Genomic DNA, 57,671 nt, shown 5'->3' on the forward strand with positions numbered 1-57,671 from the left:
CTGGGCCTGCCTTGCAAATTCAGAGCATTCGGTCTATCTTCCGGTTTCCAATCTGGTTACAGACACAGCAGAAGCATTCAAGGCAGATACGGAAAAGGATTCCGGACTGACGTATGATGATTCCATGGCAAGTATTATCTTCAAACGCCTTTGCGCACTGAGTGAGCAGGATCGTAAATATTACGGCGCAGGTGTGCGTGATTACTGGCATAGCGTAGAGCTTGGTCTGCTTGAGGAATATCCGGATGTGCTGGCAGAAGCAGCAAAACTGTACGAGACTTCTCCGGAGGAAGCAGCGGCTTACCTCACAGAATATACGATTGAGAAGCAGAACAAAGCGCTTGAGGATGCCAATACCATGTATGATGAACTTACCTGGTACATGATGAACAATACAGACACGCTGAGATACAGCTTCAGTTACGGAACTCTGACGATGAGCGATACACGGAATCAGAAGCCATTTGTACCTTCTCTTGCAGAGACAGAAGAGGCAGAATAATCTCAGATATGGGATTTGAACGTAATAATTTGATGCATGGTATAAGGACAGATATCAGGAAGCAGAATAATTTATAATAGTAAAAAGAGACGGAGCTGTTGCAGGTAATTTATGCGGCAGTTCCTTTTTGGTTATTGGAAGAATAGTTATGCCGGGAGATATTTTTTGATATAAAGAAAGTTAAATTTTAAAGTACATGATAAAGTACATTGTCGCAGGCTTGCTATCCGGGGAAAAGCCATGTATAATTGCAGTGGATAAAGCAGCATGAAAGGATGGAATGATATTATGCTGGAATTAAAGAACATTTCGTTTGAAGTCTCGGATGAAAAAGAGGCTACAGAAATTATCAGAGATATGAATCTGACCCTGGACGAGGGGAAGTTTATTGTAATTACTGGTCCGAACGGCGGAGGTAAATCCACACTGGCGAAGCTGATTGCGGGAATCGAGACTCCTACGTCAGGAGAAATATGGTTTGACGGTGTGAATATCACGGACAAGAGTATCGCAGAACGTGCCCAGATGGGAATCGGATATGCATTTCAGCAGCCGGTGCGCTTTAAGGGGATTACCGTAAAAGACTTGATTCGACTGGCATCGGGGAAAACGATTTCTGTTTCGGAGGCCTGCCAGTATCTTTCAGAGGTCGGGCTATGTGCCAGAGATTATATAGACCGTGAGGTAAATGCGAGCCTTTCGGGCGGGGAGCTGAAGCGAATTGAGATCGCGACCGTGTTGGCACGGAAGAGCAGACTGTCTGTTTTTGATGAGCCGGAGGCCGGTATTGATCTGTGGAGTTTCCAGAATCTGATTCAGGTGTTTGAACGCATGCGAAAAGAAAACAGCAGAAATTCAATCCTGATTATTTCACATCAGGAGCGTATTTTGGATATTGCGGATGAAATTTTGGTGTTGTCTGATGGAAAAATTGTGGAGCATGGGACAAAAGAAGAGATATTGCCGGGACTTCTCGGTACAGATTCTGCAGTGAATGTGTGCGATAAATATCAGATGGGAGGGAAAAGAGAATGATGGATGAAATCCAGAAAAGGCTGCTAGAAGAGGTGGCTGACCTCCATGAGGTTCCGGAAGGCGCTTACAACATCCGTGCAAATGGAAAATCGGCAGCCAGGAATACTACGGCAAATATTGACATTGAGTCGAAAGAGGACGGAAGCGGAATTACCATTCGCATCAAAGAAGGTACAAAAAACGAGAGTGTGCACATTCCGGTTGTGCTCAGCCAGAGCGGTTTGAAGGAAGTGGTGTACAATGATTTTTATATTGGAGAGGACTGTGATGTGACGATTGTAGCAGGCTGCGGCATTGATAACTGCGGTGTGCAGGATTCGGAGCATGATGGTATCCATCGGTTTTATGTAGGGAAAAATGCCAAAGTAAAGTATGTAGAGAAGCATTACGGGTCAGGAGAGGGTAGCGGAAAGCGTATTTTAAATCCAGGCACAGAGGTCTACCAGCAGGAAGGAAGCGTGGTAGAGATGGAGATGGTGCAGATCAAAGGCGTTGATTCCACAAAACGTGATACGTATGCGGAGCTTGCGGCAGGCGCGAAGCTGCTTGTCCGGGAGCGTCTGATGACGCATGGAGATCAGACAGCGATCAGCAATTATGAGGTGAAGCTTGATGGAGAACAATCGCACGCAGATGTGGTTTCCAGGTCTGTTGCGAAGGATTCTTCTTATCAGAAATTTGACGCAAAGATTATTGGAAACGCTGCGTGCAGCGGCCATACCGAGTGCGATGCCATTATTATGGGAAATGCCCGGATTCTTGCTGTGCCACAGCTGGAGGCCAATGATCTTGATGCTGCACTGATTCATGAGGCTGCGATCGGGAAAATAGCGGGAGAGCAGATTGTTAAATTGATGACGCTCGGACTTACGGAGCAGGAAGCTGAAGAGCAGATTATCAATGGATTTTTAAAATAAGATTTCACGTGATTGCGAAAACTGCATTTTGGATATAAGAAAAGCTGTCGCACAGACACAAATTTCAGGATCGGACAAAAGGTTCCATTTCCATGAAACTGTGGATTGTGTGACAGCTCTTTTTTAGTCTGTGTTTTGCCGGAACTTATTTTGCAGCAGTTACCGTTGTGATATGCGGATTAACGCCTTCATACCAATACAGGAAGCCTTCCATATCAATGATATCGCCGATTTTCAGTTCCGTAACTGCTTTATAAACATCGGTCGTATTATCGCACAGGTAAGATTCTACAGTAAAGGTATAGGTTTCGCCGTTTAAAGAAACGTTGAAATAAAGATCGTCACCGTCTGTACCGGAGCCGTCCCAGTTGTACAGGAATGCCACGTCGTTGCCATTTTCATCCTGTCCGGCAGCTTCCACTGTCATTCCTTTGAAAGCGACGAATTCGTTCTGATGTTCGATCAGCTCATCTTTGCCAAGCAGCTCTGTCACGTCTGTGACCGGAGCGATGTACTCCTCGCCTTCGAGGATTTCAAATGTAGCGTCAATAATTTCTACCTCGCCGGACCATTCCGCTTTGTATCCGGTTACTTTAATTTTGGTTCCCGGAACGAGCTTTTCATAGTCTTCCTCAGAGCAGGCCATGTTGTAGAGGAAATAAGCGCCGTCTTCATTCTGGGAATAAACTGTGGCCTTGTCCTCCCACCAGGACTGTTTTGCCTGTACGTAGGTTTCAACAGTAACCTCGGTTTCGAGTTCTGCGGCAACGTATTCGTCATGGGTCATAACGCCTTCCGATGTTTCTCCGGCCAGAGCGGTTACGGAAAAAGTGAGTGTAAGAGAAAGTGCCGTTAAGAATGCAATACCTTTTTTCATAATAATTCTCCTTTTCGTATTTGATATCACCTACATTATACTCGAAAAAAAAGAAAAAGCAATGTTATTGATATTTTCTTAACAATCTTTCTTCGTTTTTTTCAGCGTCTGGAAAGCAAGATACAGAAAGATGACGCACCATACAGCAAAGAGAACACCGAGCAGAGCAGCCGATGCGCCGGGCAGTGGTCCGAGCTCTTTTTTGCCGTTGCCTGCGGCCGAGCTTTCACCCAAGTGGCACAGGGAGGCTACATCGTTGTAAAGTTTTTCGATGTAGTCGTCGTTTATTTCCTGTTTTCTGCGCACGGATTTTGTTACATTTTCAATGAGCTGTCCAGCGGCGTCGCGCAAAGATGCGGAGCCGTTAAATACAGGAGTTACAAAGGTGTCATTGACATGATCGAGCAGTAACTTTGAAGCTTTGATTTTCACGTCATAGTAAGCAGAGTTATCTTCCCCGCAGCGGGAGAGATAGTCCTGATATTCCTCTGACTCCTGCGCTTTCTTTGTGACAGGGACGTAACCTTCCGTCCTGGAGTATGCAATCTGTACTTCATTTGTCAGGAGATATTGTGTAAAAAGCCAGGATGCCAGAACCTCCTGGGGATCTTCTTTGCCGAAAATACAAAGAGAGGGACCCTGAGAAATCATCTGCGGATTTTGCGGATCAAACTGAGGAATCGTCATGACCTCTGTGTCGAACTTTACAAGCGCTTCTTTGCTGATATCTACGAGCGGCGCGTCACACCCCATCCAGGTTGCGCCGGCAGTGGAGTCGATTGCAAAGATACACTGGCCGGCATTCAGAAAATTGGCCGGATAGCTTGAAATCTTGAATGTGGAGAACGCACCGTTTTTCACGTGTGAGGCTATCGTGTAAAGCAACTCCTTTGTCGTATCGTTAAACAGCTGGATTTCTCCGCTGTCTGTGGAATAACCGGCCTCTTTTTGACGAAGCATCTGAATCATCATATTGTCCGTTGACTTATAAATAAACGGTATCATGACTTCCTGCTGATTGACAAGGAATTTGCCATTCGCATCTTTGGCTGTTGCGGCTTCGGAAACTTCCCAGATAAAATCCCAGGTGAGCGTTTCGGGCAGTGTATAGCCAAGCTCTTCCACGTACGTTTTATTGACGTAGCATGCTTCAGTAGAACGCATGAATGGAACTGCATAATAGTGTCCTGCAAAAGAACATTCATCCAGAAAGTAGGGGATGAGTTCGGACTGCTTTGGTGCATCAAAAGCAACTTCGCTGCCGCCGAGCCCGTATTTTTCATCCGTGAAAAAGGCATCGAGTGGAACTACAGTCCCTTCTCCGGTCAGATAGGTCGCGATATGATCCGGATAGGTGATGCAGACATTTGGCGTCGTATTTGTTGCGATGTTTGTGATGACATCATTATAGATTTTTCCATAGTCCGTATACAGACGAAGTGTGACTGTGATATTGGGATACTGTTTTTGAAAATCGCTGATCGCTTTTTTATAGATATCTGTCTGCGTCTTGTTTGTGTCATTTTTAGCCCAGAATGTGATTTCATAGTCCTTTGAGGTGTCAAAAGACTCAGGGATTGCGATCGTATTTTGTTTGCGGGAGCCGTGGCAGCCCGTCAGTGACAGGACGCAGGCTGCAAGGCAGGAAAAACAGAGCAATTTTTTGAGCATATGCATCATCCTTTTGTACCCCCTCTCGAAACACCAGCCATAATTTTTTTTCGGAACAACAGGAATAGTAGAATCAGCGGGAGCGAGATGACGGTAACTGCGGCCATCATGGCCGGAATATTCTCACGACCGAAGCCGTTTTCCCGGATTTCCTGAATCCCGTTTGAGACAAGATAATACGCTGCGTCGTCGGTGATCAGCCGTGGCCATACATAGGAGTTCCAGCACTCGATGATTTTCAGAATCGTGATTGTGATGAGCGTAGGGCGGCAGATGGGAAGCAGAACACGGCACAGATATTTAAAATCTGAAGTTCCGTCAACCTTTGCGGCACGGTAAAGCTCGTCCGGTACCTGCTCAAAGTTTTCTTTCAGCAGATAAATATAAAATACAGAGGTAACGGACGGGAGAATCAATCCTGCAAAGGTGTTGCGCATGTCCCAGTTTGTTATTGTTACGAAATTTGTGATGACAACCAGCTCGTTCGGGATCATCATCAGTGAGAGAAACAGGGTGAAGGTAAGCTGTTTTCCGCGAAATTGCAGACGCGCGAAAGCGAATGCGGACAGTATGATCACGATCAGCATGGCAGCTGTGGTCACAATGGTAAAAAAGACTGTGTTCAGCAGGTATTTTCCAAGCGGTACGGCAGTGAAAGCGTCTGCATAGTTCTGCAGAGTCGGTGTCAGGGTAAAAAATGCCGGGATATGTTCGGCATTGTAGGAACCGTAGCTTTTTATGGAAGTCAAGAGCATCCAGTAAAAAGGAAATAATACGACGACTGCCCAGAAGGTCAGCAGTAGATAGACCAATGTACGTTGTATGCGTTTACGGGTCCGGGCAGATTGTTCTATTTTCTGATAATTTATTTGATTTTCCATGTTGTTTATCCTTTTCCAATCGGATTTTGAGGTTTCGTCAATATTCTGCGGACGATATAAATCAGTGATAGCAAAAATACGATATGCGTTTTTACTGATCGAAAGACTGACTCAAGAATAATGCACGTGCTTTTTGCTTACAAGCAGGTTGATGCAGGTGATGGTGAGCACAATGACGAACAAGAGAATGGCGGCAGCAGATGCGTAGGACGGATAACCGCCGCTGTTTCCGTAGAGCATGTCATAGACATAGCCGACGATTGTGTTCATGCCCGCTGCGTTCAAATCTGTACCGAAAAGTGCGACCGCATCGCTGTAGGCTTTGAAAGCGCCGATGAATCCGGTAATGACCAGATAAAAAACGGTGGGAGAGATCATCGGAAGCGTGATGCGCAGAAAAATTCGTCGTTTCGAGGTACCGTCAACCCGGGCAGCATTGTAATAGTTCTGATTCACGGATGCAAGGGCGCTTGTCAAAAGCAGCACCTTGAATGGCATGACAATCCAGATCGTATAAAAGCACAATACAAACATTTTGGCCCAGTATGGTCCGTCAATGAAATCAACCGAGCTGCCGCCGAACCAGTTGATGAGCAGATTGATCATGCCGTCTGAGTACGCCGTCTTTTTAAACAAAATCATAAATACGAGGCCTACAGCCAGCGTATTGGTCACATAGGGCAGAAAATATACGGTCTGAAATAGGTTCCGCAGCGGTTTGATCGAAGAAAGAGCCGCCGAAAGCAGGAGTGCGAATGCTGTGGAAAGGGGAACCGTGATAATGACCAGAATCAGTGTATTTTTGACTGCCTGCAAAAAATAAGGGTCGCGCAGCACATAAGCGTAGTTGTAGCTTCCGACACCAAAATAAGTCTGGGATGCAAAGTTATACCCTTCTTCGAAAGAATAAATAAAAACATCAATCAACGGATACACCATAAAGAATCCCAGGAAGAAAAGCGCCGGAAGAAGATAGAGCCAGGCTTTTGTATTTCTTTTTTCCATAAAAGTTCCTCCGTTTGGGGTTATGATAAGTTGCTTCACATTTTTAACAGGAAGGATAAATCCGTTCTTCTGATTTTTGGCTGAACAGGAATACCTTGGAAGGCTTCAGGCTGAAACGTATTTCGGAAGCTGTGGTATCTATTCTGTTTTCCGCCGCGATGATGGAACGGATTGCAGGGCCTGCAGCACATGCGTGTGAAGAAATAATGCTGATATCGCGTCCCATGACCTCAATGCCGTTTAAAGTGCAGCAAAGAGGACCATTTTCGTCGGGAATAAAACCTTCCGGACGGACGGCAGCAAAGACTTTCTGATCCGGGATGCCTTCAGCCGGGAGAACGGAATGACTACCTATATATAATTGTTCAGATCGGATGGAACCCTCGAACACATTGATCGGAGGTGTGCCGAGAAATTTTGCAACAAAGAGATTTACAGGATTGTCGTAAACCTGCTGCGGCTGTCCGATCTGCTGAATGAGGCCATCCTTCATCACAACAATCAGATCTGAAATGCTCATGGCCTCTTCCTGGTCGTGCGTGACAAATACGGTGGTAATACCTGTTTTTTTCTGGATTTTTCGGATTTCTTCGCGGGTCTGGAGGCGAAGTCTTGCATCAAGGTTGGAGAGCGGTTCATCAAGCAGCAGTACGTGCGGCATTTTTACGAGCGCACGTGCGATTGCAACACGCTGCTGCTGACCACCGGAAAGTTCTCCGGGTTTTCGATCGAGCAGAGAGTCAATCTGTACAAGCTTTGCAGCATTGTGTACGCGGCTCTCCATCTCTTCCTTGGAAGGTCTGTTTTTTCCTTTCAGGTTCTGAAGTGGAAACAGAATATTCTGGCGTACCGTTAAATGCGGGTAAAGCGCGTAGTTTTGGAATACCATGCCCACGCCGCGGTTTTCCGGGGGCAGGTCTGTTACGTCGTTGTCGCCGAAAAAGATTTTTCCGCTGCTTGGCGCAAGCAGTCCGCAGATCAGGTTCAGTGTGGTACTCTTTCCGCATCCGGAGGGACCGAGCAAACCGACCAGCTTTCCGTCCGGGATTTCAAAGGAAAAATTGTCCACTGCGATAATTTCTTTTTGTGATTTCCTGCCTGGAGCAGGGAATTTTTTTGTGAGGTTTTGTAATACGATCTTCATTTTGGCATCTCCTTTTCTAGGTCTGATTATAGTGGATTTTCCAATATATCACAAGAACAATAAAATTTGACTTTGTAGAAAGGATAAGATAAAATGATGGCTGAAAGAAAGACTAAGTTAAAATAATTACATCCGATGAAGGAGGTTCAGGAACGTGAACGAAAAAGTATCAGCGCTTATTAATGAACAGATTAATAAAGAATTTTATTCTGCATATCTGTATCTGGAATTTGCAAATTATTACGCAGGGGCAGGACTCGATGGATTTGAGAACTGGTACAAGGTGCAGGCGCAGGAAGAGCGGGATCATGCAATGCTGTTTTATCAGTATTTGCAGAATAATGGACAGAAAGTGACATTTGAGGCGATTGCAAAGCCGGACTGCGAACTTACCGATCATATGGCGCCGCTTAAAGCGGGACTGGCTCATGAAAAATATGTGACGGAATTGATACATACGATCTATGCTGCAGCGCATGAAGCGCATGATTTCCGGACCATGCAGCTTCTCGACTGGTTTGTAAAAGAGCAGGGAGAGGAAGAAAAGAACGCTTCTGATATGATAACAAAGATGGAACTGTTCGGAACAGATGCAAAGGGGCTTTATATGCTGAACAGTGAACTGAAAGCACGCATATACTCAGCACCATCCCTTGTGTTATAAAACGAATGAAATAAACATTACCTGTTTTTCAGGTTTTTACTGAGGCTGTTTGCAGGAAACCGTCGCACTGGCGGATTTCTTGTATAACAGTCTCGTTTTTTTGTTGAATCTGTCGAGGATTGTCTCCCAGATTTTACAAAAAAATTTCAAAAATCTGCACAAAAACACTACCCATTTTTAAAAACATAGTGTATAATTTCAACATAAGCATTTTAAAACAGGAGGAAGTATTATGGCTAAAGAAATGATTGCAATGCTTCTGGCTGGGGGTCAGGGTTCTCGTCTGTATGCACTGACTCAGAGGCTTGCAAAACCAGCGGTTCCATTTGGTGGAAAGTACCGTATTATTGATTTTCCGCTTTCGAACTGCGTGAATTCCGGTATCGATACCGTAGGTATTCTTACGCAATATCAGCCGCTCGTCTTAAACGAGTATATCGGAAATGGCCAGCCGTGGGATCTTGACCGGCTTTATGGAGGTGTTCATGTTTTGCCGCCGTATCAGCGGGCGACCGGCTCTGACTGGTACAAAGGAACGGCAAATGCAATATATCAGAATCTGGATTTTATTGAACGTTACGATCCGAAGTATGTGATCATTCTTTCCGGTGATCAGATCTGCAAGCAGGATTACAGCGATTTTCTGAAATTTCATAAAGAAAAAAATGCGGAGTTCAGCGTTGCAGTTATGGAAGTTCCGTGGGAGGAGGCTCCGCGTTTCGGTTTGATGGTGGCAGATGAGGATGACCGCATTACCGAATTTCAGGAGAAGCCGAAGAATCCAAAGTCGAACCTGGCTTCCATGGGAATCTATATTTTTAACTGGGACATCCTGAAAAAGTATCTGACAGAGGACGAGCTTGATCCACAGTCTGAAAATGATTTTGGAAACAATATCATCCCGAATCTGCTTCGCGATAACAGAAAAATGTATGCATACCATTTCAGCGGCTACTGGAAGGATGTGGGAACCATTGCCTCTTTGTGGGAAGCAAATATGGAAGTCCTTGACCCGGAGCACAGCGGTATCAATCTGTTCGATGAAAACTGGAAGATTTACAGCCGGAACAGCGGTATGACCGGCCACAAAATAAACGCCGGAGCAGTTGTTGAAGATTCCATGATCACAGACGGTTGCCGCGTGGCAGGAACGGTAAAGCATTCTGTCTTGTTTGCAGGCGTAAAGGTAGAGGCTGGCGCTATCATTGAGGATGCCGTGATTATGGGCGGATCTGAGATTAAGGCAGGGGCGATTGTAAAACACTGTATTCTTGCGGAGAATGTTGTAATCGGTGAGAATGCCGTGGTCGGCGCGATGCCAGAAGGGGATGCATGTGGTGTTGCCACAGTCGGTCCTGGCGTTGTGATCGGTGAGAATGCAAAAATCGGTCCAAATGCAATGGTAGATAAAAATGTAGAAGGCGGTGGAGAACAATGGTAAAATCAAATTCTAGTGCGCTTGGCATTATTTTTCCAAACAATTATGACCCGCTTGTTCCGGAGCTGGTCAATGTGCGGATGATGGCATCCATACCTTTTGCAAGCCGTTACCGTATGATCGATTTTATTTTATCGAGTATGTCGAACTGTGGAATTGACAATATTTCTGTTATGGTAAACAATAACTACCATTCTCTGATGGACCATCTTGGCTCCGGTCGTGAGTGGGATCTGGTGCGGAAAAACGGTGGTCTGAACATATTTCCTCCGTATTCTGAGCGTGCGTCGAAGCGCTATAACGGTCGTATTAGTGCGCTGGCAAGCCTTCTTGGTTTTTTGCGGGAGCAGAAAGAACCGTATGTGGTGATGGCAGATTCGAGCATTGCGGTGAATTTTGATTTCAATGACATGATCCGCCATCATATTGAGACGGGCGCGGATGTCAGCATTGCATATAAAGAGGAGGAGATTCCGGAGAGCCTGAGACGAACGCTTGATCACAGCAAGGGCTTTTATTATACGTTTAATATTCAGGACGGCCGGATTACAAAGATTTATGTAAATCCGACAGAAAAAGGCGTTCAGAATTTCTCTATGAATATCTATGTGATTGACCGTGAACTGCTGATAGATATGGTAAATACAGCCTTTGTTCGCGGACAGGAGCATTTTAACCGCGATGTGCTGCTGACACAGCTCAGCAAGCTTAATGTACAGGCTTATAAATATGAAGGTTACATGGCAAGAATCTCCGGCATTAAGAGTTACTTTGATGAGAATATGAAGCTTCTTGATGATTACAATCTGGATGCGCTGTTTTCAGGCGCTCCGATTTATACAAAGATCCGTGACGACAATCCGACCAGATATGTTGACGGGGCAAAAGTCAGCAATGTGATGGTAGCAGATGGTTGTGTGATTGAGGGAGAAGTGGAAAACAGCATTTTGTTCCGTGGTGTGCAGATCGCCAAAGGTGCGAAAGTAAAGAACTGTATCCTGATGCAGGATACAGTCGTGGAATCGGGTGCTTCGATTGAATATCTGATTGCAGACAAAAATGTAAAAGTAAGTGCAGGCAAAGAGATGAAGGGAGCAGATACATTCCCACTGTTTATTGCAAAGAACCATACCGTATAGGAATGCTGTACAGGAGAATGAAGCATATTACAAGGCAGGCTGTTATTTGTGGTTCAGATAAAATACGGCAAGTTGGGTGCGGTCACGCAGATTCAGTTTTGTAAGAATGGTACTTAAATAATTGCGAACGGTTCCTTCACCGAGGTACAGGGCTTCAGCGATCTCACGGTTGCTGAGGCCCTGTGCAACGCCACGGATAATATCCAGTTCTTTGTCAGAAATATCGTATTTTTCATAGTCAAAGGCATCTCTGCGCAGGAGAAGTTCCGGGATGCGCTGCGTGATTTCACTGCCGAATACGGTCTGCCCGTTTTGGACCGCCTTGAGGGCTGGTATGATATGTTCGTAATCCTGTTTGAGAAGATAGCCGCAGGTACCGATGCGCAAAGCTTTTATGATGTATTCGTCATCGGAAAAAGTAGTGAGCATCAGAATACGTGCGTTTGCATGGTGCTCAAGAATGATTCTCGCAGCATCGAGGCCGGTCATATCTTTCATACGGATATCCATAAGAAGAACATCCGGCAGGTGCTTTTCAAAAAGTGCAATGGCTTCCTTACCGGAAGATGCGGTATCAACGATATGCAGCTCCGGATCGGATTCCAGAATAATTTTCAGTGCAGTAGTGACGAGAAGATCGTCGTCAACAAGGAGAATATTCATAACAGCAAACCAACCTTTCCTTTTGAATAAATGGAATGAAATCTGTTCGAAAAGATTACACAGGCCGTCTTATCGAGCCTGATTTTTCGGTATTGTGATATAAATGCGGAAACCTTCTTTCCAGTCAATATTCAAATGTCCGTCGAATGCTTTTACACGGGCACGGATATTGGAAAGTCCGATGCCGGAAGAAGTAAACTCAGATGATGCTTTGGAAATCTCTGGTGCAAGGCAGGGAAGCCCGGAGATTTTGGTTCCATTATCGTGCAAAGTGAACTGGTAGAAGCCCGGATGTTCTATGATGTTTAAGGAGGCCTGTGTGGCATTGCTGTGCCGGGCGATGTTTACAAGCGCTTCTTTTACAATGGAGATCAGGCTGTATTTGACGTCGCTGGGCAGGGCAGACTGTACGTCATACTGCAACGTGACAGGACAGAATGTGAAATCACGGATGAGCGATTCCAGCGAATCATTTAGGTTTATGGAGCTGTCGTGCAGATCGTGGACACTTTTTCGGATGCTGTCCATGGCCTGATTCAACGTGGTATGGAGAGCGGAAAGGGGTTCCAGCAAGGAGGGTTCTTTTTGTACTGTTTTTAAAGCACCCACCATCAGAATAGAGCGAGTAATCATATGGCCGACGTTATCGTGAATTTCGCGGGCAATGCGGTTGCGTTCCCGCAAGGTAGCTGTGTAAACCTCATTATTTTGTTTTTCGAGCAGTGATTGATTGCGTTCTTCGAGCAGCAGGGCAAGTTCCGCATCGTCGTCCCGCATTTTATAAAATTTTTGGTGCAGCCTTTCGTAGGAGGCTGTTTTTTTGTGCATTAACACAGCAAGAACGCAGCCGATGACGACACAGTAAAAAAGAATAAAGCCCGGAAATTCAGGAGAAAACAGAGTTTCAAAGCTACCGGAAAAGTAATGAAATAGAAGAGAAGCGGCCGACAAAGCTGCAGCGATCCATTTTTCGTAGTTCTCAGCGGCACAATCATAGGCAGTCAGAGGAAGAAAAATCATAAATTCAGGAACTGCAAACACTGTTATGATATAGAGCAGTCTGAGCATCCGGCAGAAGATATTGCCGGACAGAGCGTAGGATAGAGCGCTGATTGCCAAAGCAGTCCAGAAGGCGCAGACGGCAACTGGTGCGGTATTGGTGAAATACAGTCCGGGAATGCAGCAAAGAAGCAGAATGATTTTGTCGAGTAGCGCGTTCATCATAAGATTCCCTCTCGTGTTTATGATCAAAAAACGGATAGATCATAAAAACAGATTGCCATGGTGTGTTCGGTTTCAAAAATTGTTTTAATCGTAGCATATGCATTTTAGAAAGTCAAATGAAGTGACATTTGTCATATCCGGATTACACATCTGACACTTCATTTTGATGTAGTTTCTGACTATAATGGTGATATCGAAATAGAGAAAATAACCTGTTTTGCTTGCGGCAGGTATGTTTGTTTAGAAAGAAAGGGAGGAATCAATATGATTCATATAGAAAATCTGGTAAAGCGATATGGGGAAGTGCTTGCTCTGGATCATCTGAATCTGGATATTACAGAGGGAGAAATATTTGGTCTGCTTGGCCCGAATGGGTCGGGTAAGACAACGGCGATTAACTGTCTGCTTGCTCTGCTGAAATATGACAAAGGAGAGATTACTGTTTTCGGGGAGCCGATGCATCCGGACAGTTATGAGCAGAAGCGTCAGATTGGGATTGTTCCGCAGAATGTGGCTGTTTTTGAACAGATGTCCGTGTATGAAAATATTGATTATTTCTGTGGCCTTTATGTAAAAGAAAAACAGAAGAGGCGAGAGCTGGTGGAAGAGGCGATTGCATTTGTCGGTCTGGAGGATTATCGGAAGATGCTTCCGAGAAAGCTTTCCGGTGGACTTTTAAGGAGATTGAATATTGCCTGCGGAATCGCACATCAGCCGCGTTTGATTATCCTGGATGAACCGACGGTAGCGGTAGACCCGCAGAGCCGCAATAAAATTTTGGAGGGGATTGTCGCACTGAATAAAAAGGGTTCGACCATTATCTATACCTCGCACTATATGGAAGAGGTGGAGCAGATCTGTACAAGGATAGTTATTATGGACCATGGCAGGTGCATTGCTTCCGGAACGAAAGAAGAATTGAAGCAGATGATTAAGACTGGAGAGACGATCTGCATTGAGGGGGTTATGCTTACAGACGGGCAGATCGAGGCGATTCGCGCTCTTCCGCATGTATTTCAGACTGACTATAAGCAGGAAGAAAGCCGGCTTGTGATCAAATGTACGAGTGCAAAGCATAACTTGATCCGCGTTCTGAATTATTTGCAGCAGGAAGAAGTGCCATTTGGCCGTGTGTTCTCAGAATTACCGACACTGAACGACGTATTTCTGGAAATTACAGGAAAGGAACTTAGGGATTGATTTTCAGGAATGATATTCTGGAATTATCAGAAATGAATTTAGAAATTAGCAGGAGGAAAATCGTGAAACATTTATATAAGTATAATCTGTTGCAAATTCTGCGCAGGTGGGACGATCTGTTCTGGGCATTGATTTTTCCGATTATTATGGCAACGTTGTTTTATGCGACCTTTGGGTCCAGCACGATCGACAATATGAAAGCGATTCCGGTTGCGTGTGTCCATGGGGAAAATATAGCTTTTGAAACTTTTTTGAACGAGATGGACGGCGAGATGCTGGAAGCAGAATGGATGGATGAGGAAGAAGCACGGAAAGCGCTGGAGACGGGAAAGGTAAGCGGCATTTTTTTCGCAAAGACAGAGCCTTCTCTGACTGTAAGCAGCGCACAGATGAATGAGAGTATTCTTGGAACGCTTTTACAGACGTATCTCCAGAATCAGAAACTTATGGAGGATATCAGGGATTCAAATCCTATCGGATTGCTGGGAGCAATCGGTTCTCTGACGGATTACAAAGAGCTGGTGGAGCCGGTGAGTACCGGAGGGCGAACAATGGATGGTTCCATCACATACTTTTTTGCCCTGGTCGGTATGGCCTGTCTGTTTGGTGCGTTTCCAGGTGTAACGGCGGCAATGCAGCTGCGCGCTGATCAGTCGGCTCTGGCAGCAAGACGCAGTATTATACCGCTGCACCGGTTACACATGGTTATCAGTGAAATGCTTTCGGTGTTTGCAGTACAGTTTATCAATATCTGTCTGTTGCTTTTGTATATGCGTTTTGTTCTGCATATTTCGTTTGGACCAAAATGGCCGATGCTTCTTCCGATTTGTATTCTGGGAAGTATGACTGGCGTGGCATACGGCATTTTTATAGGAAGTCTGCGTATGGGAGAGGGAGCAAAAACAGGCCTTCTGGTAGGAAGCTCGCTGCTTATGAGTTTTCTGGCTGGTATGATGATGGGAAATATGAAGGATATTATTGAACATGTCTGTCCGATTGTGAACAGACTGAATCCGGCGGCGCTGATCTCGGATGCATTTTACAGCATTTCCATTTATGAAAATCCGGCAAGATACGGAAGAAGCCTGATTCTTTTGGCTGTATTTACGGCAGTACTTGTGCTGGCCAGCTTTGGAAAATTGAGGAGGGAACGGTATGACAGTCTTTAAAGTATATTTTCTGATCATCCGGCGGAATTTTGCTGCGATTCTGATGTATATCGGCATTTTTGCCGGAATTGCAGTAGCGATACAGGCGTCATTCCGACATACGGGAATGACAGAAGGATTTTCTGCGATGAAGCTGGATGTGGCAGTGGTTGACCGGGGCGGCGGTATATTGTCTGAGACGCTTCAGGAGGTACTTGGGCTGCAGCATGATCTGGTCACGATTGCAGACGATGAGCAGGTGATTCAGGAAGAGCTGTACTATGGCAATGTAAAATATGTTCTGATTGTACAGGATAAAGCATTGGAAAAACTGCAGGCAGGCGAACAGGCAGTACAGAGTATTACAGTACCGGGAACCATTGCAGCTTATTATGTGGAAGCTCAGGTGAATGCATTCCTGAATGAGATCCGGACAGCTTTAGCCGGGGGATTTTCACCAGAAGAAGCATGTCAGGAAGCTGTGGCGCTTGCAACTATTCCTGTGAATGTAGAGCTTGTGGATAAAAACGGAAACGCTGGAATCAGGGAAGACTATAATTATTACTTTGCTTACATGCCCTATGCATTTCTGGGAGCAGCAATTATGTCGCTCAGTATTGTAATTATGGAGCTGAAAAAGAAAGATATCCGGCGCCGTATGCAGAGTTCCTCTGTTCCTTTTTTGAAGCAGAACCTTGCCGCGCTCATTTCGTTTGCCGTGCTGGGGGCCGTTATTTGGGGGATTTGCATGGTCATTCAGACCTTCCTGTATCGAGGCGGTGTTTTTGGCGGAAACCATACAGGATATTACCTGCTGAACAGCATTGTGTTTATGCTGGTGTCCCTGTCCCTTGCGTACCTGACCGGAACTGTATCCAATACGCCGACGGTGTTGAATGGAATGGCAAATGTGATTTCACTTGGGCTTTGTTTCCTGGGAGGAATTTTTGTTCCAATCGAAATGCTGGGAGAAAAGATGGGGAAGGTGTCCCGTTTTCTGCCCACATACTGGTATTCCAAAACAAATGGACTGCTGGGGGACTACGGCGTGCTTGATGCAGAACAGATAAAAAGCGTCTGGCTTGGGATTGCGATACAGGTGGTGTTCGCAGCCGCGTGCATCGCAGTGACGATGGCGATCAGGCAGAGACAGCTTCAGGAGAAAGAATGATGTGCGTTTGAAGAAAATTCTTGAAGGATTTTGTGTTATTTTGAGGATTTTTTGCTTGACAAAAATGACGAAATTTGTATAATAATAAGTGTACGAATGAGAATTTTGTCGCTTGGTGGTGACAGGGCCTTGTGTACAGAGGATGAGTTGGTTATATACGAATGATGAGTGAGGCGTGTCCGTAGGGATGCGCCTTAAATTTTATAAGTGAGTTGCGGGTATATATGCAAAAGCTACTAAATTTAAATCTTTCCGGAATACTTATGTATGAGTATATCGGTACACTTGTTAGAAGATTAACAGGAAGGTTGAAATATGCATAGAAAAATGTTAAAATGAAGCATATTTTATTTTGGGTAATACAATTGGGAAACTTTGTACTAAATAATATACAGTGGGAGATGTCAGAATGAATAGAACAGTTATTGTAACAGGAGGAGCCGGGTTTATTGGAAGTAATTTTATATTTCATATGCTGAAAAAATATCTGGATTATCGTATTGTATGTCTGGACTGTTTGACATATGCCGGGAATATGTCAACATTAACTTCGATTATTGAGAATTCTAGATTTAGATTTGTAAGAGAAAGTATTACTGATAGAAAGTCGGTTTATAGGTTGTTTGAGGAAGAACAACCTGATATTGTTGTAAATTTTGCAGCTGAAAGCCATGTAGATCGGTCGATTGAAAATCCGGAAGTTTTTCTTGACACTAATATAAAGGGAACAGCGGTGTTAATGGATGCTTGCCGAAAATATGGTATTGAGCGTTACCATCAGGTGTCAACGGATGAAGTGTACGGGGATTTGCCATTAGACAGACCGGATTTGTTTTTCACAGAAGAAACCCCGATCCATACTTCAAGTCCGTATTCTTCTAGCAAGGCAGCAGCAGATTTGTTAGTGTTGGCATATTACCGGACATATGGTTTGCCTGTATCTATCACGCGTTGTTCTAATAATTATGGGCCATATCATTTTCCAGAAAAACTGATTCCATTGATGATAGCAAATGCTTTAGATGATAAGCCTCTTCCAGTTTACGGAAACGGAGAGAATATACGTGACTGGCTTTATGTAGAGGATCACTGTAAAGCAATTGACCTCGTAATTCATAAAGGACGTGTAGGTGAAGTGTATAATGTTGGCGGTCATAATGAGATGAGAAATATTGATATAGTGAGAATTATTTGCAGGGCTTTAAATAAGCCGGAGAGCCTGATTACTTATGTGACAGACAGAAAGGGGCACGATATGCGCTATGCAATTGATGCGACAAAAATCCACAGTGAACTGGGCTGGCTGCCAGAAACTAAATTTGAAGATGGGATAAAAAAGACAATACAGTGGTATCTTGAACACCAGGAGTGGTGGAAAACGATCATTTCCGGTGAATATAAGAACTATTATAAAGAAATGTATGAGAATAGATAATTTCAGAAAGGGCGCAGATATGGGACAGATTAAAGTAGAGAAAAATGTGGGTGGAATAGAAGGTTTATGCACGATTGAGCCGTCAGTGCATGGGGATAGCCGTGGATATTTTATGGAAACATATAATCAACAGGACATGTATAAGGCGGGATTTGATATGGCTTTTGTGCAGGATAACCAGTCCAGTTCGGCCAAAGGGGTGCTGCGTGGGCTCCATTTTCAAAAAAATTATCCTCAGGGGAAATTAGTGAGGGTCATTAAAGGAACCGTTTTTGATGTTGCGGTTGATCTTAGACGCAGTTCAAGTACTTATGGAAAATGGTTTGGAATAGAGCTGTCAGAGCAGAATAAAAAACAGTTTTATATACCTCAAGGATTTGCACATGGGTTCCTTGTTTTGAGCGATGTGGCTGAATTTTGCTATAAATGTACAGACTTTTACCACCCGGGAGATGAAAGTGGGTTGGCATGGAATGATCCAGAGATAGGTATTATCTGGCCAGGACTCAAAGGTGCATATAATGGAACGGCATTGAGCGATGGATATCAGCTGGAAGATGGAACGACGCTTGTGATGAGTGACAAAGATCAAAATTGGAAAGGGCTGAAAGAAACATTCAGTTTTTGATTTTTAGAAACCCGAAGGAGCAGAGCGTGTTTTGCATGCATTGCTCCTTTTATTAGCTAGGTATATACACAGTACTGTACTTGCCTTCGTCAGGAGGATGATATAATCAATTTTATTTTTGAAGTAGGCTACTAGTACAATATAAAACAAATAAATAGGCCAATATCTATGATTTCTAGTGAGAGAAAAGCATACATTAGATGACTTCATAGATTTCCTCAAAATTCTGAATAAAAAATATCGGGAAGGCGATATGAACAGAAATTATACTGGATAGTCATTCTGTTCATACAAGTAAAAAGATAAAGGTTTTTCTTGATATAATACCAGGACGTTTTGTTTTTGTATTTACACTAAAGCATGGATCATGTTTAAACATGATCGAAGGCTTTTTTGGAAAGATGACACGATAAATGCTCAAAAGTATCAGAGTATCGACAAAGCAGTACCTTATTTATCGCCTCTACAAGTATTTTGATGAAGTAAATGAGGTTCTGGTTGTCTATCGCTGGCAATACAAAATGGTCGATTTCAGTAGGTATACTATTGGTCTAGCTAATTAATATACGATCTACTAGGGGGGAAACGGTGAAAATACTGATACTTATTCCTGCATATAATGAGGCCGAAAATATAGAGCGTGTCGTAGATAATTTGATTGAAAACTATCTTGATTATGATTATGTGATTATTAATGACGGCTCTACCGATACCACAAGAAAGATCTGCGCAAAAAAAGATTATAATTTACTTGATTTGCCTGTCAATGTAGGACTATCAGGGGCTATTCGCAGCGGCATGCGGTATGCAAATTATTATGGCTACGATTATGTGGTTCAGCTGGACGGAGATGGGCAACACGATCCGAAGTATATTGCTGATATGCAGGCAAAGATGCAAGAGACAGGATGTGATATTGTAATTGGATCGAGGTTTAAAATAAAGAAAAAGCCATTTACGTTTCGGATGTTTGGAAGCCAGATGTTGACAGCGGCAATCTGGATTACAACTGGAGGAAAATATATTGGAGATGTTACATCGGGAATGCGTCTGTTTAACAAAAAGATGATTAAGAGATTTGGATATGATATGCATTATAGCCCGGAGCCGGATACGTTGGCATATTTGTTAAACTGTGGTGTTAGAATAGAGGAAGTGCAGGTAAATATGCATGATCGAATTGCAGGAGTCAGCTACCTGAATTTTAAAAGTTCTGTTTGGTATATGATGAAAATGCTGTTTTCTATCCTGATTTTTCAATGGGTGAGAATTCGCGTAAAGGAGGCAAACTGATGTCGTTTACTCTTCAGGTTATATTAATTGCAGCAGCAGTTACTACCGTGGTTTGGATATTGCGGAACATCAGAAAATTCAGGGTGAAAATGGAGGATGCAATATTCTGGACTTTTTTTGCAGCAATTTTGCTTGTACTGGCTCTTTTTCCGGAAATATCTTATAGGCTAAGCAGTATATTAGGCGTTATATCCCCGGCAAATTTAATTTTTGTTATTGTGATTTTTTTATTGGTTGAGAAAATATTTACATTGTCTATTATAGTTTCACAACTAGAGGATAAAATTGCAGTATTATCAGCAGAGCTGGCACTTCGTACCCATTCAGCAGAGCAAAAGCTGGCTAGGAAAGAAATAAATAAAGATGAATTTATAAAGATAGAAACTGAAAAGGTAAGTCAGGTAGAATAGTATGGATATACAATGTAAAATTAGCCATGCATTTGTGATTTGTGCATACGGGAAAAGTCCATATTTAGAGGAATGTATCCAGTCATTACAAGGCCAGAAACTAAAAAGTGAGATCATGATTGCGACATCTACTCCCAATGATAACATATATGCATTAGCCAAGAAGTACTCTCTTCCTGTTGTAGTAAATCATGGGGAAAAAGGTTTGGCTGGTGACTGGAATTTTGCATTGGGATTGCCGAGCACAGACTTGGTTACATTGGCCCATCAAGATGATATATATCAGGAAAGATATACGGATAATATTGTAAAGGCTTTTCAGGAGAATAAGGATGCTATTATATTGTTTACGGATTATAGCGAATTGCGGAGCGGGCAGAATGTAAAAAGCAACCGGCTTCTACGTGTGAAAAGAATATTACTCTTTCCGCTCAGATGGAAATTATGCAGAAAGAGTAAATTTGTCAGAAGAAGGATATTGTCAATGGGCTCAGCTATCTGTTGTCCATCTGTGGCGGTGGTAAAAAATAGGATTTCCGAGCCTCTATTTGAAAACAACATGAAAAGCAATATTGATTGGCAGGCGTGGGAGAAACTTTCAAAAGAGCGTGGAGCATTTGTATATTTGCCGGAACAGTTGATGCAGCATCGAATACACGAAGGGTCTACTACATCTGAGTTGCTTGCACAGGCAGCTAGAAGGGAAGAAGATATTTACATGTATCGAAAATTTTGGCCAGATCCAATTGCTGAATTTATCGAATTGTTTTACAGAATAAATGAAAAATCAAATCAACTTAAATAAATGAGGTGATTATGCGCGAAGATATAGCAGCTGGGATTGTATTGTTTAATCCGAATCTTGAAAGGCTGGAACAAAACCTTAAGGCTGTCAGTGGACAGGTTTTAAAAATTTTTTTGATTGATAATGGTTCTGAAAATATACATGGAATTCAGCAGCTTCTTCAGGAATATTCTGTTTGCAGGCTCTTAAGAAACGAGATAAACAAAGGGGTAGCAGTTGCATTGAATCAATTGATGAAAGAGGCTGAAAACAACGGATATACCTGGCTTTTGACTCTGGATGACGATTCTGTCTGTGAGAATGGTTTGGTGCAGAAACTCAGTGCTTTTACGGAACGGCCTGATGTGGGAATTATCTGTGCAGACGCGACAGACGATTCCATGACTAATTCTGGGAGCGTGAATAAACATTCCATACGTTCTGAAAAGGATGGCTGTGAATGCGTAGAGAGTTGTATCACAGCAGGATCTTTAACAAGTATCAGAGCCTGGAAGACGATTGGTGGATTTGATGAACGTATGTTTATTGATTTTGTTGATGTCGAATATTGTACCAGACTACGAACATACGGTTATCAAATATGGAAGGTCGCAGGAACAAAGGTTCATCAGCAGTATGGGAATATTAGCGGTCATTTTCACTTTTTGGGAAAAATGTATTATCTTTTCAATTATCCGCCAATTCGGATTTATTATTCCGTACGTAATCAGATTTACTATTTGAAGAAGCATGGTAAAGTAATCTGTAAATCCAGGCAACTTTTCTTTTTGGTCGGCTATGTTGGAAAAAGGATTATATTTGAAAAAGACAGATATAAAAGCCTTTGCGCAGTTATCAGAGGAGTGAAAGATGGAATTAGAATGCGGGTATGAACAAAAACGAAAACCAGAGGTTGCGATATTATTGTCTACCTATAATGGCCAAAAATATATTAGGGAGCAAATTGACAGTATTCTTGGACAGACCTATCCCGGTATCCGGATTTATGTCAGAGATGACGGATCGACAGATGATACCGCAGATATTTTAAATGTATACGCAAAAGATAGAAAAATAGTTTTTTTTAAAGGTGAAAATATTGGTTATATTAATAGCTATTTTAAGCTGTTGAAGGAGTGTGGTAAGGCTGATTACTATGCATGGTGTGATCAGGATGATATATGGGTGCCTAAGAAGATGGAAAGGGCGGTAGATTGCTTAGAACTTGACCGGAGAAATTATCAGGACACGATAGATGGGCATAAGCCGGTTTTATACTTCAGTTCCTATGATTTTTATGATGAGGAAATGCATTTTCAAAAGCATGGTCTTGTTCATAAAAGAGGGCCGTCGTTTAGTAATTCTTTGATGGATTGTATCACGTTGGGATTCAACAGCGTGTTCAATCATAATACGCGTATGTACATGGAAGAAAATATACCAGAGCATAGTTGCGGACATGACTGGTGGACATATATGATATGTGCGGCGTTTGGACGTGTGTTGTATGACAGGGAATTTTCATCTGTAAAATACCGCAGACTGGCGGAGTCTGTTAGCCCGGGAGGGAAAAATTTTTTAGCCTTGCAGATTTGGCGGTTTAAAAAGTTTTTTATAAATGATTATTTTAGAGAAATCCGGGAGCAACTCTATGAATTTTCAAAAATCTATGAACGCCAGTTAAATGATGAGAACAAACGGGTAATGCGGCTTTTTTCAAAGAAAAAATACTCTGTGGTATGGGCACTCAGAAAAACATTTTATCCTATATGGTTTCGGCAAGGACTTACAGAAGAAATAATGGTAAGAATATTGTTTTTAACAGGGAGGCTTTAGCTTCCCTGTTTTTTGGGTAAATGGTACATTTGATTTTGAGAAAAGTTAGGACTATAAAAGGGATCATATTTTCCCTTGTAGCATTCCAGAATCGGAAGAGTTTTTGGGTGGACATTACAAAGAACAGATACAAAGGGAAGCAGCACAATGGATAATTGGTGTTCGGTTAATGTATGACATAATTTATAAACAGTCTGAGAAAAGTTGGTTTTATCCGTTGGCTTATAAAACCGATTGTAGATATCTTTTTTTATCATAAAACAATAAGGCCCGATGAGACTGCAATTTTGTTGAATTTGCGCCCGAAAACAATATCCTGTATCGGTATCGTAATATTTATAAAACGGAGAATGAATCTGGCCATCAGGAGTAAAAATAAGTCCTGATTCAAGTATTCGGTTCTTCTTATATAAAATTTTGGCAGCAGCAATGCCGACAGAAGAACGGGAGCAGTTACCAAGTAGCTGCTCAATCCAATTCGGAGTCACTACTCTTTCTGCATGATACAAAATAATGAGGTACTCACCAGTGGCATGTTCCGGAGAATCTGCAAAATCAAAATCACGGTATGTAGTGATTTCTTGCAATTGCTCTCGTAAATTTGAAGAACAGTCTTTGAGTATAATAGACACATGCGGATTACCGGAAAAAGAATAGTAAACATGGTAATAACCGTATTGCATATCCCTTTTGGCAAGTGCATTTTCTTTATTGCGATTTAAATGATTCTGGAGTGCCTGCAGGGCAGATTCATAAGCGTATGATTTACTTTCGGGATTTCCAGCGACCGATGCAGGATGAATACGCCAATGATATAAAACTTTGGGAATATGGATAATATGCCGGGCTAGATCGCAGGTTTTTAGGATAAAATCATAGTCCTGAGAACCATTGCAGGCATCTGAAAATCCTCCACACTGATTTGCAAGTTCTCTTTTAACAACGTAAAAGTGGGTAATATAATTACAGGATCGAAGCAAATCAAGGTTGAAGTCCGGCTTGAAGCAAGGGTCATAATAAGTTTGGAGACTGGTATCCACCTTATCCTCATCGGTGTATAGCACGTCAGGACAGGGGGTGGTGTTTAATGCTTTTACGATTTCAAACAGGGCATCTGGAGTCAGAATGTCATCATGATCTAGTAAAGCTATATAATCTCCGGAAGCAAGCTCAAGAGCTGCATTTGTATTGCCGGAAATTCCTAAATTTTCAGATAATTTTGTATAAAATATATTAGGCCAAATATTCTGATATTCTGTAATCATATCAGTGATATAAGAAATAGAATCATCTGCAGTGCCGTCTGCAATGCATAATTCCCAGTTGTTATAAGTCTGGGTAGTAACGGATTCAATCATTTGCCGAAGAAATATTGGCGGGGTTTTATAGACAGGTACAATAATACTGATCCTGGGATGATATGCAAAATCAGCTTCTTCCTGTTTTCGGAGTTCTGCAGCAGGAATAATATGTCTGAGATGCCAGATGTTGTAGTTTTTGGTATATTCAAAGTAGTCTATGGTTTTACGCAACACGGAACGCATTCCAAAGGTACGAAAATGAAACAAAGCATTTTTTATATTACTAGAATTAATATATTTTAGAGATCCTATAAGTGACATAAATTTCTCCTTATGATATTGAGTTTTACCATTGATAATGTTATACTAACACAATAGTCGGATTTTTTCAATTGTGTTGGAAGGTAAGAATGGGACCTGGCCAGTTGACAAACGAAATGCTTATCTTTATAATATTTCGGAGCAAAAGCAGTCAATTAGTAAAGAGGAGATAATACATGATAGTAGCCAGTAAACAGCCGCATCGGCTTGGTATCTATTTTTTTTATGACGCACAGGGAATAGTGGATCGATATATTGATTATTTCCTGGAAGATTATAAAAAATGTTTTGACAAAATTGTGATTGTATGTAACGGCAGGCTGTCAGAAGAGGGGCATTGTGTTTTCAAAAAATATACAGATCATATTATTGTACGTGAAAACAAAGGAATGGACGTCTGGGCCTATAAAAATGCTTTTGAATATGTCGGATGGGCGGAACTTGAAACTTATGATGAGGTGACAATTACCAACTATACAAGTATGGGGCCGGTATATCCGTTTATTGAGATGTACAAAGAAATGGCACAGAAGGATTTGGATTTTTGGGGTATTACTAAACATTTCAAGTATAAAGAAGATATTTTTGGAAAAATATCGTATGGGTATATTCCGGAACATATTCAGTCCTATTATATGGTATTCAGACAAAGCCTTGTGAAGTCTGCGGAATTCCAAAGCTATTGGAAACATATGCCGGAGATCAGGTCTTATGCGGATTCGATTGCAAATTTTGAGGCTGTTTTTACTAAAAAGTTTGCCGATGAAGGATTTAAATGGGATGTTTATGTGAATGTGGATGATCTTGAAATGCAGGCGATGCATCCCGTTTTGACCTATCCGGTAGAATTGATAAAAAATAGAAAATGTCCGATCTTTAAACGGCGTTCCTTTTTTCAGGATTACAATGTCGTGCTGGATGCGACGCTTGGACAAGAAGGAATAGCGTTATACCATTATCTGAAAGAATATCAATTATATGATGTGGACATGATATGGGAGAATTTGCTTCGGACATGCCATCAGGAAGATTTGGCTAAAAATTTGCATTTGAACTATATTCTTGCGTGTGATCCAGTTGATGAAGTTCGTATGCGTATGCGTTTTTCGAAAAAGAAAATTGCGTTGTTTATGCATATATATTTTATTGATTTGCTGAATGGTTCTTTTGAGTATGCTTCAGCAATGCCCGAATTTGCTGATTTGTATATTACAACCGATTCAGAAAAGAAGAAACAGCAGATTATGAATCGATTTGAAGGGTTTCCGTGCGGAAAATTCGAAGTGAGGGTAGTCCCCAATCGAGGGCGGGATGTATCTGCGCTTATGATTGGGCTGAAAGATGTTATTCCAAATTATGAATTAGTATGCTTTTATCATGACAAGAAAGCAGGCCAGGTATCGCCTGGATCTGTCGGAGAAAGTTTTGCGTATAAATGCTCAGAAAATGTACTGCATAACAGAGCTTATGTGTACCGGATACTGGAGAAGTTTGACAGTGAGCCAAGGCTTGGACTACTATCGCCGCCGGAGCCAAACCATGGCGTGTATTTTTCGGTATTAGGCGCAGAATGGTGTTTTAATTATGAAGTGACAAAAGCAGTCGCGGACAAATTAAAAATAACGGTTCCGATGTCACCGGATAAGGCACCGGTTGCACCCTTGGGAAGTATATTTTGGTTTCGTACAAATGCAATGCGCCTTCTCCATGAATATCCTTGGAAGTACGAAGACTTTCCAGAGGAACCATTGCCGTTGGATCGGACAATTTCACATGGGATAGAGAGGGTTCGTCCATATGTAGTGCAACAGGCCGGATATTACCCTGCCTTTGTAATGGCTACACCATATGCGGAAATTGAGTTTACAAATCTCCGACAATATATAAAAAATTATAATAATGCATTAGCTGAAAATTGCTTGCTTGCAGGTTCACAGAGAGAAGACCTGATTCGCCTGAAGGCCACGTTAAAAGGCAAAAGGGTAAAGCTGGGTGTTGTGCCGTGGTATATGAAACTTAACAATAAATTGCAACGACTGCTGTCCGAAAAAACATATTCCGCGCTTTTGCGGGTTAAACGGAAAATATTGGGGCCTAGAGATTTGAAATAGTGTGATATAATAAGGCGAGAGTATCGGAGTGATATATGATGATAGTTAGGGAATTGTATGCGTACAGAGAGATGATCTTCAGTCTTGTGCGCAGAGATTTGGTTGGTAAATATAAAAAGTCAATTCTTGGATTTTTATGGACTTTTGTAGAACCATTACTACAACTTTGCGTTTATACATTTGTGTTTACTGTTATTATGCCAATGAAGAATATTGATAATTTTTATCTTCATTTATTTGTTGCATTGATCCCATGGAACTTTTTTGCAACCTGTCTTGGAGGTGCCTGTACGTCAGTGGTTGACCAGCAGGATATGGTGAAAAAAATATATTTTCCGCGGGAAGTGCTTCCTATTGCATATGTAACGAGTCAGTTTGTAAATATGGTTCTGTCATTCATCGTAGTCTTTATCGTAATCGTTATTGCGGGAGTTGGGATTAGTTTGAAAGCTGTGCTTTGGATGCCTCTGGTTATGCTACTCCAATATATTATTTGTCAGGGAATTGTCCTGCTGACATCATCTATAACTGTATATTTTAGGGATATGCAGCAGATATTGTCAGTGCTTTCACTGGCTTTAATGTATGCTGCTCCGGTAATTTATTCTGTTGATATGGTGCCAGAAGAAATTCGGTCAGCCTATATGATGAATCCAATGGCTGTGGTGATTGTTGCTTACAGGGATATTTTGTATTATAGGAAAGTTCCTGACGTTAACGACCTTTTGCTTGGATTCGTAGCAGGTAGCCTTATGCTTTTGATTGGGTATAATACATTTGCTCATCTGAAAAAGAGGTTTGTGGAGGAGTTATAATGCAGAAAGAAAATGCGATTGAGGTAAAAGAAGTAAAAAAAACATTCCGTTTATATAAGGATAAAGGCAATTCTCTGAAAGAAAAAATTTTATTTAAAGAGAGAAATGACTATGAGGTTCGAACGATATTAAAGGGGATTAGCTTTGACGTAAGAAAAGGAGAAGCGATCGGCCTGATTGGACACAATGGATGCGGGAAAAGTACCACGCTAAAGCTACTTACAAAAATTATTTATCCTGATTCAGGAACTATTGAAATATCCGGCAGAGTTTCAAGTCTTTTGGAACTGGGAGCAGGTTTTCATCCGGATATGTCAGGAAGAGACAATATCTATATCAATGCATCTATTTTCGGATTGACGCGTAGGGAAATAGATGAGCGGGTAGATGAAATTATAGAGTTTTCTGAATTAGGGCATTACATTGATAGCCCTGTTAGAACATATTCTTCAGGTATGTATATGCGTCTTGCATTTTCAGTGGCAATTAATGTAAATGCGGATGTGTTGCTGATAGATGAGATTTTGGCAGTCGGGGATTTGAATTTTCAGACGAAATGTTTGAAAAAACTGCAGCAGATTAAAAAAGAAGGTGCCACTATTGTTATAGTATCACATTCTATGGAACAGATTGAAACGATTTGTGATAGATGTATCTGGCTGAACGGAGGAAAAATTGAGGAAGACGGTTTGCCAGGATATGTACACAGAAAATATCTTGAATTTATGGGGGATTATAGTTTCGCAGAAAGCGCAGCCCCAGACAAGAAAGAATTATGTGAAGGCGAAGCAGCCGCAGAATCAGGAATAGATGTGTTAGAAGAGGCAAGAAAAAGATTTGAACGCAGAGGAAGCGGAGATGTTTGGATTGATAAAGTATACTGTACAGATGCAAAAGGAACAGAAAAAAAGGTATTTCTTACGGGAGAGGACATGCATATCAATATATCGTATGTTGTGAATTGTCCGGCAGAAGTTTGTATTTATATAGGAATCCTTAGAATGGACTATATGCTTTGCTATGGTACGGATTCGTATTCAGAAGAAAAGAAGCTTTTCAAGTTGGATCATAGTGGTATATTGAAGCTTTACTTTCCAAAGCTTGAATTGTTGCCAAGCCAATATATGATAGATATTCATTTAACCGATAAGGAAGGTAATGAAATAGACATGTATAATGAGGCGGCAATATTTCAGGTATATTTCCAGACAAAAGAAACAGGAATGTTTAAGATGACACATCAGTGGATTGAAAAACAACATTAGGAGGAATGAAGATGAAGGTAGTAGTGACTGGAGCAGCAGGATATATCGGAAGACATGTAGTTAAAGAGTTATTGAATATGGGGCATCAGGTAGTAGCAGTTGATTTTATGCATAAGGATGTGGATGAACGTGCAGAATTCAGTAATGTTGCTATTTTTTCTGGTGACAAAGATATATATGAACAGTTAGGGAAACCTGATGTATGCATTCATATGGCATGGAAAGACGGATTCATTCATAATTCCTCTGAGCATATGAAGAACTTATCTAACCATTATCTGTTTTTGGAAAATATGATTAATGGAGGATGTAAAAACATTGCAGTTATGGGAACGATGCATGAAGTAGGCTTTTGGGAGGGTAAAATTGATGCAGATACTCCCTGTAATCCACTGTCTCAGTATGGTATTGCCAAAAATGCGTTGAGGCAGTCCTTATTGCTTTACGCGAAAGATAAGGATGTTAATATTTTTTGGCTCCGGGCTTATTATATCCTTGGAGATGATTCTAAAAATAGTTCTATTTTTTCTAAAATCCTCAGTGCAGCAGAGGACGGAAAAAAGGAATTTCCATTCACAACCGGACAAACCAAGTATGATTTTATAGATGTAAAAACTCTTGCAAAAATGATAGCAGTGTCTAGTACCCAGACAAAACATACCGGTATTATTAATGTTTGTACGGGAAAACCGGTATCACTTGCAGATCGTGTGGAACAGTTTATTAGTGAACACGGCCTTGATATTAAGCTGCAATATGGAGTTTTTCCTGAAAGACCATATGATTCCAAAATCGTATACGGTGATAGCAGGGTAATAGAGCAGATTATAGACGAAAATAGGTGATTGATTATATGGGAAGAAAAATACGGATTGCATTTACAGGTGTGTTTGATTTGGCTAATTATGGTGATCATTTATTCCCCAATATATTTGAAAATCAGATGAAAAAGCGTGGCTTGGAATGTGAGATTACATTGTTTTCTGTTTTTGCATGTGAGCAGGCATTTGAAGAAGGAAGGCATGTTTATTCGATTTACAATATTGACAAAATGCATATTGAAAATGCTTTTGATGCCGTCATTGTTGGTGGAGGGGAACTAATTCATTACGGTCTATACCAGCATATTTTTGAAGGAAGATATGTAGATTATCCTATTTTCGATTTATGGGTTGTACCATGTTTATTTGTAAAAAAATATCATGTAAAACTAATATGGAATGCACCAGGAATTCCTTTTGATTTTGAAAAAGGATATAGTACCTTTACAAAATGGCTGTTGGAAGGTGTTGATTATTTAGCAGTCCGGAATATTCAGTCAAAAATGAGCCTTGTAAAATGTGGTATAGATGTGAAACGTATAAGCGTAATACCAGATACCGGACTATTGCTGAAAGATGTATATAGCAGAGACGAGTGTGTAAAAGAAACTACTATAAGCATACCGCAGAAGAAATATGTTGTGATTCATACAAGTAAATTAATGCCTGAAAATGACAGAGATATATTCAAAGTGTGTTTGGAAAATCTTATGGAGAGAGGGTTTAAACTTATTTTGTTGCCTCTAGCTTATACCAATGATGATGATGAAATTCTAAAAAGGTTAAATGCATCATTAAATTATAAGTGCATTGTGTTGGATAAGAGATTAAAATTGGAGGATATTGTTCGTGTTATTTCAGGCTGCGATTTATATATCGGTTTTAGTTATCATGGAGCAATTACTGCATTCTGTTTTGGTAAAAAGGCCATAGTATATAATTATACACAAAACAGAAAAACAATTGATTTGTTTGACAGTTTGAAAAAGGGGCAGTATTGCATTGATTCAGCGGAAAAGTTATTGGATGCGATAGAAGGTATATTAAGCGAACCGCCTACGTTTAATGAGAATTTGTCTGGAATAGAGGCAGATATAGAGAAACATTTTGATAAAATCGAAAATATGTTAAATTCTTCAAATATATCAGATTCGGAGCATCAGATAGAAAGTGCATATAGGGCAATAAGTGACATTTTGTCGGCGTTTTCGAGTGAAAAACAGATACAGGCTAAAAATACTCAAGATATAATCGCTAATTGGAATAAGACACAGAAACAACTGGATACAGTCGTTCAGGAGTGGAGTAAATGTTCAGAAGAACTTAAGAAATCTAATATGGCTTTAGAAGGGACGACAAAAGAACTTGAGAAATCTAATATGGCTTTAGAAAGGACGACAAAAGAACTTGAGAAATCTAATATGGCTTTAGAAGGGATGATAAAAGAACTTGAATTGTTTAAGAAAGAAACACAAAGGCTTCAAAAGTCACAGGTAAGCTGGCAGGAATATGGAAAAATGATACAAAAAGAGAGAGAAGTTCGGGATGCTGTTATGCGTCTTATAGGACGCTAGCTGATAAATTATTAAGAACAAATATATTTTATTTATTATTTAATATGAGATTTGATCAAAGGAGAATGAGGAAAATGAACAGGCTAGGGATTTTCTTTTTTTACGATAAAGATGGAATTGTGGATGATTATATTACATTCCTGATAAGAAATATAGCCCCTTTTTTGAAAAAGCTGGTTGTAGTTTGTAATGGACAGTTGAATGAAGAAGGGAAAAGGAAATTCGGAAAATTTTCATCAGATGTTATTACAAGGGAGAATGTGGGGCTGGATGTAGGGGCATATAAATGTGCCATAGAATTTATCGGATGGAGCGCTTTGCGAGAGTATGATGAAGTGCTTATATTTAACCATACAATTATGGGGCCTGTTTATCCATTTAGTGAGATGTTTGAGGCTATGGATCGAAAAAGAGTCGATTTTTGGGGAATCACAAAATATGGAAAAGAGAGCTTTGATCCATTTGGCTACAGTCCTTACGGATATCTTCCGGAACATATTCAGTCACACTTTATTGCATTTCGAAAAAGCCTGACTTCAAGTGAAAAATTCAAACAATTTTGGGACAATATGCCAGTTACCAACTCCTATAATGAGTCTATTGGTTTGTTTGAATCTTTATTCACAAAAAAATTTGAAGACGAAGGGTTTACGTGGGATGTTTATGTAAATACAGATGATTATAATGGGATTACTACATATCCGCTGATGAATTATCCAAAGGATCTGATCCAAAAGAAAAGGTGCCCGATCTTTAAAAGAAGAACTTTTTTCCAGCCATATACATATGTACTGGGAAATACAGTAGGACAATCAGCTGTTGAATTGATGGATTATTTGAGGAAGACAGACAAGTATGATGTTAATTTGATTTGGAATAATATATTAAGAACTTGTCATCAGGCAGATTTTGTAAAAAATATGCAGCTACAGTATGTTCTGTCAAGTAATTTAGCACCAGTGCAAGAAGTAGACAAAAAATTAAAAGATAAAAAAGTTGCACTGGTTATGCATCTGTATTTTGAAGATTTAATAGAGTCTTCATTTCAATATGCACAGGCAATGCCAGAAAACACGGATGTTTATATTACAACAAATACAAAACAAAAAAGAAAGCTTATTGAGCAGAAGTTTGTAGAACTAAACTGTAATAAAGTAGATGTTCGTATTATTGAAAACCGTGGCAGAGATGTGAGCAGCGTACTCGTTGGTGTAAAAGATGTTATCATGAACTATGAAGTCGTGTGTTTTGTACATGACAAAAAGACAGCTCAGCTGAATCCAGGTTCAGTGGGGGAGGGATTTGCTTATAAATGTTTTGAAAATACATTGCATAATAAAGAGTTTGTATATAATGTTATCTATACATTTTTCCAAAATCCTCGTCTGGGTATCATGTCACCGCCAGTTCCCAATCATGGTGATTTTTTTCCAACGTTGGGATTGGAATGGAGCGTCAACTTTGAAAAAACAAAAGAACTGGCGGATAAATTAAATATATTAGTGCCTATGGAGCAAGGAAAAGAGCCTGTTGCTCCTTTGGGAACATTCTTTTGGTTTAGACCAGCAGCGTTGAAGCCCTTATATGATCACGACTGGCAGTATGATGAGTTCCCGAAAGAACCTAATGGTATTGACGGAACGCTTTTACATGCAATAGAACGTTTATATCCTTTTGCTGCACAGCAGGCAGGATATTATCCGGCGAGAGTGATGGTAGATACGTATGCCAGGATAGAGATAAACAATTTAGAGTATTATGTACGAGAATATAATAAGGTTTTTCTGGACAATCGGATGGGAAATTATCAGCATGTTATGGTTGAAAGTTTAAGAAGAATTTTGACGAGAGAAGAAAATGAGTCTATTTATAAGCAGCTTGAATTATATGAAGAAGCCCATGACTATGTGTGTGAAGAATGGAAACGGACAGCGGAGTTGTGTAGAGAATTGGCTGAAGTAAAAGAAAGTTATCAAAATATTGTAAATTCTTATAGTTGGAAAACTGTTTCCAAAATAAACCGTATGATTGATAAAATCAGAGGAAAAAAATAAGTAAATAAGATACTCTTTATTATGAAAGGTTAAATATGAAAAAAAGAATTTTTGCGCCTGATTTTGTCAGAGCAATTGCAGTTATATTAATAATTTTGACACATTATAATGCAAGATATCTATGGTTGGGTACAGAAATTGCTTATAAAAAAATGATTCTTGGCATAACAACATTTAATATATACATCGGCGGTCTTGGAGTTTCATTGTTTTTAATTATATCAGGTTATGCATTGATGTATACGTATGGAGAAAAAATCAGAATTTGGAATTTTTACCAAAAAAGGTTCTGGTCTCTTTATCCCATGTTTTGGATTGCTTATCTGGTTGCATTTTTGCATCAGTTTTATTGCTATAAGGGAATGGTTCATGCAGCACCCTTGAGAAATTTATTCTTTTCTGTTATAGGAATAGACGGCTATTTAAGCAATGCCCATATCTCGACATTTTATGTGTTAGGAGAGTGGTTTTTAGGATTTATTATTATGTTTTATATGATATTTCCGGCATTGCGGTGGGGCATTATGAAATATCCCCAAATAACCGGGACCATAATACTAGTCTTATATGGGACTTCAATATTGTATTATGATTTGGACTTCCCACAAAATATGTTTTTGTTTGTACGGTTGCCGGAGCTTGCCTTTGGAATGTATTTTCAGAGATACATTGATAAAGTTAACTGGAAAGCTGCCGTAATATCAATGTTTGTGTTGCTCGCAAATGTAGTTATAGCACCAGCATATTCCCAGGATATCCAGACGACTTATGTAGGGATCAGCTTTTTCCTTTTGCTGGTATATATTAGTAGGCATGTTAAGGAAAGCTATATTATTGTTTCAATATGCAGGACGCTTTGTAAATATTCTTATTCGATCTTTCTGGTTCATCATTATATTATTGCATATTTTATGGGGAAATTTGATTTAAATAATATTACTGTGCTGGAAAGCTGGATATTGTTTCTTTTGATTTGCTGTGTTATCGGAGTTTTTGCAAGACTATTGTATCTAAGTAATGAATATGTTTGCAGGAGGATCAAACTTTCCTGGAAAATTAAGGGGGATAAATCGTGAACAGAAAAAGACTTGTGTATTTGAAGTTTGTTCAAGCCCTTGATTTAAAAGTATTGTATAAAAAATTTTCTGAGTATTTATCCTATGTTCTGCATAACGTATGCTTGACGACAATAAAATTAAGGAGTACGTTCAATGTCATTCTCAACCCCAGTATTTTTATTTTTGTTTTTTCCTTTAATAATTTTAGGTTACTATCTAATCCATCCCAAACTAAAAAATGCTTTTTTATTAATAGCATCGCTGGTATTTTATGCCTGGGGTGAGCCAAAATTTATTGTGGTATTTTTGGTGATAATATTGTTTAACTATTTTGCCGGGCTTTTGTTAGGCGTGGATAATTTTAAATATTCTAGGCGCATGGTATTGATACCGGTACTTGCCGGAAATATTGGACTGTTATTTTATTACAAATATTTGATGTTCAGTACGGAGATTATCAACAATGTGTTTGACGCGGGACTTACATTAAAAGAGATAGCTTTACCTCTTGGAATTTCGTTCTTCACCTTTCGATCCATTTCCTACATTTTGGATGTGTATTGGGGAACAACCAGGATGCAGAAAAATCCCATAAATGTCGCCTTGTATATATCTTTTTTTCCACAGGTTTCTATGGGACCGATTACAAAATCAAATGTTTTTTTATCTCAAATGAATAATCGCCACTGGGAGCTGAATACATTTACATGTGGAATAAAGCGATTTATTATTGGTTTGGCAAAAAAATTGATTATTGCTGATACTTTGAGTGCAATTGTTGCTCCTGTATTTTTAATGTCGGCGGATGAGCGTACTGTTGTTGCTGCATGGTATGGAATGATTGGTTATTGCCTACAGTTGTATTTTGATTTTTCTGGTTATACAGATATGGCAATAGGGCTTAGTAAAATGTTTGCTTTTGAAACACCCGAAAACTTTAATTATCCTTATATAGCAAAAAGCATCACCGATTTCTGGAGACGTTGGCATATAACTTTGGGAGATTTTTTCAAAAATTATGTTTATTTTCCTCTTGGCGGTAGCCGTAAAGGAAACGTATATGTCAATATTTTCATTGTTTTTTTTCTGACTGGGCTTTGGCATGGCGCAGCATGGTCTTTCATTGTTTGGGGACTTTGGCATGGTTTGTTCCGGCTAATAGAAATGGCATATAAACGTAGCAAAATTGAGCTTAAAATACCCTCTGTATTTAAACATCTGTATGTGATAAGTGTAGTTGCCATGGGATGGGTTTTGTTCAGAGCAGACAATTTACTAAGTGGAGTTAAATATTGGGGAAATTTGATAGGCATTGGCACAACAAGTTTTTCTGATTCCTATTCATTGTTTACTTTAAAAAGCACTATGAATATATTTATAATTGGTATTTTTTTCTGTTTTCCTGTTGCGAAAAAAACTCAGGAATTGGTGAGAAAGAAAAAGGAATTATATAATTTTGTAAACAACGTGCTAATGACGGCGATTTATGTCGGACTTTTGTTAATATGTATTGCTTATATGCAAATCGGCACATATAACCCATTTTTATATAATAATTTTTGAGGTTAGTTTTATGAAAAAACATTCAGATATGATATCATTTATCGTTATTGGCGTGGTTTTCGTACTGCTTATTGGTATGAATTGGGGAAATTATGCCAATATAGCGCAAACTGTTATTTGGAAATTACAGGGTAATACCGATGTTAAGGCTAAAGAAAATATTTCTTCCGCTTTAAAGGAAAGTTTTAAATTCCGCGACAAATTTATTGACCTTTACGGTGTGACCAAAAAAGCATTGGGAGAAAATATAATCGGAGAATATGAATATGTAAAAGATGAAATGGGAGTTATGCAGCATATTTTGGGCACTCAACCAGCAGATCAGAGTAACTATATAGAAAGTGTAAAGAATTTGTTAGCTTTATTAAATGAACGAAATATACCTTGTATTGATGTAAATCTTCCAGATAGGGGTCAGAGCTTTTTGGCTGCTGATAAACTTGAGTATAGTTGTAAAAGAAATAGAGAAATTGAGGACAAAATTATAAGTTTTGGTGTTGATGAGTTTAATGTCCAAAAAAGGCTTGTTGATGCAGGGATTATATCTCAAAAAGACTTTTTCTTTCACACGGATATCCATTTAACTTCAAAAGCTGAATTTTTAATGGCCAAATACTTGACCGAATATCTAACAGAAAAATATTTTATTTCTTTTCCAAACAGTGATATTGTTTACGATTTTAATATGTATGATTGGCAGGATCATGATTTTTGTGGAAATTTTTGTGGTTCTACGGGTAAAAAGTATATTGAACTTGATAATTTTCAAACTTTTGTGCCACAATACGAAACTAATATGAAACTTACATTACCGGATGGTAATATAAGACAAGGTGATTTTATCAATGTTATGACAAATCAATATACAGATGAAGGTTCGTATTGGGTGCTTAATTACGGACAATGGTCTAAGTTATATTATACTTATGAAAATTTGAAATATCCTAATGCTCCCAAACTATTGGTAGTGGCAGATTCGATGTTTATGAGAGCAAATACTTTTCTTGCCTTGAATACATCACGCTTGACTGTATTTGATCCTCGTTATATAAACGGAAGTGAAGATGCTATTAACTGTTTATTAGATGATGATTATGATGCAATAATAATTTGTCACGTAGAGTATTTCAATAATGTAAAGTTTGCTATTTGAAAGGAACTGTACTGAGTATGAAAATCACAATTGCAGGCACCGGCTACGTCGGCCTTGTAACGGGTGTATGCCTTGCGGAGCATGGGCATACAGTTACGTGTGTTGACGTAGACTTGCAGAAAATTGAAATGATGCGCAGCGGAATCAGCCCGATTTATGAGCCCGGGCTGGACGAGCTGATGCAGCGGAATATGGAACGGTTAATATTTACAACAGATTATGCGTCGGCATATAAAGATGCGGACGTTATTTTTATTGGTGTTGGGACGCCGGAAAAGAAGGACGGATCTGCGAATCTGAAATATGTATATGAAGTGGTAAGGCAGATTGCACGGACGGCCCAGAAGTCGAGTGTGGTAGTGGTAAAATCTACGGTTCCAATAGGGACGAATGATCGGATTGAGGAACTGTTGAATGAGAATAAATGTTTTGATGTGGAGTTTTCGGTTGTATCTAATCCGGAATTTTTGGCACAGGGTACGGCAGTTCGGGATACTTTACATGCATCAAGGATTGTAATCGGGGTGGAGAGTCCGGAAGCAGAGCAGATTATGCGGGAAGTGTATCAGGGATTTGATGCTCCGGTAGTTGTTACGAACCGCCGGTCAGCTGAGATGATAAAGTATGCCTCTAATGACTTCCTGGCGTTAAAAATTTCATATATTAATGAGATTGCGAATCTTTGCGAATTGATTGGGGCAGATATTGAAGCAGTGACGAGCGGGATGGGATTTGACCAGAGGATTGGGAATAAATTTCTGAAGGCGGGGATTGGGTACGGAGGCTCCTGCTTTCCCAAAGATACAAAAGCGCTGCATTGGCTGGCAAATTTTCATGACTATGAGATTAAGACGATTAAAGCAGCGATAGAAGTGAATGAACAGCAGAAGCTTCGGCTCTATAAAAAGGCACGGAAATATTATGATTCTCTGGATGGATTGACTGTGGCTGTATTAGGACTGACATTTAAACCCAATACAGATGATATGCGGGAAGCTCCGTCGCTTGTTAATATCCCGTTGTTTCTGGAAGACGGGGCATATGTAAAAGCATTTGATCCTGTGGGGATTGAAAAGTTTAAAATTGCTTTTGGAAGAAACGGAGAGCAGTCAGAAAACATTACTTACTGCACTTCAATCGCAGAGACATTGAGAAATGCCGATATTTGCTTTATTTTCACAGAATGGCCCGAGATTTGCGATTTGACCGCAGAGGATTTCAAAAGGATGAGAAAGCCGATTGTATTGGATGGAAGAAATTGTTTCAGGCCAGAAGAAATGGCCGGAATCACATATGATAGTATCGGCAGAAATTGTATTATAGAAATGGCATAAGGAGTATCAATAAGGAGAAGAAAGGTGAGTCTGAAGACACCGAATGTGACAGAGACGATAAAGAAGAATACTTTTTTGCGCTGGATGCTGTGGATACTGATTGCTGTTATGGTAGCTGCAGGTGCAGAGTTTTTATTTAACTATAAAGCTATAAGAAATCAAAATGAAGTTTTTGAATTTCAGCCAGTGCAAAGTACGGAAAAAGGAAAACTGATTCTCGAATATGATTTTCATGATTCCTGTTATATCAGTAAACTGCAGGTGTGCGGTTCTTTTCAGGCAGAGCAGAAATATACGCTGGAATACACCTTTATAAACGGTTTTGACCGGGAAGAAACGGTTAAGAATACAGATATGGTTTATCCATACTATTCAGAGGCGTGGTCTCCGATCAATGAGCTGGTAACTTCGCTGAAGATAACGTTTCCTGACAGCGAGAAGGTAAGTATTGCGCAGCTTCGGGCTGTCACGATTCCCGCTGTTAATTGGTATCGCTGTTTATTTGTGGTTCTTGTGGTGCTTTTTATTGCGTGGATTTTTTTTCAGGGAAAAGCAGTGCTGAATTATCTGGAATATTTATTTATAGTATATGCATTAGGATTTGGAATTTTGATGATTGCCGGTGCCGGACCAAAATATACGACGTGGGATGAAACGATACATTTTTCCAGTATTCATATGCTGTCTTATGGTAAGACAGTGGAATGGAATGACGCTGCGAGAATAGAATATGAGAGCGGTTTGCCAGAAGTGAATACAAAAGAGGAGCTTTCGCTTATGAAAGCTTATTTGGATCAGCAATCGGAGCAGGCAGTTTCCAGTGAGCCCAATAGCAATTCTTTTTTAAAGCGTGGGCAGTTCATTTATTTTCCAATGGTACTGTTCTATCAATTAGGAAAAATCCTTGGATTTACATTTTCTAATATATATATGCTGGGAAGATTGGGGAATCTTCTGGTCTATATTATTTTAGGTTTTCTGGCAATTCATCTTGCTAGGAAGAGAAAGCTTTTGACAGCTGCAATTTTAATGTTTCCTACAGCAGTATTTCAGGCCAGTATGTATACGTATGACGGTTTACTGGTAGCGATGATTACGCTTGCAGTTGTTCTTTTGATGAATGAAGCAGGAAGTGAGAAAGGAATGCCGAATGTTTCAGCTATAATTGTAGCAGTTCTTTTGATTTTACTCGCAAGTTTAATTAAACCAGTATATTTGCCTCTTTTGCTTCTGCTTTTGATGGTATGGAAAGGAAAACCAGGGAAAAAAGTGATTTGGGTATTCGTTTTGATTGGACTGGCGGCAGCTGTGATACTGGCGTTGTTTTTGTTTCCGTCTGTCCTGGCTGCGCTGCAGGGCAATTTGATGTACGGAGCAGATGTGCGGGGCGGGGAAACCGGAATAATGGCTCAGTTGCTGTCCATGCTTTGCCATCCTTTTGAGAGTATCCGGCTTCTGATACATGAGATGCTGACCATGGATAATTTCAGAAATCTTGCATTGAAAGGAATGGATGATTTCCTGCCTACAAACTTGATGTTGCTGAATCTGGGAAATCTTGGGTGCATCAAGGACGAGTGGTCTTTAATTTTGATACCGCTGTTATTATTACTTTTTCTGGTATCACCGGAAAAGCAGGGTTTAGTTACAGAGAGGAAAGCAAAACGAATCCTGGGAGCCGGTGTTTTGCTTAGCATTTTGGCAATATGGGGTGCTATGTACGTAACATTCACACCAGTAGGAGCATCGTCGATTGGTGGTGTGCAGGCCAGATACTTTATTCCATTGATGCTTCCGGTTGGTTTTTTGCTGTGGAATGACCGTATTGTAATGAAAATCAAAGAGCTGGCTTATGCGAGAATTGTACTGAGCGGTGTTTTGTTGCTTATGGGACAATGTGTTTGGCAGCTTGTTATAACAAATCGGTGTGTTTAAAAAGGACATACCAATCATTAAAGGGAAGATCAGATGAAAATAAGTTTTATAGTTCCTGTTTATTGCACAGAAGCGTACATCGGACAGTGTGTGGAAAGTTTGCAGGCACAAAATGAAGTTGAAATTGAAATAATTCTGGTGGATGATGGAAGCCCGGATCATTCCGGAAAGATTTGCGATGAATATGCGCAAAAGGATAAACGTATTACTGTGATTCATCAGGAAAACAGAGGGGTTTCGGCTGCCAGAAATGCCGGGCTTTGTGCTGCGCAGGGAGATTGGGTCTGCTTTATTGACGGGGATGATGCAGTAGTGCCAAACCTTTGTCAGGATTTTCGGAACTATCTGAACGAGATATACGATGTTTGCTTTTTTGGACATTTGGAGGTATTAAATGAACGGTTTCCCGGATGGATTCATGAGATGGAAGCCGGGAGCTGTACAGAGTTTGATGAGACGGATTTTGCAGAATTTCAGCTTGCGGCGTTTAACAGGGATTATCCGGGAAAATATGATTACCATAAAATAAAACTGTCTACTCCATGCAAGTTTTACCGCAGATCGTTGCTGACTGAACATAAAATTTTGTTTCCCGAGGGGGTTGTAACGGGAGAGGACTGTTTATTTAATTTGTTGGTTTATCGTTATGCGAGGCGGGGGATTTATCTGGACTATACGCCGTATCTGCACCGTGTTTGGAGCCATTCTGTGTCGCAGCGGTACAGTGAATATACAATGGAACGTTTTCAGGTATTTCATAAAAAGTTACAAGAGTATATCATGGATGCATCAAAGCCTGAGCTTTTTGAAAAGGTATATGCACAGCGTTGTATCTGGACTGTGGGTTTTTGCTGTATTTTAGATTATTGCCATAAAGATAATCCAAAGCCCTATATGGAAAGAAGAGCAGATTTTATGCGGGGATGTGACAGTGAACTCGGCAAGATTGCAGAACATGCTGCGCTTCAGAATTTCAGGCTGGAAAAGAGAATTTTGTTTTGGTTTGTGAAAAAGAAGTGGTTTTTTATGGTGAATTTGCTTTGTTTTATGAAGAGCAGGATAGGAAAGGGAGCATAGTTGGAAAAGGTAGCTTTTGTAATTTTACACTATAATGTTCCGGAGACAACGCGTCAATGCGTTGCATCTGTCAGAGCATTGAAGTGTAGAGTAATAAAGAAAATAGTAATCGTGGATAATGGTTCGCCGGATGGTTCAGGCCGGATTTTGGCGGCGGATTATGCGAAAGACCCGGATATAACGGTAATTTTAACAGAAAAAAATCTGGGATTTGCAAAGGGAAATAATGTTGGTTATCAGTATGCAAGGGAGCAGTTGGGAGCTGACTTGATTGTTGTCACAAATAATGATATTCTTTTTTTGCAGAAGGATTTTATTTCAAAGCTGGAATGTTTACAAGCTGAGGTAGTTGGACCTGACATTGTAACACGTTCGGATGAACACCAAAATCCATTCAGAGAGGCCGCGTATACGTTGCCAGATATCAGACGTGTGATGCGCAATAAGCGGGTTTTTCTGCTCTATTTTTATTTAAAAAAATATCTTCATTTGGAACAGCGGATTTATATTTTAGAAAATATGTTTGAGAAAAAGTCAAAACGGCGCAGAGCTTCTATTGATTGGGAGAAGTGTCAATATGATATCGTTCTGCAGGGGGCCTGTCTGGTTTTTATGCCTGGTTTTGTAAAAAACGAGTTGTGTGCATTTTGTCCGGATACTTTTATGTATGGAGAAGAAGATATTTTAAGTTTTATTTGCCAGAAAAAAGGTTATAAGATGATGTATTGTCCGGAAATCCAGGTATTACATTTGGAAGGGAAAGCAACAAAAGAGCGTTTCAGAAAATCAGTTGAAAAAGAGATATTTATATACAAACACACATTAATGAGTTTAAAAATACTGAAGCGGATGCTGATAGACAAGTAGGAAAAGAGGAAATGGGTTGAAGATATCAGTGGTAATTTGTACTTTTCAGGGAGAACTATATATTCAAGAACAGCTGGAAAGTATTCTGCGTCAGACACGGCCGGTGGATGAGATTCTGTTGCTGGATGATGGGTCAAAGGATCAGACTGTTGAACTGGCAAGATGCCTTCTGGAGAAATCAGGTATTCGTTGGCAGATTATTCAAAATCAGAAAAATGTAGGAGTAGCGCGCAATTTTGAACAGGGGATTCGTAAGTCGCAGGGAGATATTGTGTTGACTTCCGATCAGGATGATGTGTGGACAGCAGATAAGGCAGAACATTTTGAAAAGATTTTTTTGGAGAATCCAAATTGTGTGCTGGCGTTTTCAGATGCAAAAGTGACGGATAGCAATCTGCAGGTTTTGCGTGAAAGTCTTTGGGATGCTTCGGGCTTTGGCCAAAAGCAGCAGCAGTTGTTTCGGGAACAAAAGTACTTCAGTGTTTTATTTTCAGATAACGTGGTGACCGGCGCGGCTATGGGAATCCGAAAGAGGTTTGCTGAAATGTGTATTCCGGCTCCAGCGGGAACATTGCATGATTATTGGTTTGCATTGTGTGCTCCTGCATATGGAAGCATTCTTGCGATTGCGGAAAAAGATCTGATGTACCGGCAGCATGGGAAAAATGTGGTTGGTATACCGGGAAAAGGCTGGACCGGAAAATTAAAACGATGGGTGCATACGGTAGAAATTATGCAGAAAGATCGTACAAATCGGAGGATACGGGCTCAGATGTTGTACGATTATTTGAATATTTTGCGGACAGAAAAAGGGGATATTGAAATAACCAAAGCTCAGCTGGCTGTTTTGATAGAGGACGCAAAAAAATGGATGGATTTTTCTAGCTGGCGGGATTCACTGAATGAGAAAAGTAGAATAAATGGAATCAGTCAGATTTTATTTCATGCATTGCAGGGGGATTATAGGAGATATGTAAAAAAGCCAGGAATTGTAATGCAGGAGATCGCAAGTTGCTTTTTGCACAGGAATAAGGAGGAAGCATAGTGAATGAAAAATCTATGAAGAAAAATTTCATGATCAGCTTTCTGCGAACCGGAATTATGTTGTTAGTTCCATTGATTATATTTCCATATGTGTCAAGAATTTTAGGAAAAGAAGGGGTTGGACAGGTACAATATATCCAGTCTATTGCGTCTTATTTTCAGCTGTTTGCAACTTTTGGGATATCTTCTTATGGAATCAGAGAAGGAGCAAAAAGAAAAGGGAACCTGGAGGCGCTTGGCAAGCTGTGTACGGAATTATTGCTGCTTAATTTTATTACAACTACGATTGCGCTGGCTGCTTATGCCGTGACATTTTTTCTGGAGGGCCTCTCCACATACCGAGAGCTGCTGCTGCTTTATACAGCGTATATTCTTTTTTATGGATTGAATCTGGACTGGTTTTTTAATGTGCTTGAGGACTACGTTTATATTACCGTTCGGACTTGTATTGTTTATGGATTGGCGCTGGTGATTATGTTCCTTTTTTTGAAGAATAGCAGTGATGTCAATGTATATGCAATTGTTTTGATTTTTCCTTATGTTGGAATTTTTTTGGGGAATTTCAGACAAATGAGGCGCAGAGTTCCATTGTTTCGTCATAGTAAATATAATTTGCGTCAACATATCAGACCGGTTGCGCTTGTTTTCGGAATTATCATTTCTTCCAGTATTTATTCTTTACTGGATACAACAATGCTGGGAATACTGAATGGCGATGCCGCAGTGGGGCTGTATACGGCCGCGTCAAAGCTGTGCAGGCTGGTGGTACAGCTTATTACAGCAATCTGTGCTGTTTTTTTGCCAAGATTGTCTTATTATGTCGGAAAAAATGAAACTGGAAAATTTCGGGAAATGGCGCTGACTTCAGCAAATCTGATTGTTTTTATTGCAGTGCCCTGCTCGTTCGGCCTGCTGGTACTGGCAGAACAGGCAATCTGGCTGTTCAGTGGTGTAGGATTTTTAGACGCTGTACCGGCAACAAGGATTTTGGCAGTTAATTTGTTTTTTTCTGCTGTTGACGGTTTTCTGGGATGGCAGATTCTTGTGCCAAATAATCGGGACAAGGTTCTTTTGGGGGCAACCATGCTGGGAGCTGGGACAGATTTTGCATTGAATCTGATTTTAATTCCACTTGCAGGCGTTGAAGGAGCGGCGGTTGCAACGCTAATATCAGAGGTATCTGTGTTTGGTATATGTCTGTTTTATTCTGCAAAATATCTGAATTTTGCAAGGCTTTTTGGACATTGCATCAAATGTATGGTTGCTTCGTTGCCGGTCTTTTTGATCGGTCTATTTGTGAATAACCGGATACATTCTGTTATTGGAAGCAGTATTTTGACCGTGTGTTTAACCGTCGTTGTATATCTTGGGACATTAATTGTGACAAAGGATACTTTTGTCTGTCTAATCTTAAAGGAAATTCGCAGATTTTTTGACAAGGCAGTTGATTAAAAGCGGTAACTTGCTTTTTACAGGGAATAATGCTAAGATGAAACGATACGGAAATGATAAAAAGAGAGTGAGGGATTTTGATGAAGCTGATTATTCAGATTCCCTGCTATAATGAAGCAGAGACACTGGAAATTGCTTTGAATGCACTTCCGAAGAAAATAGACGGAATAGATGTAATTGAATATCTGATTATTAATGATGGCAGTCAGGATAAAACGGTGGAGGTTGCCAGAAATTGGGGTGTGAATTATATTGTCAGCTTTCGAAGGAATAAAGGTCTGGCCAGAGGTTTTATGGCCGGATTGGATGCCTGCCTTAAAAATGGAGCAGATATTATTGTAAATACAGATGCAGACAATCAATATTGTGGGGCTGATATAGAAAAACTGGTACAGCCGATTTTGCGCGGAGAAGCAGGCATGGTGGTTGGGGAGCGCCCGATTGACCAGACAGAACATTTTTCGCCCCTGAAGAAGAAGCTTCAGCATCTTGGAAGCTGGGTGGTTCGAAAGGCGTCCAAAACAGAGATTCCTGATGCGCCCAGCGGCTTCCGGGCTTACAGCAGAAATACAGCTATGCGGCTTAACGTAATAAATGAATATACGTATACGCTCGAAACCATTGTCCAGGCCGGGCGCAATAAAATGGCGATCACGTCAGTTCCGATTCGGACAAATCCGGAACTTCGGGAATCAAGGCTGTTTCACAGTATGTTTGGCTATGTAAAAAAGTCTGTAATTACAATCGGCCGTGCGTATATGATGTATCGGCCACTGGCTTTTTTCTCTGCGATTGCAGCGATCTTTGGCATTGCAGGAGGCGCAATTGGAATCCGGTTTCTGTTTTATTTTTTCCATGATCAGGGAGGCGGACATGTGCAGTCCCTGATTTTGGCCAGTATGTTGATTATTATTGCAGTTCTGGCGGGCGTGATTGGTTTGCTTGCAGATGTTATTTCCGCGAACCGGAAGTTGATAGAAGAGGTTCAGTATGAAGTGCGTAAACTGAACTATGGAAAAAGTCATGAAGAAATGAAAATGGACAAGAAAAAGGAAGAATGCGATGAGGATAGAACCGCCTGCAGAATTGATATCGTTGATTGAGCATAAAAAAGTTTTGTTTCTTGCAAGTAAGAATCTGGATTATTTGCGGATCGTGCAGGAGACGGAACTGATTAAGAAGTATGCTGCATCTTGTAAAATTCTTTGTTATCAGGATAAGAGCTATTTAATACGTATCCTCAAGTTGTTTATAGCGCTTCTGTTTTGCAACACTGGTACTTATGATGTGATTTATGTGAGTTTTTTACCACAGATGGTGATTCCATTTTTCTTCTGGAAATGGAAGAGAAAACAGGTGATTACAGATTTTTTTATTTCTGTGTATGATACATTGATATGGGATCGAAGAAAATTCCGGGATGGGACCTGGATAGCTAGGTTATTGAAAAAAATTGATTTTGTAACAATCCAAAGATCGGATTTTGTTATAGCAGATACGCAGGCACATGCAGACTTTTTTGTAGATGAGTTCGAGGCGAAACAGGGACAAACTCTGGTATGGTATTTAATGGCAGATACGTCGGTTTATAACTCAAAGATTTGTTATAAGTCCAAGGCGCAGCAGGGGGATTTTCAGGTTTTATATTTCGGCTCAATTCTTCCGCTTCAGGGAGTCGGGTATGTGATCGAAGCTGCAGAGATTTTGCAGGAAACTGCCGATATTCAGTTTGTGGTGATCGGTCCCGTAAAAGAAGAAAAAAAAGCATTGAAAAATATAACGTATATTTCCTGGCTGCCGCAGAAGGAACTTGCAGAACGGATTGCAGGGGCAGATTTATGTCTGGCCGGGCATTTTGCTCCGGATATTGAAAAGGCGAGAAGAACGATACCCGGAAAGGCATACATTTATGAGGCAATGGAAAAACCAATGATTTTAGGTGAGAATCCCGCAAATCATGAATTATTTTCAGAAGATAACCGTCATTTTTTTGTTGAAATGGGAAATGCGCAGGCGTTGGCAAAGGTAATATTAAATTTTTATAAGAGATGTGTGAGTAAAGAGGAATGAATAAGTTTATTTTAAAAGTAAAAGAACATCGTTTCTTGGTTATTGGGCTAATCTTTACCTGGTTTTATTTGATTGCATATGCCATTCCACTGACTGTCCCTGTTATAAGTGATGAGACAGTTACAATGGCAAACGGGGCATATCTGGCAGGTTATGATTGGAGCTATATGATAGCGGCTTGCGGGGGCTTATATTACAAATACGTTCAGGCACTTATGACAGCTCCGCTGTTTTGGTTGTGTAAAGATCCGGCAATGGTCTATCGTCTGACTATGGTTATCCATGCACTTTTACACGGAAGTATTGTATGGATTGTCTACGTGATTGGTGTTCGTCATTTACGGATTAAGAAGAAGGAGATTGCTGTTCTACTCGGAATAGTTGCGTGCCTTATTCCTGCAAATGTGCTTTATGCATATTATTCCCGGGGAGATGTACTTCTTGGGATTTTTCCTTGGTATGTTCTTGCCTGTTTTCTGGAAACTGTGAGGGCATGCGAGGAAACGAAACGTGGAAAATGCATGTTGTTTACAGCACTTGCAATTATATTCAGTATTTTATCTTATATGGCACACACCAGAGGAATTATTGTAATTATAGCACTTTTCATGACAGCGGTTGTGGTACGTTTTTTTATGAAACGAAAATCACTTTCATGGGCAATAGTAGCAGTCTTTTGTTTACTTATGCTCTGTGTGGATCATTTTATGGGAAATACGTTAAAAAGTGCGCTTTATGCAGTCGGTGGAGCAAACGCAAATACGGTTGAAAGCACAAATATGACAGCTTTCTTTGATATTTTCTCTTTGTCAACAATAAAAGCAATGATTATGCTTTGCATCAGTTGGTTGTATACGCTGTTTTCCTCTACGTATGGACTGGTACTGGTAGGACTCTTGGTTTCACTACTTTTTATTGTACATATTTTTTATAAAAAAGAATGTCTTACTTATGAGGAAAAAATAATAGCATTGTTTGGATTGCTGATTTTTGTAGGGTATTTTTTAGTAGGTGTGCTGTTTTTTAAAGGTATTTTTACAGAGCTGAGCAGCGGTGCATTAAAAAAACGTTCAGACCGTATGGTTTATGACCGTTATGCTGTTTGTGGTATCAGTATTCTGATGTTTTTGGCCGGATATGTTCTGACCTTGAAAACACATTGGTTAAGTTTGAAAAACAAAGGACTATGTGTGCTGTCAGCATGCGGAATTTCAGCTGTTTTTTTCTGGAAGATACATCCTCTTATAACGAAGTATCCGGGATATCTTTACAATACGATTATTTTGAATACGTTTCAGAAAATAGAAGATGCATGGTCCATTATGACGGGTGCTGTTTACAACGGGCGTGCCTTAGTTTTATTAGTTGTTTTGGCGTTTGTTGGTATGCTGGCTTTTTTCTGGATGTCAGGAAAAGGCAGGGCTGTTATTTATATGCTTGCATTGATAATTGCAGGTGAGTGCTGTCTTGTTCATGTGAATTATTTGAAGATCAGAAAAAGTACAAATGATGCAGTGGTCGAGTCAACAAATGATGTGGTGAATTATCTGCGTAATGTCGATGGGGTTACGACAGATTTTCCGTATGTGCTTAAAGGGGGGATATCCGGAACAAAGATTCAGTATTATCAGGCTCAGCTGATGAAGTATAAGTTGTTTGGAAAAAGGCAGGAAGCGCAGCTTAATACAGAGGATTTTTTGATTATCAGTGCGAGTGGAGATATTGATTTGACATGGTATGAAGACGATTATTATCTTTTTGATGATTTTGATTATGCTAATGCTGAGTATGATATTGTTTATGTGAAAGGCAATCGTTTGAAGGATAAAATGGAGAGTCTAGGGCACAAAATGAGAAAATATGAATAATTAAAAAGCTGAATATTTATAAAAGAATTGTTTTTAAACGAAACATTTTTAAAGTAAGTAAAGAGGATGTAATATTGGATTATAGGGGATAATAGCTGATAATGATCGAAAACGTTGTTCAAATATAATAAATTGTGAAAGGAAGTATTCGAATTATGAAGGTATTAGTAACCGGTGTTGCCGGCCAGCTTGGCCACGACGTCATGAATGAATTACACAAACGCAATTATGAGGGAGTTGGCTCAGATCTTGCTCCGGAGTACAGCGGTATTCAGGATGGAACGCCTGTGACGCAGATGCCGTATGTGTCTTTGGATATTACGGATGCGAGGGCGGTGGATGAGCTGATTATGCAACACAAGCCGGATGTTGTGGTACACTGTGCGGCATGGACGGCTGTCGATATGGCGGAAGACGATGATAAGGTAGAAAAAGTACGTCTGGTAAATGCAAAGGGAACAGAAAATATTGTAGCTGTCTGCAAAAAGCTGGACTGTAAAATGGTGTATCTGTCTACGGACTATGTGTTTAACGGGCTCGGAGAAGAGCCGTGGCAGCCTGATTGCAGGGCTTATGAACCTCTGAGCGTTTACGGACAGACAAAGTTGGAGGGTGAGCTGGCAGTATCTGAAATGCTTGAAAAATATTTTATTGTACGGATTGCCTGGGTATTTGGCGTAAACGGCAAAAACTTTATTAAAACCATGCTGAACATCGGAAAAAATCATGATGTGCTGCGGGTGGTAAATGACCAGATCGGTACGCCGACCTATACGTACGATTTGGCGCGGCTTCTGGTGGATATGATTGAGACAGAAAAGTATGGTTATTATCATGCGACAAATGAAGGAGGCTATATCAGCTGGTATGAGTTTGCGAAAGCAATCTTTCAGGAGGCTGTGGCGCTTGGGCGTGAAGAGTACGATGAGACGCATCTGACGGTACAGCCTGTGACGACAGCGGAGTATGGTGCATCGAAAGCGAAGCGGCCGTTTAATTCTAGGTTGGATAAGAGCAAGCTCGTGGAAAATGGTTTTCAGCCTTTACCGACATGGCAGGATGCGCTGCAGCGTTATTTGCGGGAAATTGAATTTTAAGAAGAAATAGATACCGGGGAGAAACTATGGATAAGTGCGCGGTTCTGATTCCATGCTATAATGAGGAAAAAACGATAGAAAAGGTAATACACGACTGGAAGCGTGAGTTGCCTGAGGCAGTAATTTATGTTTACAATAACAATTCCAAGGATCGGACAGAGGAGATTGCACGCAGAGCCGGAGCCGTGGTGCGGCGGGAGTATGCGCAGGGGAAGGGAAATGTGATCCGCAGAATGTTTCGGGAAATTGATGCCCAGTGTTATATTATGGTGGATGGTGATGATACATATCCTGCAGAATACGGGCGACAAATGGTAAATGAGGTGTTGGAGCATCAGGTGGATATGGTGGTGGGGGACAGGCTGTCTTCCACCTATTTTATGGAAAATAAACGGCTGTTTCACAATTTCGGCAATACGATGGTGCGCAGTACGATCAACAGGCTGTTTAAAAGCGACATACGTGATATTATGACAGGGTATCGCGCGTTTAGTTATCCGTTTGTCAAAACGTTTCCCGTGCTTTCGAAAGGGTTTGAGATTGAAACAGAAATGACGCTTCATGCGGTTGATAAAAATATGCATGTATCTAATGTGGTGATCGAGTACAGAGATCGACCGGAGGGCAGTGAGTCCAAACTGAACACATATTCAGACGGGCTTAAGGTGCTGGCGACTATAGGAAGATTGTTTCGAAATTATAAGCCGATGAACTTTTTTGGCTTGTTGTCAGCGATACTTGTTCTGATTGCCGCGGCGCTGTTTATCCCTGTATTCTGGACATTTTTACAGACCGGGAAGGTGCCGAATTTTCCGACATTGATTGTGAGTGGATTTGTGGCAATGGCGGCTTTGCAGTCGTTGTTTTCGGGATTGATTCTATCAACAATGGCAGAAAAAAACAGGCAGGAGTTTGAGTTGTGGCTACAGTTGGTGAACAGCCAGTATCAGGCAAAGATTAATCTAAAATAAGTATAAATTTGTCTTAAGAAAAAGTGAAATCTGTACTGCTTTGTTGAAAAATACTATATTGTGTGATAGAATGTCGACGGATTATGTGCAAATGTATGTACCTTTTCAGGGAATGACAGGAAAATAACCAATATAAAAAAGACAACAACGGGAGATGTGTGGATGAATATTTTATTTTATCTTTTACCAAAGAGCGAAGTGATGTATTTATATGATGATTACTCTTTGCGTCAGGCGCTTGAGAAAATGGAGTATCATAAATACAGTGCGGTTCCTATAATTAACAGAGCGGGAAACTATATGGGGACATTGACTGAAGGCGATATTTTGTGGGAACTTCGGCGCAGGGGGTCTCTGGATCTTCACAGCGCGCAGGATATTCCAATTCGGCAGCTTGGTCGGAAGCGTGATAACCAGCCTGTGAATGTCAACTGTAATATTGAAGATCTTGTGATGACTTCGATGAATCAGAATTTTGTTCCGGTTATAGATGATAATGGCATTTTTATTGGGATTGTGACCAGGAAAAGTATTATCGAGTATTGTTACAGACAGTACAAGCAGGAGTCGGAGAAAAATCATTAAGGATTTTTTGCGATTCTATTTCCTCTGATTTTGAAATGTATGCGAAAAAAGTCTTGCTCTATTTACAAAAAAGTGATAGTATGTAACATAAATGTAATATATTATCGAGGTGAGATGATTGAAATGAAGGGGAAAATGAAAATATGGTTGTTCTGGATGTTGCTTGTCCTTGGGGTGACAGGCAGTGTGGTTGGTGCATCTGCTGCTGAGACGGAACCAGTTCAGGAAGATACGGTTGTAAAGGGAAGCGCTGGTGCAGCGCGCAGTTCGTCGAAGCGCGGCTGGGTCAAAGAAGGGAAATATCGTTTTTACTATTCCTCCACAGGGAAGATGGCAGTTGGCTGGCGGAAAATAGGAAGGAATGCTTACTATTTCAGAGAGCAGGCGGAGGGGAAAGCTCCGGTAGGGAGTCGTGTAACCGGTTTTCAGAAAATAGGGAAATATACTTATTATTTTAATAAAAATGGCGTTTTGCTGACCGGATGGCAGAAGATTAATGGCCAGGCTTATTATTTTAAAAAAAATGGAAGTTTTGGCACAATGGGCTGCATGCATGTAGGCTTTAATAAGATCGGCGGAAAATGGTATTATTTCAAACCGGAAGGAGCTGCTGCAACGGGATGGACCAAAATTAAAAAGAAGCTTTATTATTTCAGCAAAAGCTCCAAGCTGGTGACAAGAGGCAGTGCGTATACGGGCTGGAAAAAAATCGGTAAATACAGGTATTATTTCAGCTCTAAGGGGCTTCGTTATACAAGCCGCTGGATTGATAAGAAATATTATGTGGATAAAAATGGCCGTATGCTCGTGAGCTGTATCACGCCGGATGGATATATTGTTAATGCTTCCGGGGTACGCGGCAAACTGGCAAATGGCTGGGTGAAAAGCGACGGACATTATTATTATTACAAGTCGGGTAAAAAGTCTACAGGCTGGACCCTAGTAAAGGGGAAGTATTATTATCTGGATGCAGATGGCGTGCGTCAAGTGGGCTGGCAGACGATAAACGGAGCTACATATTATCTGAAAAAGTACCGTATGACCGGATGGAAAACAATTAGTGGTAAACTTTATTATTTTGACAGCGACGGTAAAATGGCAGTGAATACTGTGCTGGATGGTTATACGATCGGACCGGATGGAGTTGCGGTGAAAACACCCAGAGAAGGGATTTCTGTGTTGCTTATTGCCGGACATGGCCAGGGAGACGTTGGGGCTTTTGGAGTATATGGGAAAACAACGCTTTATGAATATCTTTATACGAGAGAGTTTGCAACGCTGATTTATAATGCGTTAAATGCAGTCGGCGGAAACTTAAAGGTTACAATGTACGATCAGAATTATGACTGCTATCAGGTGCTTTCCGGTAAAAAGGTTGGGCCGGTACCGGTTCTGACTGATTATGATTATGTTCTGGAAGTACATTTTAATGCGACGGTTGAAGCAAGTAAGGATCCGAAAGGTGATGGCAATCCCAAAGGTGTCAGTATGTATATAAATTCTGAGAAGAAAGACGATACAATTGATCGGAATATTTTGGCGGCAATTGCAAATCAAACAGGTTTTAAAATTTTTAGCAAAGGTATTGAGAGAACTTCAGGGCTTTTCAATGCGAAGACATGCCAGCAAAAAGGTGTATCGTACGGACTTCTTGAGACTGCATTTATTGACGACAGAGACGATATGGAGTTTTATAACAATCATAAAAATGCGATGGCACAGGCAGTGGCCGGGGCGATTCGAGACTATTTTGCATCCTAAATGTTTGAATATGAGCATTTTCAAGTTATAGAAGAAAATGTCTCTGATACCAGGTGAAAATGTAAAAGGGGCAGCGGGCATTTGAAATGTCTGTGAGCCTCTTTTTTCTCAATAAATATGACATCAAAAAATGGATGTGAATATAATGTGGCGCTGTGATTTTGCGCATTGACAAAGAAAAGAATAGTTGGTAGAATGATTAGAAAGTTTTTAGGCAGGAGCAGATGCGTATGAAAAAGAGAGTTTTATCATTGTTAGTGGATAATACCTCCGGTGTACTGAGCCGTGTGGCAGGGCTTTTTAGCCGCCGTGGTTACAACATCGACAGCCTTACGGTTGGTGAGACCGCAGATCCGCGCTATTCGCGTATGACCGTTGTTGTGTCCGGAGATGAGCAGATACTGGATCAGATTACAAAGCAGCTTGCAAAGTTGATTGATGTTGTGGATATCAAGATTCTTGAGGCAGATACCAGTGTCAGCAGAGAGCTTGTACTTGTGAAGGTGCGTGTGGATGCAAAAGATCGTCAGGAAGTGATTGCGATTGCAAATGTATTCCGTGGGAATATCATTGATGTCGGAACGGATTCCCTGATTGTGGAGCTTACGGGACAGCAGTCGAAGTTGGATGCATTTTTGCAGCTTCTGGCAGGACATGAAATTCTGGAACTGGCACGGACTGGTATTACAGGACTTTCAAGAGGCTCTGATGATGTGCGCTACTTATAGTTCATCAATTTCATTTACTGTAAGACAATTGATTTGGATTTTGATAGATAATTGCGGAGTGGTTTCGCAAATACCTAATATATCAAGACGAAGGTGAGGATAAAAAAATGGATGCAAAGATTTACTATCAGAAAGACTGTAACCTTTCTCTTCTGGAAGGGAAAACAATTGCAGTGATTGGCTATGGCAGCCAGGGACATGCACATGCACTGAATGCAAAGGAATCCGGATGCCATGTGATCATCGGTCTGTATGAGGGCAGCAGATCCTGGAAAAAGGCCGAGGAGCAGGGCTTCGAAGTATATACGGCAGCAGAGGCAGCAAAAAAGGCTGATATCATTATGATTCTGATCAATGATGAGAAACAGGCTGCGCTTTACAAGAAAGATATTGAGCCGAATCTTGAAGAAGGAAATATGCTGATGTTTGCGCACGGCTTCAATATCCATTTCGGCTGTATTGTTCCGCCGAAGAATGTAGACGTTACAATGATTGCTCCGAAGGGACCGGGGCATACGGTTCGCAGCGAGTATCAGGCAGGAAAGGGTGTTCCGTGTCTTGTTGCCGTTCATCAGGATGCAACAGGAAAGGCACTTGACCTTGCTCTGGCTTATGCACTTGCGATTGGCGGTGCAAGAGCGGGCGTTCTGGAGACTACGTTCCGTACAGAGACGGAGACAGACCTTTTCGGTGAGCAGGCTGTTCTTTGTGGTGGTGTCTGCGCATTGATGCAGGCAGGTTTCGAGACACTGGTAGAGGCTGGATATGATCCGAGAAATGCGTACTTTGAGTGTATCCATGAGATGAAGCTAATTGTAGATCTGATTTATCAGTCCGGTTTTGCAGGAATGAGATATTCCATTTCCAATACAGCAGAGTACGGTGACTATGTGACTGGACCGAAGATTATTACGGAGGATACAAAGAAGGCAATGAAGAAGATTCTGTCCGACATTCAGGATGGCACGTTTGCGAAAGATTTCCTTCTGGATATGTCTTCCGCAGGTAGCCAGGTGCATTTCAAAGCGATGCGCAAACTGGCAGCAGAACATCCGGCAGAGGTTGTAGGGGAAGAGATTCGGAAGCTCTACAGCTGGAATGGTGAGGACAAGCTGATTAACAACTAAATTTGAAATAGTTTTAAATGAAGAGAATGGGCTGCGGCACAGAAGAGTTTCATACGGGTGGATTTCAGAACGATTTTTATTCGTATGCAAAACTGTGCCGTAGCCCTGGTTTGTTTAGTTATCAGAAAAAAAGTATTTTAGTAGCGGTCGATTTTCGTCGTCTTTTCGACAGACAAATCCTACTTCGCGTTTTGGGAAAACGAATCCGATCGGCACTTCAGTGAGCGTTTTTTCGTATAGTTCCTGTTGAACAAATTCACGAATGACACAAGCAATACCGAGACTGATTTTGGCAAATTGGATAAGCAAATCCATAGAAGTTACCTCGAGGATGTGGCTTAATTCTGTTTGATGTTCTTTAAGTGTAGTGTCTACAAGCTGACGCGTGATATTTTCTTCATCGAGCATCATAAATGTGGCTGTATGAAACAGCGGATCTTCCGGGTATAGTTTTTGCTGATTGTTCAGATATTGTTGTGTGGCGACGAAAGTATCCTGGATGGATAAAAGTGGCCGGAAGTAATAGCCATGCAATTTCTTTGGGCGTCCGATCAGCCCAAGGTCTATTTTTTCTTCATCCAAAAGGCGCAAAGTCTGGTAGGTAGATTGACAGGAGATCGTAATTCTTGTCTGTGGAAAAAGGGTAATATAGGATTTGAGGCGGGAGAGCAGTACATATTTGCTAAGCGTTGAACTGGCTCCGAGACGAAGGCGCGGAATGTCACGGGCACGATTATGGAGAATGGCAGTCTCCCCTTCCTGGAGCAAGGAGAAGGCTTCTTTTGTTTTGGCATAGAGAAGTTCTCCGTCCGGTGTCAGAATCACGCCGCGAGAGCTGCGTTTAAACAGTGTTGTGTCGAGATTTTCTTCTAGTTTTTGAAGTGATTTGCTGACTGCGGGCTGGCTGATGAAAAGTTCTTTTGCTGCCTTGGAGATATTGCCGGTACGGGCAACTGTCGAGAAAATGTGATAAAGGGACAGGTTTTGTTGCATGGAACCTCCTTTTATAATTTGCGTTAACTGAAACAGCAATTTCGTTATTGTTGGCAGTATTATAATTAATAGTTATGATAAATATTAATAATATGTATTAGTATTATAACAAATGGAGTGTTATAATGGCAATATAGAATTGACAACGCAGTGGTTGGAGCATTGGGAATCGATAAAATTTGCTGCTTGAACGGGCGTTTGTTTTTGAGAGAAAAGCAGGAGGATTAGAATATGGGAATGACGATGACACAGAAGATCTTGGCGGCAGCAGCCGGACTTGAGAAGGTGGAGGCGGGACAGCTCATTGAAGCGCAGCTTGATCTTGTACTTGGAAATGATATTACTTCTCCGGTAGCCATTCATGAGATGGATAAGTTCCGTGAGGATAAGGTTTTTGATAAAGAGAAAATTGCACTTGTCATGGATCATTTTATTCCGAACAAGGATATCAAATCAGCAGAGCACTGCAAATGCGTCCGTGAATTTGCATGCAAGCATGACATTACCAACTATTTTGACGTGGGCCAGATGGGTATTGAGCATGCACTGCTTCCGGAACAGGGATTAACGGTGGCAGGTGATGTGATTATTGGAGCAGACTCACATACTTGTACGTACGGTGCGCTTGGCGCCTTTTCTACCGGCGTTGGAAGTACTGATATGGCGGCTGGCATGGTGACCGGAAAAGCGTGGTTTAAGGTGCCGTCCGCAATCAAATTTAATCTGATTGGAAAGCCATCAAAATGGGTGAGCGGAAAAGATGTGATTCTTCATATCATTGGAATGATCGGTGTGGACGGTGCACTGTACAAGTCAATGGAGTTTGTAGGTGATGGAATTGCAAACCTCAGTATGGATGATCGTTTTACCATTGCAAATATGGCGATTGAGGCTGGCGGAAAGAATGGAATTTTCCCCGTGGACGACCGGGCGATTGCTTATATGAAAGAGCATTCTAAGCGGGAATACCGTATCTATGAAGCAGATGAGGATGCCGTGTATGATGAGGAATATACGATTGATCTAAGTACATTGAAGCCGACAGTGGCTTTTCCGCATCTGCCTGAGAATACTAAGACAGTGGATGAGATTGAAGAGCCGGTGACCATTGATCAGGCAGTGATTGGTTCCTGTACAAACGGACGTATGGACGATCTTCGAACGGCTGCTGCGATATTGAAAGGACGTAAAGTGAAAAAAGGTGTTCGCTGTATTATTATTCCGGCAACACAGTCAATCTATTTACAGGCTATGGAGGAAGGGTTACTGAAGATTTTCATTGAAGCAGGGGCGGTGGTGAGCACTCCAACCTGTGGGCCGTGCCTTGGAGGATATATGGGGATTTTGGCGGCAGGTGAGCGTTGTATTTCCACGACGAACCGCAATTTCGTAGGACGTATGGGGCATGTGGATTCTGAAGTGTATCTGGCAAGTCCGGCAGTGGCAGCCGCCAGTGCAGTGACTGGGAAAATTTCAGTACCGGAAGAATTAAGTGAATGAAAAAAGAGCAGGAGGACAGGTTTTTATGAAAGCATCGGGAACTGTTTTTAAATATGGCGATAATGTGGATACGGATGTTATTATTCCGGCAAGATATCTGAATTCTTCAGATCCGGCGGAACTGGCGACGCATTGTATGGAAGACATTGACAAAGAGTTTG

At 40.8% G+C, this 57,671-nt stretch carries 51 protein-coding genes (2 of these 51 running past the window's edge); 42 read left to right on the top strand and 9 right to left on the bottom strand.

Annotation, left to right across the window (positions count from 1 at the left end; all coding sequences use genetic code 11):
- From AC6I2O_RS18175 to AC6I2O_RS18185, 3 genes are all read left to right on the top strand, one after another.
- Positions 1-502, top strand: partial view of a C69 family dipeptidase gene (locus AC6I2O_RS18175; RefSeq protein WP_120391568.1) — the final stretch only. 1,061 nt of this gene lie to the left of the window's left edge; the window shows 502 of its 1,563 coding nt (coding positions 1,062-1,563); its start codon lies beyond the left edge, outside the window; it ends in the stop codon at positions 500-502.
- A gap of 288 nt (positions 503-790) precedes the next feature.
- Positions 791-1,537: an ABC transporter ATP-binding protein gene (locus AC6I2O_RS18180; protein WP_497743459.1), complete on the top strand. Its 747-nt coding sequence runs from the start codon at positions 791-793 to the stop codon at positions 1,535-1,537.
- The gene (locus tag AC6I2O_RS18185) at positions 1,534-2,454 is read left to right on the top strand and encodes a SufB/SufD family protein (RefSeq protein WP_120391569.1); all 921 of its coding nucleotides are present in this window, start codon (positions 1,534-1,536) and stop codon (positions 2,452-2,454) included. The genes AC6I2O_RS18180 and AC6I2O_RS18185 overlap by 4 nt, the downstream gene beginning before the upstream one ends.
- Before the next feature lie 145 nt (positions 2,455-2,599).
- Here the strand turns inward: AC6I2O_RS18185 and AC6I2O_RS18190 are convergent, their stop codons facing one another.
- The 5 genes from AC6I2O_RS18190 to AC6I2O_RS18210 all read right to left on the bottom strand — a co-directional run bounded on the left by AC6I2O_RS18190 (position 2,600) and on the right by AC6I2O_RS18210 (position 8,032).
- Positions 2,600-3,331, bottom strand: coding sequence for a hypothetical protein (locus tag AC6I2O_RS18190; RefSeq protein WP_120391570.1), 732 nt, complete (start codon positions 3,329-3,331; stop codon positions 2,600-2,602).
- 78 nt (positions 3,332-3,409) lie between these two features.
- Complete coding sequence (locus AC6I2O_RS18195) at positions 3,410-5,002, bottom strand: ABC transporter substrate-binding protein (RefSeq protein WP_497743422.1); 1,593 nt, start codon at positions 5,000-5,002, stop codon at positions 3,410-3,412.
- Between the two features lie 5 nt (positions 5,003-5,007).
- Complete coding sequence (locus tag AC6I2O_RS18200; protein WP_120391571.1) at positions 5,008-5,883, bottom strand: carbohydrate ABC transporter permease; 876 nt, start codon at positions 5,881-5,883, stop codon at positions 5,008-5,010.
- Positions 5,884-5,994: 111 nt separating this feature from the next.
- Complete coding sequence (locus AC6I2O_RS18205; RefSeq protein WP_120391572.1) at positions 5,995-6,888, bottom strand: carbohydrate ABC transporter permease; 894 nt, start codon at positions 6,886-6,888, stop codon at positions 5,995-5,997.
- A 43-nt stretch (positions 6,889-6,931) separates the two neighbouring features.
- Positions 6,932-8,032 (bottom strand): ABC transporter ATP-binding protein, encoded by a 1,101-nt coding sequence (locus AC6I2O_RS18210; protein WP_497743423.1) that lies wholly within the window; start codon positions 8,030-8,032, stop codon positions 6,932-6,934.
- Between the two features lie 154 nt (positions 8,033-8,186).
- On the opposite strand from AC6I2O_RS18210, the gene AC6I2O_RS18215 reads away from it, so the two are divergent.
- The 3 genes from AC6I2O_RS18215 (at position 8,187) to glgD (ending at position 11,273) form a co-directional block, all read left to right on the top strand.
- Complete coding sequence (locus AC6I2O_RS18215; protein ID WP_497743424.1) at positions 8,187-8,696, top strand: ferritin; 510 nt, start codon at positions 8,187-8,189, stop codon at positions 8,694-8,696.
- A gap of 232 nt (positions 8,697-8,928) precedes the next feature.
- A complete protein-coding gene (locus tag AC6I2O_RS18220; RefSeq protein ID WP_120391575.1) occupies positions 8,929-10,137 on the top strand; it encodes a glucose-1-phosphate adenylyltransferase in 1,209 nt (402 codons plus the stop codon).
- On the top strand, positions 10,131-11,273 hold the full coding sequence (glgD, locus tag AC6I2O_RS18225) for a glucose-1-phosphate adenylyltransferase subunit GlgD (RefSeq protein ID WP_120391576.1): 1,143 nt from the start codon (positions 10,131-10,133) through the stop codon (positions 11,271-11,273). Before AC6I2O_RS18220 ends, glgD begins: the two co-directional genes overlap by 7 nt.
- 42 nt (positions 11,274-11,315) lie before the next feature.
- Here glgD and AC6I2O_RS18230 read toward each other — a convergent pair whose 3' ends face one another.
- The gene (locus AC6I2O_RS18230; protein ID WP_120391577.1) at positions 11,316-11,936 is read right to left on the bottom strand and encodes a response regulator; all 621 of its coding nucleotides are present in this window, start codon (positions 11,934-11,936) and stop codon (positions 11,316-11,318) included.
- Positions 11,937-12,005: 69 nt separating this feature from the next.
- Positions 12,006-13,160, bottom strand: a complete 1,155-nt coding sequence (locus AC6I2O_RS18235) for a sensor histidine kinase (RefSeq protein WP_497743425.1) — start codon at positions 13,158-13,160, stop codon at positions 12,006-12,008.
- Between the two features lie 264 nt (positions 13,161-13,424).
- Between AC6I2O_RS18235 and AC6I2O_RS18240 the strand changes: the two genes are divergently transcribed.
- The 10 genes from AC6I2O_RS18240 (at position 13,425) to AC6I2O_RS18285 (ending at position 23,065) form a co-directional block, all read left to right on the top strand.
- Positions 13,425-14,360: an ABC transporter ATP-binding protein gene (locus AC6I2O_RS18240; RefSeq protein ID WP_120391579.1), complete on the top strand. Its 936-nt coding sequence runs from the start codon at positions 13,425-13,427 to the stop codon at positions 14,358-14,360.
- 62 nt (positions 14,361-14,422) lie between these two features.
- Positions 14,423-15,529, top strand: a complete 1,107-nt coding sequence (locus AC6I2O_RS18245) for an ABC transporter permease (protein ID WP_497743426.1) — start codon at positions 14,423-14,425, stop codon at positions 15,527-15,529.
- Entirely contained in the window at positions 15,516-16,679 is a 1,164-nt protein-coding gene (locus AC6I2O_RS18250; RefSeq protein WP_497743427.1) for an ABC transporter permease, read from the top strand. Before AC6I2O_RS18245 ends, AC6I2O_RS18250 begins: the two co-directional genes overlap by 14 nt.
- Positions 16,680-17,088: 409 nt before the next feature.
- On the top strand, positions 17,089-18,114 hold the full coding sequence (gene rfbB / locus AC6I2O_RS18255; RefSeq protein WP_120391582.1) for a dTDP-glucose 4,6-dehydratase: 1,026 nt from the start codon (positions 17,089-17,091) through the stop codon (positions 18,112-18,114).
- A gap of 19 nt (positions 18,115-18,133) precedes the next feature.
- Positions 18,134-18,742: a dTDP-4-dehydrorhamnose 3,5-epimerase gene (gene rfbC / locus AC6I2O_RS18260; protein ID WP_120391691.1), complete on the top strand. Its 609-nt coding sequence runs from the start codon at positions 18,134-18,136 to the stop codon at positions 18,740-18,742.
- Between the two features lie 588 nt (positions 18,743-19,330).
- Complete coding sequence (locus AC6I2O_RS18265; RefSeq protein WP_120391583.1) at positions 19,331-20,035, top strand: glycosyltransferase family 2 protein; 705 nt, start codon at positions 19,331-19,333, stop codon at positions 20,033-20,035.
- The gene (locus tag AC6I2O_RS18270; RefSeq protein WP_497743428.1) at positions 20,035-20,445 is read left to right on the top strand and encodes a DUF2304 domain-containing protein; all 411 of its coding nucleotides are present in this window, start codon (positions 20,035-20,037) and stop codon (positions 20,443-20,445) included. The genes AC6I2O_RS18265 and AC6I2O_RS18270 overlap by 1 nt, the downstream gene beginning before the upstream one ends.
- Position 20,446: 1 nt before the next feature.
- On the top strand, positions 20,447-21,250 hold the full coding sequence (locus AC6I2O_RS18275) for a glycosyltransferase family A protein (protein ID WP_120391585.1): 804 nt from the start codon (positions 20,447-20,449) through the stop codon (positions 21,248-21,250).
- A gap of 11 nt (positions 21,251-21,261) precedes the next feature.
- Positions 21,262-22,122: a glycosyltransferase gene (locus AC6I2O_RS18280; protein ID WP_120391586.1), complete on the top strand. Its 861-nt coding sequence runs from the start codon at positions 21,262-21,264 to the stop codon at positions 22,120-22,122.
- Entirely contained in the window at positions 22,100-23,065 is a 966-nt protein-coding gene (locus AC6I2O_RS18285) for a glycosyltransferase (protein WP_120391587.1), read from the top strand. Before AC6I2O_RS18280 ends, AC6I2O_RS18285 begins: the two co-directional genes overlap by 23 nt.
- Here the strand turns inward: AC6I2O_RS18285 and AC6I2O_RS18290 are convergent.
- Positions 23,062-24,687: a glycosyltransferase family 2 protein gene (locus tag AC6I2O_RS18290; protein WP_120391588.1), complete on the bottom strand. Its 1,626-nt coding sequence runs from the start codon at positions 24,685-24,687 to the stop codon at positions 23,062-23,064. The genes AC6I2O_RS18285 and AC6I2O_RS18290 overlap by 4 nt on opposite strands.
- Before the next feature lie 176 nt (positions 24,688-24,863).
- Here AC6I2O_RS18290 and AC6I2O_RS18295 point away from each other — a divergent pair, with 176 nt between their 5' ends.
- The 24 genes from AC6I2O_RS18295 (at position 24,864) to ilvC (ending at position 55,017) form a co-directional block, all read left to right on the top strand.
- Positions 24,864-26,798, top strand: coding sequence for a rhamnan synthesis F family protein (locus tag AC6I2O_RS18295; RefSeq protein WP_120391589.1), 1,935 nt, complete (start codon positions 24,864-24,866; stop codon positions 26,796-26,798).
- 86 nt (positions 26,799-26,884) lie between these two features.
- Entirely contained in the window at positions 26,885-27,613 is a 729-nt protein-coding gene (locus tag AC6I2O_RS18300) for an ABC transporter permease (RefSeq protein ID WP_497743429.1), read from the top strand.
- Positions 27,613-28,878, top strand: coding sequence for an ABC transporter ATP-binding protein (locus tag AC6I2O_RS18305; protein WP_120391591.1), 1,266 nt, complete (start codon positions 27,613-27,615; stop codon positions 28,876-28,878). Before AC6I2O_RS18300 ends, AC6I2O_RS18305 begins: the two co-directional genes overlap by 1 nt.
- Positions 28,879-28,889: 11 nt before the next feature.
- Positions 28,890-29,723 (top strand): NAD-dependent epimerase/dehydratase family protein, encoded by an 834-nt coding sequence (locus AC6I2O_RS18310; protein ID WP_120391592.1) that lies wholly within the window; start codon positions 28,890-28,892, stop codon positions 29,721-29,723.
- 8 nt (positions 29,724-29,731) lie between these two features.
- On the top strand, positions 29,732-31,273 hold the full coding sequence (locus AC6I2O_RS18315) for a polysaccharide pyruvyl transferase family protein (protein ID WP_120391593.1): 1,542 nt from the start codon (positions 29,732-29,734) through the stop codon (positions 31,271-31,273).
- A gap of 74 nt (positions 31,274-31,347) precedes the next feature.
- Positions 31,348-33,327: a rhamnan synthesis F family protein gene (locus AC6I2O_RS18320; RefSeq protein WP_497743430.1), complete on the top strand. Its 1,980-nt coding sequence runs from the start codon at positions 31,348-31,350 to the stop codon at positions 33,325-33,327.
- 35 nt (positions 33,328-33,362) lie between these two features.
- A complete protein-coding gene (locus AC6I2O_RS18325; protein WP_120391595.1) occupies positions 33,363-34,403 on the top strand; it encodes an acyltransferase family protein in 1,041 nt (346 codons plus the stop codon).
- A 135-nt stretch (positions 34,404-34,538) separates the two neighbouring features.
- Positions 34,539-35,948 carry an MBOAT family O-acyltransferase gene (locus AC6I2O_RS18330; RefSeq protein WP_120391596.1) on the top strand — a complete coding sequence of 470 codons (1,410 nt, stop codon included), beginning with the start codon at positions 34,539-34,541 and terminating at the stop codon, positions 35,946-35,948.
- A 10-nt stretch (positions 35,949-35,958) separates the two neighbouring features.
- Entirely contained in the window at positions 35,959-37,101 is a 1,143-nt protein-coding gene (locus tag AC6I2O_RS18335; RefSeq protein WP_120391597.1) for a hypothetical protein, read from the top strand.
- A gap of 17 nt (positions 37,102-37,118) precedes the next feature.
- Entirely contained in the window at positions 37,119-38,435 is a 1,317-nt protein-coding gene (locus AC6I2O_RS18340) for a UDP-glucose dehydrogenase family protein (protein ID WP_497743431.1), read from the top strand.
- Positions 38,436-38,459: 24 nt separating this feature from the next.
- Entirely contained in the window at positions 38,460-40,370 is a 1,911-nt protein-coding gene (locus tag AC6I2O_RS18345; protein ID WP_497743432.1) for a DUF2142 domain-containing protein, read from the top strand.
- 33 nt (positions 40,371-40,403) lie between these two features.
- Positions 40,404-41,447: a glycosyltransferase family 2 protein gene (locus tag AC6I2O_RS18350; RefSeq protein WP_497743433.1), complete on the top strand. Its 1,044-nt coding sequence runs from the start codon at positions 40,404-40,406 to the stop codon at positions 41,445-41,447.
- Entirely contained in the window at positions 41,448-42,314 is an 867-nt protein-coding gene (locus AC6I2O_RS18355; protein ID WP_120391601.1) for a glycosyltransferase family 2 protein, read from the top strand. It begins immediately after the preceding gene.
- A gap of 16 nt (positions 42,315-42,330) precedes the next feature.
- Complete coding sequence (locus AC6I2O_RS18360; protein WP_120391602.1) at positions 42,331-43,359, top strand: glycosyltransferase family 2 protein; 1,029 nt, start codon at positions 42,331-42,333, stop codon at positions 43,357-43,359.
- A complete protein-coding gene (locus AC6I2O_RS18365) occupies positions 43,359-44,810 on the top strand; it encodes a flippase (RefSeq protein ID WP_497743434.1) in 1,452 nt (483 codons plus the stop codon). The genes AC6I2O_RS18360 and AC6I2O_RS18365 overlap by 1 nt, the downstream gene beginning before the upstream one ends.
- Positions 44,811-44,890: 80 nt before the next feature.
- Positions 44,891-45,913 carry a glycosyltransferase family 2 protein gene (locus AC6I2O_RS18370; RefSeq protein WP_120391604.1) on the top strand — a complete coding sequence of 341 codons (1,023 nt, stop codon included), beginning with the start codon at positions 44,891-44,893 and terminating at the stop codon, positions 45,911-45,913.
- Positions 45,873-46,880: a glycosyltransferase gene (locus AC6I2O_RS18375; protein ID WP_120391605.1), complete on the top strand. Its 1,008-nt coding sequence runs from the start codon at positions 45,873-45,875 to the stop codon at positions 46,878-46,880. Before AC6I2O_RS18370 ends, AC6I2O_RS18375 begins: the two co-directional genes overlap by 41 nt.
- Entirely contained in the window at positions 46,877-48,748 is a 1,872-nt protein-coding gene (locus AC6I2O_RS18380; protein WP_497743435.1) for a hypothetical protein, read from the top strand. The genes AC6I2O_RS18375 and AC6I2O_RS18380 overlap by 4 nt, the downstream gene beginning before the upstream one ends.
- 155 nt (positions 48,749-48,903) lie before the next feature.
- Positions 48,904-49,845 (top strand): dTDP-4-dehydrorhamnose reductase, encoded by a 942-nt coding sequence (rfbD, locus tag AC6I2O_RS18385; RefSeq protein WP_120391607.1) that lies wholly within the window; start codon positions 48,904-48,906, stop codon positions 49,843-49,845.
- A 26-nt stretch (positions 49,846-49,871) separates the two neighbouring features.
- Positions 49,872-50,816 (top strand): glycosyltransferase family 2 protein, encoded by a 945-nt coding sequence (locus tag AC6I2O_RS18390; RefSeq protein ID WP_120391608.1) that lies wholly within the window; start codon positions 49,872-49,874, stop codon positions 50,814-50,816.
- Between the two features lie 162 nt (positions 50,817-50,978).
- A complete protein-coding gene (locus AC6I2O_RS18395; protein ID WP_120391609.1) occupies positions 50,979-51,401 on the top strand; it encodes a CBS domain-containing protein in 423 nt (140 codons plus the stop codon).
- 135 nt (positions 51,402-51,536) lie between these two features.
- Positions 51,537-53,162: an N-acetylmuramoyl-L-alanine amidase gene (locus AC6I2O_RS18400; protein ID WP_497743436.1), complete on the top strand. Its 1,626-nt coding sequence runs from the start codon at positions 51,537-51,539 to the stop codon at positions 53,160-53,162.
- Positions 53,163-53,392: 230 nt separating this feature from the next.
- On the top strand, positions 53,393-53,890 hold the full coding sequence (gene ilvN, locus AC6I2O_RS18405) for an acetolactate synthase small subunit (protein WP_120391611.1): 498 nt from the start codon (positions 53,393-53,395) through the stop codon (positions 53,888-53,890).
- A gap of 107 nt (positions 53,891-53,997) precedes the next feature.
- Complete coding sequence (ilvC, locus tag AC6I2O_RS18410; RefSeq protein WP_120391612.1) at positions 53,998-55,017, top strand: ketol-acid reductoisomerase; 1,020 nt, start codon at positions 53,998-54,000, stop codon at positions 55,015-55,017.
- Between the two features lie 114 nt (positions 55,018-55,131).
- Here the strand turns inward: ilvC and AC6I2O_RS18415 are convergent, their stop codons facing one another.
- Entirely contained in the window at positions 55,132-56,010 is an 879-nt protein-coding gene (locus AC6I2O_RS18415; RefSeq protein WP_497743437.1) for a LysR family transcriptional regulator, read from the bottom strand.
- Positions 56,011-56,241: 231 nt separating this feature from the next.
- Between AC6I2O_RS18415 and leuC the strand changes: the two genes are divergently transcribed.
- Positions 56,242-57,510 carry a 3-isopropylmalate dehydratase large subunit gene (leuC, locus tag AC6I2O_RS18420; RefSeq protein ID WP_120391614.1) on the top strand — a complete coding sequence of 423 codons (1,269 nt, stop codon included), beginning with the start codon at positions 56,242-56,244 and terminating at the stop codon, positions 57,508-57,510.
- Positions 57,511-57,535: 25 nt separating this feature from the next.
- Positions 57,536-57,671: the start of a 3-isopropylmalate dehydratase small subunit gene (gene leuD, locus AC6I2O_RS18425; protein WP_120391693.1), read on the top strand. The gene runs 350 nt beyond the window's last position; the window shows 136 of its 486 coding nt (coding positions 1-136); it begins with the start codon at positions 57,536-57,538; its stop codon lies off the right edge, out of view.

It is taken from the genome of Blautia sp. St.27G3, assembly GCF_059728505.1.

Excerpts from the sequence above, each read along its gene's own strand:
- AC6I2O_RS18180 (WP_497743459.1), top strand. The coding sequence starts at position 791 with ATGCTGGAATTAAAGAACATTTCGTTTGAAGTCTCGGATGAAAAAGAG.
- AC6I2O_RS18185 (WP_120391569.1), top strand. The coding sequence starts at position 1,534 with ATGATGGATGAAATCCAGAAAAGGCTGCTAGAAGAGGTGGCTGACCTC.
- AC6I2O_RS18190 (WP_120391570.1), bottom strand. The coding sequence starts at position 3,331 with ATGAAAAAAGGTATTGCATTCTTAACGGCACTTTCTCTTACACTCACT.
- AC6I2O_RS18195 (WP_497743422.1), bottom strand. The coding sequence starts at position 5,002 with ATGCTCAAAAAATTGCTCTGTTTTTCCTGCCTTGCAGCCTGCGTCCTG.
- AC6I2O_RS18200 (WP_120391571.1), bottom strand. The coding sequence starts at position 5,883 with ATGGAAAATCAAATAAATTATCAGAAAATAGAACAATCTGCCCGGACC.
- AC6I2O_RS18205 (WP_120391572.1), bottom strand. The coding sequence starts at position 6,888 with ATGGAAAAAAGAAATACAAAAGCCTGGCTCTATCTTCTTCCGGCGCTT.
- AC6I2O_RS18210 (WP_497743423.1), bottom strand. The coding sequence starts at position 8,032 with ATGAAGATCGTATTACAAAACCTCACAAAAAAATTCCCTGCTCCAGGC.
- AC6I2O_RS18220 (WP_120391575.1), top strand. The coding sequence starts at position 8,929 with ATGGCTAAAGAAATGATTGCAATGCTTCTGGCTGGGGGTCAGGGTTCT.
- glgD (WP_120391576.1), top strand. The coding sequence starts at position 10,131 with ATGGTAAAATCAAATTCTAGTGCGCTTGGCATTATTTTTCCAAACAAT.
- AC6I2O_RS18230 (WP_120391577.1), bottom strand. The coding sequence starts at position 11,936 with ATGAATATTCTCCTTGTTGACGACGATCTTCTCGTCACTACTGCACTG.
- AC6I2O_RS18235 (WP_497743425.1), bottom strand. The coding sequence starts at position 13,160 with ATGATGAACGCGCTACTCGACAAAATCATTCTGCTTCTTTGCTGCATT.
- AC6I2O_RS18240 (WP_120391579.1), top strand. The coding sequence starts at position 13,425 with ATGATTCATATAGAAAATCTGGTAAAGCGATATGGGGAAGTGCTTGCT.
- AC6I2O_RS18250 (WP_497743427.1), top strand. The coding sequence starts at position 15,516 with ATGACAGTCTTTAAAGTATATTTTCTGATCATCCGGCGGAATTTTGCT.
- rfbB (WP_120391582.1), top strand. The coding sequence starts at position 17,089 with ATGAATAGAACAGTTATTGTAACAGGAGGAGCCGGGTTTATTGGAAGT.
- rfbC (WP_120391691.1), top strand. The coding sequence starts at position 18,134 with ATGGGACAGATTAAAGTAGAGAAAAATGTGGGTGGAATAGAAGGTTTA.
- AC6I2O_RS18270 (WP_497743428.1), top strand. The coding sequence starts at position 20,035 with ATGTCGTTTACTCTTCAGGTTATATTAATTGCAGCAGCAGTTACTACC.
- AC6I2O_RS18275 (WP_120391585.1), top strand. The coding sequence starts at position 20,447 with ATGGATATACAATGTAAAATTAGCCATGCATTTGTGATTTGTGCATAC.
- AC6I2O_RS18280 (WP_120391586.1), top strand. The coding sequence starts at position 21,262 with ATGCGCGAAGATATAGCAGCTGGGATTGTATTGTTTAATCCGAATCTT.
- AC6I2O_RS18285 (WP_120391587.1), top strand. The coding sequence starts at position 22,100 with ATGGAATTAGAATGCGGGTATGAACAAAAACGAAAACCAGAGGTTGCG.
- AC6I2O_RS18290 (WP_120391588.1), bottom strand. The coding sequence starts at position 24,687 with ATGTCACTTATAGGATCTCTAAAATATATTAATTCTAGTAATATAAAA.
- AC6I2O_RS18295 (WP_120391589.1), top strand. The coding sequence starts at position 24,864 with ATGATAGTAGCCAGTAAACAGCCGCATCGGCTTGGTATCTATTTTTTT.
- AC6I2O_RS18305 (WP_120391591.1), top strand. The coding sequence starts at position 27,613 with ATGCAGAAAGAAAATGCGATTGAGGTAAAAGAAGTAAAAAAAACATTC.
- AC6I2O_RS18310 (WP_120391592.1), top strand. The coding sequence starts at position 28,890 with ATGAAGGTAGTAGTGACTGGAGCAGCAGGATATATCGGAAGACATGTA.
- AC6I2O_RS18315 (WP_120391593.1), top strand. The coding sequence starts at position 29,732 with ATGGGAAGAAAAATACGGATTGCATTTACAGGTGTGTTTGATTTGGCT.
- AC6I2O_RS18320 (WP_497743430.1), top strand. The coding sequence starts at position 31,348 with ATGAACAGGCTAGGGATTTTCTTTTTTTACGATAAAGATGGAATTGTG.
- AC6I2O_RS18325 (WP_120391595.1), top strand. The coding sequence starts at position 33,363 with ATGAAAAAAAGAATTTTTGCGCCTGATTTTGTCAGAGCAATTGCAGTT.
- AC6I2O_RS18330 (WP_120391596.1), top strand. The coding sequence starts at position 34,539 with ATGTCATTCTCAACCCCAGTATTTTTATTTTTGTTTTTTCCTTTAATA.
- AC6I2O_RS18335 (WP_120391597.1), top strand. The coding sequence starts at position 35,959 with ATGAAAAAACATTCAGATATGATATCATTTATCGTTATTGGCGTGGTT.
- AC6I2O_RS18340 (WP_497743431.1), top strand. The coding sequence starts at position 37,119 with ATGAAAATCACAATTGCAGGCACCGGCTACGTCGGCCTTGTAACGGGT.
- AC6I2O_RS18350 (WP_497743433.1), top strand. The coding sequence starts at position 40,404 with ATGAAAATAAGTTTTATAGTTCCTGTTTATTGCACAGAAGCGTACATC.
- AC6I2O_RS18370 (WP_120391604.1), top strand. The coding sequence starts at position 44,891 with ATGAAGCTGATTATTCAGATTCCCTGCTATAATGAAGCAGAGACACTG.
- AC6I2O_RS18375 (WP_120391605.1), top strand. The coding sequence starts at position 45,873 with ATGAGGATAGAACCGCCTGCAGAATTGATATCGTTGATTGAGCATAAA.
- AC6I2O_RS18380 (WP_497743435.1), top strand. The coding sequence starts at position 46,877 with ATGAATAAGTTTATTTTAAAAGTAAAAGAACATCGTTTCTTGGTTATT.
- rfbD (WP_120391607.1), top strand. The coding sequence starts at position 48,904 with ATGAAGGTATTAGTAACCGGTGTTGCCGGCCAGCTTGGCCACGACGTC.
- AC6I2O_RS18390 (WP_120391608.1), top strand. The coding sequence starts at position 49,872 with ATGGATAAGTGCGCGGTTCTGATTCCATGCTATAATGAGGAAAAAACG.
- AC6I2O_RS18395 (WP_120391609.1), top strand. The coding sequence starts at position 50,979 with ATGAATATTTTATTTTATCTTTTACCAAAGAGCGAAGTGATGTATTTA.
- AC6I2O_RS18400 (WP_497743436.1), top strand. The coding sequence starts at position 51,537 with ATGAAAATATGGTTGTTCTGGATGTTGCTTGTCCTTGGGGTGACAGGC.
- ilvN (WP_120391611.1), top strand. The coding sequence starts at position 53,393 with ATGAAAAAGAGAGTTTTATCATTGTTAGTGGATAATACCTCCGGTGTA.
- ilvC (WP_120391612.1), top strand. The coding sequence starts at position 53,998 with ATGGATGCAAAGATTTACTATCAGAAAGACTGTAACCTTTCTCTTCTG.
- AC6I2O_RS18415 (WP_497743437.1), bottom strand. The coding sequence starts at position 56,010 with ATGCAACAAAACCTGTCCCTTTATCACATTTTCTCGACAGTTGCCCGT.
- leuC (WP_120391614.1), top strand. The coding sequence starts at position 56,242 with ATGGGAATGACGATGACACAGAAGATCTTGGCGGCAGCAGCCGGACTT.